We start from the raw sequence: 57,671 nt of genomic DNA, 5'->3' as shown, positions 1-57,671 counted from the left end.
TTTAATCCAAATATTATCCTTATATATTAAATGGATGGGTTTTATGATTATTCTTATTAAAGATCTAAATTCTACCATCAACATACTATAATGACCTTCCCCTTGTTTTTTCATTTACTTGTGATAAGGCTCCCCCCTCATAATCCGAAAACTCCGATAAACCTGCTCCAACAACACCAGCCGCATCAACTGATGAGGAAACGTCATCTTAGAAAACGACAGCGCCAAATCACTCCGTTTCTGTACATCCGCACTAATCCCAAGCGAACCGCCAATCACAAACATAATCTTGCTCTTTCCATAAGTCGCCAGCTCATCCAGCTTTTTCGCCAGCTGCTCCGAGCGAAGCATCTTTCCTTCAATCTCCAGCGTAATCACAAAAGCGTCCGGATTCACTTGCGCAAGAATACGCTCGCCTTCCTTACGCTTCACTTCTTCCATTTCCGCTTCACTCATATTTTCCGGAGCTTTTTCATCTGCTACTTCGACAATATTCACTTTCGCATAAGCACCTAAGCGCTTTTTATATTCATCAATACCTTGCTTCAAATATTTTTCTTTTAACTTTCCGACGGTGATAAGCGTTATATTCATTGTTATCTTCCTTCATCATTCATTTTTTCGATTCAATTCCTATTCTTGCTTTATTTTACCATGTTTCTTTGTCTATAGTTATCTTCATTTTTTAAATAACATTATCTCTATACACAAAAACCGAGGTTTCCTGCATGCACAACACAGAAATCTCGGTTTTCTCTTTATATTCTTATTCAGCTTTCTCATTCTCCGGCTGGTCAATTAAGCCGCACAGTTCCAATCCTTCAGCAACTCCACCATCATCTGCTGACTTCGTAACATGCGTCGCTGCTTCTTTAAGCTCTTCTACAGAGTTTCCCATCGCTACCGATGTTTTCACAAATTCAAACATTTCCAAGTCGTTTAATCCATCACCGAAAGCATAGGTGTTCTCTTTGGATAACCCGGTAAGCTCCAAGAATTTCTTGATGCCTGTGGCTTTGGAGACGCCTTTTGAAAAGACATCACAGTTATAGGGAGAATTGCGCACAATGTGAAGTTCTGGAAACTTCTCCTCATACTCTTTTTCTCCCTCTTCGATAAATATTTCGACTTGGTAAACCGGCTTATTCATATAAACGTCATCATCGACAATAGGCATCTTTCTACCGCAATGCGCACAGTCTTTTTTTAATAACTCAGATTGATCATTTGTCGTATAAATCTGCTCGGCTGTGTGAAAGCAGAGCGTAACATTTCTTTCTGCCGCATAATCTCCCAGTTTTTTTAATTGAACTGGATTGATTCGATTGCGGTAGATGACATCCCCTTCATGTACGATGAATTGTCCATTCATTAATACAGCGGAGCCAATACCCGTTTCTGCTCGTATTTTCTTTGTTTCAAATGCGGGTCTGCCTGTTGCAAGTACTGGTATCCCGTCATTTTCAATTAGTTTTTCAATTGCTTTTATGCTGCTTTCAGCTACTTTATTCTCACTGGTTAATAATGTTCCGTCTAAATCAAAAAAAACAACAGGTCTCTTCGTCATTTTTGGCCCTCCTCACATGCTCTGATGGAGTAATCATAATTGTACCCCTTATTCTAAAAGATAATGAGATGAAAAGCTAGGTTTTCGATATTTTTCCGAATTGTTTTCACTTCCATTTTTTCCTATCCTTTCTAGTTTCATGCACGCGGTATTGTGGAATAGAAAAACAAGGTGTAAATAGAACCTTGGCAAACGTTTTTACAGTTGCTCTATGCTATGAATAAAAAATAAAATTCTCACGAAAAGGAGACATGTTTATGTTTGATGATCGTGCAGGAAAAGTACTTGTCGATTTACTGGAAAAATGGGGTGTGAACCACATTTATGGAATGCCCGGTGATTCCATTAATAATATTATGGAAGAATTGCGGAAAGCAGCGGACAATATCAATTTTGTGCAAGTGCGTCATGAAGAAGCCGGTGCACTTGCTGCTTCCTCTTATGCAAAGTTAACCGGCCAGCTCGGTGTTTGTCTATCGATTGCCGGACCGGGTGCAATTCATTTACTAAACGGCTTATATGATGCGAAGGAAGATGGTGCTCCCGTCCTTGTGCTGGCTGGGCAAGTTCCGACTGACCAGATTGGTACAGACAGCTTTCAAGAAGTGAATATGGAACGTCTTTTTGATGATGTAGCCGTTTATAATAAAGAAGTTGCCTCCGAAGAACAGCTGCCTTCTATGGTTAACCAGGCGATTCGTACAGCTTATGCGGAAAAAGGAGTTGCTGTGCTGACCTTGCCGGATGATATTCCGACAGAAAAAATAAAAAATAAGGTGCAGAAAAATGCGGTTATGTATGAGACCCCTTCCCTTATGCCGGAAACCGGTGCGCTAGAGGAAGCGGCTGATGCAATAAAGAATGCGAAAAAGCCGATTATTTTAGCAGGAACCGGCGCGAAAAAGGCAAAGGAAGAGCTGGCAGCATTTTCTGATACGATTGCCGCTCCTGTGGTTATTTCCCTGCCTGCTAAAGGGGTCATGGCAGATGAACACCCGAACTTTCTCGGCAACCTTGGCATGATTGGTACAAAACCGGCCTATGAAGCAATGGATGAGGCTGACTTATTGGTTTTACTCGGTACGTCCTATCCATACTCGGAATTCTTACCGGAAGATACCACCTGTATCCAGATTGACAGGGAACCGTTGCAAATTGGCAAAAGATACCCTGTTGATATTGGGGTTGCCGGAGATGCGAAAAAAACGCTCACTTGGTTGAACGAGCAGCTTCCCCGCGCAGAAAAACGTGATTTCTTAGAAAAATATCAGGAGAAAATGAGCAGCTGGTGGGAAGAAATGAGAGCGGATGAAGAACAGACTTCCACGCCAATTAAGCCGCAGCAGATTATCCATGCTGTACAAGATATTGCAGCTGATGATGCTATTCTTTCTGTGGATGTCGGTAATGTCACCGTCTGGGCAACACGGCATTTTCGTATGAAAACAACGCAGGATTTCCTTATTTCCAGCTGGCTCGGAACGATGGGCTACAGTCTACCCGGAGCTATCGCCAGTAAGATTGCTTATCCCAACAGGCAGGTAATCAGCCTTGCTGGTGACGGTGGATTTTCCATGAATATGCAGGATTTTTTAACTGCTGTAAAGTATAATCTGCCTATGATAGTGGTTATTTTTAATAATGAACAAATCGGCATGATTAAATACGAGCAAGAATCCGCGGGACACTTGGATTATAACACAGATTTAGAGAACTTTAATTTTGCTCAATTTGCCGAAGTTTGTGGCGGGAAAGGCTATCGCGTAGAAAAATTTGAAGACCTCAAGCCGTCTCTGGAAGCAGCTGTCTCTTTTAATCAGCCGACAATTGTGGACGTATGTATAGAGGAAGAGCCGCCGATTCCAGGAAAACTTTCTTATGATCAGATAACAAATTATTCGAAGCAGACCATCAAAAAACTGTTTGAGAAAGGGAAACTGGAACTGCCGCCAGTTCGTAAAGGGTTGAAGCGGATGTGATCGTTCAGTTGTGCACCAGACAGGAATATGTCCCCCTATTATCTAAATAAGCTTTCCCATGTATACCAGCGGGAAAGCTTATTTTTTACTTCTTATCATGAAATTGCAAGGATGGATAAAGATCGATCACTTCGGATGTATTCTTGCTTTCTGTTTCAATATTTCTGATCAGGTGTTTCACCAGATTGGAGGCAATTTCCTCAGCGGGGACGCCGACAGAATATATTGGTGTTTCAATAGATTTGAATTGTTTGATATTATCATAAGCGACAATGGTCTTTTGCGTTTCCAATTCATCCGTATGATGTAAAACCCCCATTGCAATATCATAGCTTCCACAGATAATACCATCTTGCAATGTTTCTGTTTTCAGGAAACCTTTGACCGCTTGCTTGGCAGCCGTTTCAGTCAAACCACCTGAATCAATCAGCCGGTAATGAATCTGTTTCTCCTTACAGTAATTTTCAATCGTTTCTTGCTTCACAATCTGCCGGGGGTCTTCCGTATAAAGCTCGCCGATATAATCAATGCTTTGATGTCCCTTTTCGATGAGTAAGTCAATTGCCTGCTTCATTGCCCAATTATGATGAACGTTGATAATGGGGTAAGGTAATTTACGAGCTACCCCGTAAGCAATAACAGGAATATTATTTGTTATTTTTTCAGGCAGCGTGGTACTTTCCCCTTCATCAAAGACAATCACACCATCAAAACGCAATTCTAAAAATTTATTTGCCGCTGTAACCGGGTTATCAATAGACACCGCCATAAAATACCCAGCCTGCTTTAACGCTTCATTCAGATGTGTTGCCAACGTTGTTATTGCAACTCTGTCCACGGCTGGCCAAATCAAACCAATGGTGTGGCTTTTCTTTGACACAAGTGATCTGGCAGAATTATTAGGAATATAATTCATTTTTTCTGCTTTTTCTTTAATTCTTCTCTTTGTGGCTTCTGTGACAAGCGGAGAGTCCTTCAACGCCTTACTCACCGTAGAATAACTCACCCCACATTCCACCGCAATATCCTTTAACGTGACAGCCATTTCGATGCTCCTTATAAATTATCTATTGATTTTTATGTAATATCATTATATCATAATCAATAGATAGATAAATTTTTTTACACAAAAATAACAACGTTGTTATTATATAAAGGAGGAGAAACATGCGTATTTTTTTATTAGGAGTTGTAAGCGTTTTAACATTGTTGGCGGGTTGTGCGCAATCATCCGAGTCGTCTGAGACAGAAGAATTCACCCTTGCTCATAACATGCCTACAGACCACCCTATTCATGAATCGTTGGTTGATTTTCAAAGAATACTGGAAGAAAAATCAAACGGAAGTATGAAACTTCAAATATACGCAAATGAACAACTTGGCAGTGAAAGAGAAGCTATCGAAATGACACAGACCAATGCCATCCAGTTTACGAAAGTATCTGCAAGTGCACTGGAAGGATTTTCTGAATCCTATTCTCTTTTCAGTATGCCCTATCTGTTTGATTCACAGGAACAATATCGAGAAACGATGAAAATGCCGGAAATTCAAGATGCTTTTTATAACAAAACAGCAGACAACGGGTTTATTGGTATCACTTACTATGATGCTGGTGTCCGAAATATGTACACAAATGACCGCATTTTAGAAACAAATGATGATATGCGGGGCTTAAGAACTCGGGTGCAGCCTAGTCAAACAAGTGTACAAATGATTGAAGCGCTTGGAGGCACACCTACGCCAATGGGATTTGGTGAAGTATACACTGCTTTACAATCCGGCATGCTGGATGCAGCAGAAAATAATGAGTCTGCCCTGACCGATAATAATCATGGTGAAGTTGCCAAGCATTACTTCTACACGGAACATGCAATGGTTCCTGATATTCTGATTATGAACGTGGATGCCTTTAATGATCTATCCGAGCAACAGCAAGAGTGGGTTCAAGAGGCAGCAGCTGAATCTACAGAGCTTCATGAACCACGTTGGGATGAAAGCATGGAAGAAGCACGTGAAGTTGCTGAGGAAGAAATGGGCGTTACTTTCCATGAAGTCGATAAAAGCAGCTTTATGGAAGCGGTTGAACCATTACAGGAAACCTTCCAGCAAAACGAAGCTACCAAAGAACAGTATGACTTAATAATGGGGGAGAATAACAATGAATAATGCAAAAAAATATATCGATAAAATTCTTCTCGCACTTACTGGCGTTTTAATTGCCATTATGTCTGTTCTATCTGTTTGGCAAGTGCTCGCTCGGTACATTCTGAATACACCAAGTACAACGAGCGAAGAAGTTATACGTATGCTTTTAATCTGGTTTTCTCTGACAAGTGCTGCCTATGTTTTTGGACAGCAGAAGCACATTTCAATTGTCTTTATTCGCGATAAGCTGCCTGTGAAAGGACAAGTTTGGCTGCTCAGGCTATCCAATATAATCTTATTCATCCTTGCTATCATTCTTATGATCTGGGGCGGTATCCAAGTTGTCAACTTGACCTTGACTCAAGCAGCCCCTTCTACAGGCGTATCGATGGCATGGATGTATGGAGCATTACCTGTCTCTGGATTATTTGTTATATTTTACGCCATTTATAACCTTATCTACGGAAGTAACGTATCATCGGAGGAAGGGAGTGAACCACAATGACGCTTATCGCAGGACTTGTATTATTTATTTCCTTTTTTATCATGTTGCTGCTAAGTATACCCATTGCTATATCCATTATATTAAGTTCCATACTGACTTTGCTTTTGATTCTGCCATTTGATGTCACGATCATAACTGCTGCACAACGAATGGTTACAGGAATTGATAACTTTACGATGCTTGCTATTCCTCTATTTGTTCTTGCAGGAATTTTAATGAATAATGGTGGCATTGCCTTTCGACTAGTTAATTTTGCCAAAGTATTAGTTGGACGAATGCCTGGATCTTTAGCACATACCAATATTGTCGGTAATATGCTGTTTGGGTCGATTTCGGGTTCCAGTGTTGCTGCCGCTGCAGCTATGGGACGCATTATGGGACCACTTCAGGATAAGCAGGGATATGGAAGAGAATATTCTGCTGCAGCTAATATTGCTTCAGCACCAGCTGGTCTATTAATTCCGCCCAGTTCCATGCTGATTGTTTATTCCCTTGTCAGTGGCGGTACTTCCATCGCAGCGCTTTTTATGGCGGGGTATATTCCAGGTATCTTGTGGGGATTTACCGGGATGATTGTAGCATATGTGTTAGCGAAGAAGAACAACTATCCAGTCTCAGAAAAAATCAGCTGGAAAGACCGTCTGTTTCTTATTCTCGATGCAATTCCAAGCCTATTATTAATTATTATTGTAATTGGCGGTATTGTTGGCGGTATTTTTACAGCAACAGAAGGTGCAGCAATTGCTGTATTATATGCTTTTGTTCTTTCACTGATTTATAAAAGCTTTAAACTAAAAGATATTCCAAACATTATCAAAGAAACCGTTGAAATTACAGGGATGATATTGTTATTAATTACTGCTTCGGCATTATTTTCATTAGTTATGAGCTTTACAGGATTACCGGAGGCTATTTCCAACGGGATTCTGTCATTAACGGATAATCCGATTCTGCTATTGCTTTTAATGAACATTATCGTGTTGCTTATCGGTACGTTTATGGATATTACACCAGCAGTACTTATTTTTACACCAATCTTCCTTCCGATTGCCACATCCATCGGTTTGGATCCAGTACATTTCGGTATTGTGATTGCGTTCAACCTATGTATTGGTAACATTACACCTCCTGTAGGAAGTGCATTGTTTGTTGGTGCAAGTGTGGCCAATGTAAGGATTGAAAGTGTTATCAAGACACTAATCCCATATTTCATCGCACTCGTTATTATGTTGCTGGCAATTACATTTATACCGCAATTGACGATGTTCTTACCAAATCTATTTAACCTATAAGATATGAAAGTAAGGAGAATATATATGACACTTATCAATGAAAACTTTTTATTAACAACGTCTAAAGCAAAAGAACTTTATCAGTCTATCAAGGATATGCCAATTTATGATTTTCACTGTCATTTAAGCCCTAAGGAAATCTATGAAGACAAGAATTTTACAACAATTACGGATTTATGGCTTGGTCATGATCATTATAAATGGCGTTTAATGCGTGCTTACGGCATTGAGGAAAAACTTATCACCGGAGACGGGGACAAGTTTGAGAAATTTAAAGCTTTTATTGAGATGCTTCCTAAGGCTATCATGAATCCAATGTATCATTGGTGTTATTTAGAATTAGCTCGCTATTTCGACCATTTTGAAGGTGTACAGCATAGTGATGCGAAAGAACTCTATCAGAAATTAAATGACAAGTTACAGCAGCCGGATATGTCACCAAGAAGTATTTTGCGTAAAAGTAATGTACACGTAGTCTGCACAACGGATGACCCTTGTGACGATTTACATTATCATCAGCAATTAGCGGCAGACACTTCATTTGATGTCGAAGTACGCCCAACATTCCGCCCAGACTTCTATATCAGCTTGAATAAGGAGAACATCCAGACAGCGATTCAAAAATTAGAGGAAGCTGCCGGAAGAAAAATTAATAATCTATCAGATTACATCAAGGCCTTGGAAAATCGTGTAGATTATTTCAACAAACACGGCGCAAAAAGTGCTGACCAAAGTTTCTCGGAAGTGGTCTTAACGGGTATTTCCGAAGAAGAAGCAGCGGCATTGTTTGCCGATTTAAAAAATGGAAAAATATTATCCAATCAAAAAACACAAGCATTGGCCGGCTACTTGTTAACCCAGCTGGCAAAATCATATAAAAAATATGATTGGGTCATGCAATTACACCTTGGACCGCTTCGTAACAACAATACCAATCAGTTTGAAAAAATTGGAACAGACGCCGGTTTTGACAGTCTGGGGAATTTGCTTGATGCAGCCGCATTAAATCGATTTTTAGATCAGTTAAATCAATATGGTTATTTAACCAATACCATTATTTATCCACATAATGCCCATGACCATCAAATGGTCCAGTCTGCTGCTGGAAATTTCACGTCCAAAGAAGTGAAGGTACAGCTCGGTGCTGCATGGTGGTACAATGACACGAAAGATGGAATGACACAGCATTTAATTGATTATGCAAATATCGGATTGCTTTCTCAGTTTGCAGGGATGCTTACCGATTCACGAAGTTTGTTATCTTACTCCCGGCATGAATACTTCCGTAGAATTCTTTGTCAGCTAATTGGCTCTCTTGTGGAGCAGGGAGAAATTGAAGACGACCCGGCACTGCTGGAAGACATCTTAAAAGATATCTGTTTTAACAATGCCGTACGTTTATTTAAGATTGAAAATATCAAGGAGGTCCACTAATGCAATTATCTTTTAGATGGTATGGAGATACTGACCCGGTAACGTTAGATAAAATAAAACAAATTCCTGCTATGAAGCACATCGTCTCTGCTATTTATGATGTTCCTGTTGGCGAAGTCTGGTCCAAGGAACGGATTGACAATTTGAAAGCTTCTGTAGAAAAAGAAGGACTCTCTCTGACAGTGATTGAGAGCCTTCCTGTTCACGAATCTATTAAGCTCGGCGATGCGGACCGGGATTACTATATTGCTAATTATAAAGAATCACTGAAAAATCTTGCTGATGCAGGAATTAAAACCGTCTGCTATAATTTCATGCCCGTTTTCGATTGGACAAGAACAGACTTGGAGCATGAGTTAGAGGATAGCTCTACTGCCTTATTATATGATCATGATTTTATTCAAAAAATCGATCCCGTAACCACAAATTTAAATTTACCTGGCTGGGATGAAAGCTATACAAAAGAACAAATGGCCGCTTTAATTGAAAAATACCGCCAGATTTCGGAAGAAGACCTTTGGGAAAATCTTCGTTATTTCTTAGATGAAGTACTACCCGTTGCTATTCAACACGACGTCGACTTGACCATTCATCCGGACGATCCGCCTTGGTCTCTCTTTGGTATTCCAAGAATCATTAAAGGAAGAGAAAGTTATCAGCGCTTGCTGTCCATTAATGATGCTAAAAATAATGGCATTTGCTTTTGTACAGGGTCACTTGGCTGTTTAGAAGAAAATGACCTTCCTGCATTGATTCGTGAGTTTGGGGACCATATTCACTTTGTGCATATGCGGAATATTAAGCGTTTGGATAACCATTCATTTGTAGAAACAGCACATCCATCTGACTTCGGATCGATTGATATGAAAGAAGTTGTCCGCGCGTTGAAGGATATTAACTATCAGAAAACGATACGTCCGGATCATGGCAGAATGATCTGGGGCGAAACCGGAAAAGCAGGCTATGGCCTCTTTGACCGTGCTTTAGGTGCCAGCTATATTAATGGGTTAATAGAAGGAGTGGAATAAGCATGCAATTATCATTAGAAGGACAAAACATTGTCATCACAGGAGCAAGTGGCGTCATCGGAAGCACCTTTGTCCGTGCCATGGTTCAAGAAGGTGCTCACGTTGGTTTAATTGGCCGCAGTAAAGAAAAATTAGAGAAACTCGCAACAGAAGTAGATCCGGACAGCAAACATACCATTGTTCTTGCCGCTGACGTTTTGGATAAATCTGCCCTTCAACAGGCAAAACAGCAATTTAACGACAAATTCGGTGCTGTCCATGCGCTGATTAATGGGGCGGGAGGAAATCATCCCGATGCGACAACCGATGATGAACATTATCAAAAGGATATATCGAAAAACCTGTTTGGTTTAAGCGAAGAAGGTGTAGAGAGTGTTTTCCGTTTGAATTACACTGGAACCTTCTTGCCTATTCAAGTATTTGGAACGGATTTAACGGAAGGTGAAGGTCATTCGATTATTAATATTTCTTCCATGAATGCTTTTCAGCCTTTAACCAAAATTCCGGCATACAGCGGGGCTAAAGCTGCCATTAGCAATTTCACCCAATGGCTCAGCACCTATTTTGAAGGAAAAGTTCGTGTCAACGCAATTGCTCCCGGATTCTTTGAAACAGCACAAAATAAAGGTCTTTTGCGTAATGAAGATGGTTCTTATTCTGACCGCGCAGAGAAGATACTGGGGCAGACACCGATGAACCGCTTTGGTGATCCGGAAGATTTAGTCGGTACGTTATTATGGCTGCTTGATTCAAATGCCAGTCGCTTTGTCACAGGTATTGTTATACCAGTTGATGGCGGATTTTCTTCTTATTCAGGAGTGTAATTATTGACTACAGGAGAGCAGAATAACTGCTTTCCTTTTCTTTTAAGGCATATAAAGGATTCATTTACAAAAAAACCATCTGCAGCTCTTTCAACAAGAAGCTGCAGATGGTTTTTTTACTGCATTAAAAAGATTGTACTTCTATTTCGGTCAATGCATTATTGTACATCGGTAAAGACGTTCCCTTTTTAACAAAGAAAGGAATATTGGCAAAGGAAACATCTAAAGTAATGGTGCTTCCTCCTTCGTAAACTTCCCCTGTATAATAATCAACCCAGCCTTCTGGATTTTTTGGCAAGTAAATCTGCCGTTGTGTTTGTCCTTCTTCTACAATCGGGCAGACAAGTAATTTATCGCCAAGCATAAAGTCATCAGTATCTTTATACGTTTTGTTGTCTTCTTCAAATTCATAGAATGTCGGACGAATAATCGGTTCATAATGATCATGTGCATTTTCTACTAAACGTTGAATATAAGGATTTAAACGCTCATGCAAGTGCATTGCTTCTTTTACTTCTTCCAGCACTTCTTCATACATCCAAGCCTCATTAACAGAACCATCATCATTCCATGAATGGATTGAAAAACGAGGATAGAATACACCGCACTGAACCCATCTTAAGAACAGCTCAGGATCCGGTTTTGGTCCAGAAAATCCGCCGATGTCATGTCCAAAATTATATACACCAGACAAACTCAGTCCAAGAGCCATCTTATTGTTAAATTTCAAAGTGTTCCAGCTTGTCCGGTTATCCCCCGTCCAAGTCTGAACATATTTGCTGATTCCCGCGCAGCCTGAACGGCTGATAATATAAGGATGTTCCTCTTCATTATAGGCAAGCTGTACTTCTCTGGATGCTTTCACCATTAATAACGGCATAATAGCTCTGTATTTTTGAAAGCTCCCGCCATTTCCAAATCCGTGTACTTGCGCTTTTTCATCCCAAACCTCAAATTCATTATTATCATTCCATGTACAGTTAATATGATTATCTAATAGCTTAGTTTTTACTTGTTTTTTCCACCAGTTGATGGTGTCTGGATTAGTGAAGTCCAAATAATATCCTTCATCATCCCAGAACTGAATTAATAAAGGTTCCCCATGTTCATCTTTAATGAATCCGTCAAACGCTAAAACCTCATCAAGTAATGGATGATTCAGCATCAATGATGGTTTGATATTAGCAACAATTTCTACTCCCTCATCAACGAAATGCTTGCCAAATGCTTTGGGATCCGGAAATTTATCATAATTCCAGTTGAATACATAGCGTTTTCCATCAATAGATGTGTAACCGGAAGAAAGATGAAAGGAGCGTACGTTAATATCATGATGGTTACATTGCTCCAGAAAATCGTTTAATCGCTCTTGCGAATCCGGCAAGTCTGTATACTGCATCGTAGATCCGGAATAAGAAATGGCCCATGCCGGCATTTTGGCCGGTCTCCCTGTCAGCCAGCTAAACCGCTTCGTAACATCTTTAATCTGTGGTCCGGCAACGACATAATAATCAAGGAAATCACTGTTCGTTTCGTAGTAACGGTAATACCCATGATAATTATCCAGTTCTTTTCCGAAATCAAGCACGGAGTTTTGATAATCATCATAGAAAATGCCGATAGACTGGTGAATACTCGGTTTATACGTAATATAGAATGGAATATGCTTGTAAAGCGGGTCTGTTGTCTCCGCATTGTATCCCATCGCATCAATATTATTCATACGGAATCGTTTGCCATGTCTATCTGCAACGCCGGATTTTTCACCCAATCCAAAATACATATCTTCTATATCCCGTTCCAAATAATGACACATAGGCTGATTGGGGCTAATCTGATGCTGATAACTTTGTGTCCTGCGATCCGTCATCACTTGTTCAAAAGAACCCGCTGCATTTTTCTGGAACCATGTTGCATAAAATCCTTCTTTTTGAATATCCAGTTTTAAATCAGTTGTAGTAATGGTAATCGTTTCATCTGACTCTGAAAAGGTATATTCTGGCGAAGAGAACGGTTTCAAACTATCCCGTGAAACGCCTTCAAAAGGAAGTTCCGTATCTCCCGGAGTAATCGTCCAAGTCGGAAATTCTATTTTCTCCTTATCACTTATTTTTACATTGATAATAGATGGTTCCAAAACTCTAATTTGTGCATAAATGGCTTGTTCTTGATTATATAGCAATATCTGATTCGGCTCATGTGTCTGCAATGTAAACTTTGCCAATTTTTATCCCTCCATAATAATAACAACGTTGTTATTATTATACCTTTTCCTGCAAGAAAAATAAAGTTGAAACTATTACCGAAATCGCAAGGTAATCATTCCAACTCTATCTTTATTCTTCTCATAAAATGCTTCCATTGATTCAGCTATTAAATGCTTCCATACATACGAAACGCTTAAATGCTATCTATCTCCGCTTCACGCATCCCTACAGCACAAAAAAGCAATCAATCATCCCCTTCTTCCCACTGTACACGTTCCATAAATTCCGCAGAAGCTTTATACCCCTGCTGTTGCAGATACCAATTATTTGCAGCTGCTTCCACTAACCCGGCGACATCTCTCCCCGGTTGCAGCTGAATTTCAATCATGGGAATCTTTACTCCCATGTAATCTTCCGTCTCTGTTTTCAGTTCCAAATCATTATTGAGCTCATCTTTTTGCCATTTCGTCAGTTCAATCACCAAGGAAATACGCGATTCATCCTGAAATGCTTTTCTTCCGTACATCCGAACAATATTCAACAAACCGACACTGCGAAGTGCAAGAAATTCGCGGTTAATATCATTATGTGTTCCCAGAACGGTCTGGTGGCTTAATTTCTTCATAATAACAATGTCATCTGAAACAAGCCGATGGCCTCGTCCAATTAAAGTATGTGCTAATTCACTTTTCCCGACGCCTGATTCTCCACGAATTAAAATACCAATTCCGAATACATTCAGGCAGACACCATGGACGGCAATTTCTGATGCCAGTTTGCGCGTCAGATAATTATCTACCTTGGCAATAAAATCAACTGCCGTATCCGCTGTACGAAGAAGCGGGATATTTTCTTCCTGGCAAAATTTTGTTAAATACGTAAGTCCATCCTGTTCCGATGTAACAATAAAACATGGTGGATGATAGCTTACGACATGGTCAATCCGTTCCTTTCGTTCGTCAATATTCAGCTGTTTCAAAAAAGTAATTTCTTTTTTCCCTAAGATTTGCACCCGTTCCATCGGAAAAAAGTCAAAGTAGCCAATAAACTCTAAACCCGGACGATGGGTTTTGGCCTTTTTAATCGTACGCTCTAATTCTTCTCCTCCAGCAAGTACTTCTAATTGAAATTCTGTCACTAAGTTTTGTACGCTGATAGATTTCAAAGCATCACACTCCTCTCTATCCCGTTCTTTTCCCTACATTATAACGAATTTTGTACGAAAGAGACAGGATTCTCTATATAAGACATGATGTTACAAATTGAGTGGTATGAAAATAAATAGAGATTCCTATTCCACTTGGCTGTCTATTTAATAATTTGCACCCGTTTTATATATCGTCCATCTATTTCTAAAATATGGAAGGTTAAGTTTTCCTTTTCTAAAACATCCCCTTCTACCGGGAAGTTCGTGAAATTTGTCAGGATATAAGCAGCAAGAACATCATCCTCTTCCGGAATATCCGTATCAAAGGCATTGTTTAGCTGGTGTAAGGTAATTTTTCCGTCACAAATAATTTCCGTCTCTGTTTGTTTCTCAATCAGGGCATCTTCTTCTATATCCGTCTCATCTTCAATTTCCTGTCCAATCATGACTTCAATAATATCTTCCTGCGTTACAATTCCTTCTGTGCCGCCATATTCATCCAAGACAATAGCCATATGTTTCTTTTCTTCCAACATTTTATGGAAAACCCATTCGATATTATTAAATTCATAGACACGGAGCGGTTCCATATCACTATAATCTACAAGCGCTTTTTCTTTGTCATCACTCCAGGAAATTAAATATTTTGAGTGAAAAATGCCGATAATATCATCGACATCCTCTCCAAAAACAGGATACCTTGTAAATGGACTGGAGAGCGCCAATTCCTTCACTTCCTCATAACTCTCATCATGATCTAATCCGACGATTTCCACACGCGGAGTTTTCAGGACATCTTTTACATTTAAATGGTAAAAGTCAAATACACCGCGGATTCGTGAGGACTCTTCTTTTTGAAAAGCCCCTTCGGAATCAGCAATGTCCACAATCGCCCGCAACTCTTCCTTAGAAACGGACTCTGCCTGCATTTCACCTTTGGAAAGCGCCCTGGTAATCATTCCTGTTAAACCATTTAATAAAAAGGTAATTGGCTTTAAAATAAACACAACTACACGGATAACTGGAAATATCAATGCAGAGATCCGATCCGGAAAACTGGCTGCTACGGATTTCGGGATGACTTCCGAAAATACGATAATCGTCACGGTCAGTATAGCGGAAGCAAGACCCACATTTACGCCATACTCAATGGCCGTCATGGTAACAAGTGTAGGCAGCAAGATATTTGCCACGTTATTCCCGATTAAAATAGCTGTAATAAATTCACTTGGTTTGGAAACAAGCTGAAGCAGCTTTTCTGCTTTGCTGTCTCCATCATTCGCTTTCGCCTGCAGCTTCATTTTATTGGTTGCTGTTAAGGCTGTTTCACTTCCCGAGAAGAAAAGTGATACAAAGATTAAAAAAATGATCGCAATGATCACGAGTCGATTCCTCCTAAACGAAAACAATTTTTATATGGAAAACAGGTTTCATCTTTAAAAAGGTATAAAAGATAGTTTTTTTATTTGAAAAACTACCTTTTCCGTCATAGATATACCCTTTAAACATCCTATCTATACCAGTCTATACCAAGTTTTGAATAAATACACGAATAACATCTGCTCCGCCGATAAGTGTACCCAAAGAGCTTCCGATATTTGCTAACACGACAACAAGCAATATCCGTGTCACTTTATTATTCCAAAAGCCTTTCACCGAATGTGCATCATCCGCTAGTGCATTGAAGTCGCTGACGTTTGGCCGTTTAATATACGCTTGTACAAATCCGGCAAACCATCCTGCTGCCAGCAGTGGATTAAGTGATGTCAACGGTGCGGCGATAAATGCCGTTAAAATGGCTAATGGATGTGCGAAGGCGGCAATGGCCCCAAGCGCAGAGAATGATCCATTCCAGAGTATCCAGCTTACTGTTTGTTGCCAACCTGCCGATGGGTTAGTAATAAACGTATATGCGATAATAGCAATGATAAACACTGGAATCATCCAGCCAATAACTTTCGGCCATCTGGCTTTTGGGGGCCGCCTTGTTAATCTGCCTAAATCCTGTTCTTTTTCAATTTCTTTCGTAATTCCCGGAACATGAGCTGCACCCAGTATAGCTACTACTTTATTGCCGGGAGCATCTTTAATTTTTTGTGATAAATACTGATCGCGTTCGTCAATTAATGGCTTCTTTAAATCCGGAAAATGGTCTGTAAACTCTTGCAGCATCGCATTAATGGTATCTTGCTGTTTCATATTTTCTAATTCTTGTTCCGAAATTTCTTGTCTGCTGAAGATACTGCCAAATACTTGCATTAACAGCATAGCCTTTCCTTTAAAGCTGATATTCCCCCAAATACGGGCAAATGTAATTTGAATATCCCGATCGGCTAAAACAAGTTCAGCACCAGTTTCCTCTGCAGATTCGATTCCTTGTATCATTTCTTCGCCCGGACGAATGCCAAATTGCTTAGCCATCCGCTTTTGAAAGGAGGAAACTGCCAAATTCATTAACAGCACAACTGCTTTTTTATCACGAATAATTTGAAAGATATCTGTATTTTTCCATTTATTATTATCCTTCACCGATTGAAAACGTTGCGCATCCAGCTCGATACAAATCGTATCAGGCTGCTCCCTGTCGATAACTTCCTTTACTTGTTCGGCACTATTCTTCGAAACATGGGCTGTGCCGATTAAGATATATTCTTTTCCATTCAATTGAATCCTTGTGATATTTTCCTCGCTCATGTACCATCCTTCTTCCTTCCATCATTAGAAAAACACGCATGCGCTCGTTCTTTTGCTAATGGGCTATGTTTTTTCATCAACTAAAACAAAGTTACATTACTTGTTGTCATAAGGTTTTTAATAAATGATATTTTCCTGACTACAGAGTGAAACTTCATTCCGTAGGTTTTTAATCTCCCACTTAGAAATGAACTATTTCTTCTTCCATTATGATAAAATACGAATCAAAATTCTTTTTACTCGTATACTCTATTGTAATACATTTTCACCAAATAATTAAACATCTACGCACAAATCACGTATGATATAGAAAGATAATCATACAATACGTACGAATACGGGGGATAATTTATGTTTTACTACAAGATGGATGACCATTTGATCTTGCGTCAGATACAAATGGAGGATGCGAATGCGCTGTTTATGACTGTAGAAAACGCCAGAGAAAAGTTAAGGGAATGGCTGCCGTGGATCGAAGCAACCAGGCACATAAATGATTGCTTAGCTTTTATTGATTTATGCCTGCAAGGAGCCGAACGCAGGCAATCGCTGAATGTCGGCATTTTTGAGGGGAGAAAGTTGATTGGCTCAATCAATTTTAATTTTATTGATTGGCAAAATGGCAGTACATCTATTGGATACTGGTTAGATCCAATGCATCAAAAAAAGGGCATTATGACATCTGCTGTCCAGGTAATGATTGATTATGCTTTTTATACGTTACGGTTAAACCGTGTGGAAATCCGTGCTGCGACGCATAATAAAAAAAGCAGAGCCATCCCTGAAAGACTGCAATTTCGAAAAGAAGGGATTATCCGACAGGGAGAATGGCTATATGATCATTATGAAGATTTAGTTGTGTACGGACTTTTGGCAAGAGAGTGGGCACATACACACGCTCTTTGATTGACATAACTTGTTTTATTTTTTCGTCTCCTTCATTCGGATATCGACAATTTCTTCAGTACTTGTTTTAAAATAAATATCAATAATAACACCAAATTCCTTCTCTTGACCGACTAACCACAGCTTGAACGTTTCAACTGTTTCTTCACCTTCTGTTTGTCTGCCTACATGCAGGTAATCCACAATTTTTTCGTGCGGATACTGGGCTTTTACTTCTTCCATTGCAACCCGCCCCCATGCTGCATAGTCGGGTTCTTCTGCATTCACCCATGTTCCGATTAATAAAGGGATCATAATGATACCTGCCATAATAAAGATACGATATATCCGGTTCATGATGCCACCTCCTATTTAGCCTTAGCTTTTGCCGATTTTACGTTTTTATGCTAAATAGACGGGCGGGCTTTTGTCGCTTTATAGTATAACGGGCTGTAAGACTTCCGTTTCAAGAAATAAAGGAAACAAGTCATTTCTATAACGTAAACCCGGAATCGCTTTATTTCCCAGGAAATAAAGAAAGTCTTAAAAAACAGGCTGTACCGGGGCACAGCCTGTTCTGCTATTTCATTTGCACGCTATGCAGATGCGCAAAAATACCATCTTTCTGTAGAAGTTCTTCATGTGTTCCTTCTTCTTCAATGCCTTTCTTCGTTACAACCATAATTCGATCGGCAGCTTTTATAGTAGCAAGACGATGGGCAATCACAATCGTAGTGCGATTAGCTGCAAGATCGTTCAATGCTTGTTGAATAATCATTTCTGTTTCTGTATCAAGCGCAGAAGTCGCTTCATCTAAAATAAGGATAGGCGGATTTTTCAAAAACATGCGTGCAATAGCAATACGCTGTTTTTGACCTCCTGACAGTTTCAAGCCTCTTTCTCCCACCTGTGTCTCGTATCCGTCCGGAAGTTCTTTAATAAAGTCTTCCATATGGGCACGCTTGGCAGCAAGCTCGATTTCTTCAGCTGTTGCTTCCAGATTTCCATAAGCAATATTCTCACGCAGCGTTCCGGTAAATAAGAATACATCCTGTTGCACCACACCTATCTTACTGCGGAGCGATTCTTTTGTCATATCACGAATATCCATCCCGTCAATCGTCACCGCTCCCTCATCCACATCATAAAACCGTGGAATTAAAGCGGAAATGGTTGTTTTTCCGGCTCCGGATGGTCCTACAAAAGCTACCGTTTCTCCACGCTTAATATCAAAACAGATATCGTTCAGCACCGGTTTTTGTGTTTTATCATAGCTGAAGCTCACCTGATTAAAACGGATATCTCCCTGCAATTCACTAACCGCGACAGCATCTGGCTTGTCCTCTACATCCGGATTGATGGCCATCATATCTGAAAAACGTTTAAATCCGGCCATTCCTTTCGGATATAATTCTAAAAGTGCTGTAATTTTATTAATCGGGGTCGTTAACACATTAACAAATAAAATAAAACTGACCAATTCTCCGTAACTGAGGCGATTGGTATAAGTGAACCAAGCACCTACGACAAGAACAAGCAAAGTCATTAAACGCATCAAAAAGAAAATATTCGAATGAACAATCCCCATGATTTTATAGGCGCCTACCTTCACAATACGAAACTTTTCATTATTTTCCTGGAAACGCTCTTTCTCGAATTCTTCATTAGTAAAAGATTGTACAACACGTACTCCAGAAACAGCATCCTCGATTCTCGCATTCACTCCGGCAATTTTCGCATACATTTTTCGCCATGCTTTGTTCATACGAATATTCCCAAATGTAATCAGGAAAATCAGGATTGGCACGGTAATAAGCACAATCAATGCCAAGACTGGATTAATAGTGAACATAATAAAGAAAGCACCCATGAATGTCATAATCGAGATAAAAAAGTCTTCCGGCCCATGGTGGGCTAGCTCCCCTAAGTCAAATAAATCATTCGTAATACGACTCATAATATGACCGGTTTTAGTATTATCAAAGAAATGAAATGATTGCCTTTGCACCTGATAAAATAAATCCCGTCGCATATCTGTTTCTATATTAATGCCCAGCTTATGCCCTAAATAGGAAACAACATATTGTAAATAAGTACTGATGATATACACAAGCAGCAGTAAAATCGACACAACAACAATCGCATTCCAGTCCTGACCAGGAAGCAATTGATCAATAAACCACTGAACCGCTACTGGAAAAGCTAATTCCATCAGCGCTACAATCACTGCAGCTGAAAAATCTATAATAAATAACCGCTTATGTGGTTTATAGTATGAAAAAAATTGACGCAGCATTTTTCTCCTTCCTTCCTTTTCTTTTCTGCGATAAAAAAATATTGCTCGCATTAGTGAATTATATAGTTAATCTATTGGGAAAACAATATGCTTTTCTTCATAATCCAGGGAAAGTTTGTCCTGCTCTCTGCATAATATGTAAAAAGGAGGTTGTTTCACGTGAAACCATTAAAGTTAATTTGCTATATTACAGGGGCTGTGTTCCTCGTTTCTGGGTTAATGAAATTTATAGACCTGTCGATGGTAAACAGTTTTGATCAAATGGGGATACCTTTATCCAACTATGTATATTTTTTTGTAGCATTGTTTGAAGTGATGGCAGGGATGCTGTTAATCGGCAGAATACTTATCCACATATGCATTATTCCACTCATTTTTATCATGCTTGGGGCACTCTTTTTCACGAAACTTCCTATACTGCCTAATGAGGGTATGTTTGCTTTTCTCTTTGCATCGCGATTGGATATAACCTTACTTGTACTGCTCACTTTCCTATGGACCAAACGGAAAGAGAAAGAGGCTTTCATATAAAGTGAAACTTCCTTCAGTGTGGTTTTCAACGCACGTGGATGTGCTAGTTCAGATGTTGCGACAACGGTTTTCGATGGGGCGAGTAAGCGCAGCAATGTTGTCAGGTTAGTATGACCGCTACAGAAAAACACTGCGATAAAACAAAACGCACACCCGATTGTGGACAACATCTGTGTAATTCTAAAAATCCTGTTAATAGCTTATGGAAAACCTTAACTTATCCACAATTACATCCACATATGCACAAACGTTCGCAGTTATATTGTATAGGAACTTATTTTCCACACCAAATATAGAATTTCTTTCTTTTTTTATCCACGGATTGTGAATAATTCTTAATTTCTGTGGATAAAAAGAAAAGAGTGGATGAACAAAACATCCACTCTCCAAACATACTTGTTTATTGCATTTCTAACTCCATCTCTTCCTGATGTAACTCTCCATCTCTGTAAAAGTCTACCGTGACGGATTCGCCAACTTCTTTTTCTTCATAAAGGATTTTTCGTAAATCAATCGTATTATGAACTGGCTCGCCATCCAAAGCTACAATCACATCATATTGCTGGATACCAGCTTGATCAGCGGGGGATAAGTTTTCCACACTCCATACATACACGCCGCCTTCTACTTCTACCGGCAGCTGCAATGTATTTCTCCACTCATATTGCGGCAGCTCTTCAATCGAATAGATTTCTACACCTAAATACGGCCGGATGACTTCCCCGTTTTCCTCCAATTCCTCGATAACAGGAATAGCACTATCTATCGGGATAGCAAAGCCAATCCCTTCCACTGCTTCTTCATTGATTTTCATGGAATTGATTCCGATTAATTGGCCATATAAATTAACCAGTGCACCGCCGCTGTTTCCCGGGTTAATGGCTGCATCTGTCTGAATAACTTCCGCTTGCCAGTCAGGCTGCCCATCAAAATTAAAATCCATTGGAATCGTACGCTCCATGCCGCTGATGACACCTTGGGTAACCGTGCTTGATAAGTAGGCTCCCAGCGGGTTTCCAACAGCAACGGCCGGTTCTCCTACTTTCAAATTTTCCGACGTCCCTATTTCCATTGCCATATCTTCATCTCTGCTGTCCATTTTAAGTACTGCTAAATCGGTAAATAAATCACTGCCAATAATTTCTGCTTCCAAATGCGTTTCATCATACATAATCACTTCGACAGCATCAGCATCCTCTATCACATGATGATTCGTTACAATATACGTTTCGCCGCCTTCTACTTTATAAATAACGCCTGATCCTGTTCCGGCTTCAATGCCATCAGCGTCGGCTCCCCAAGAAACATTCTGCTGAAGATTTGTGATTCCTACAACTGCTGGCGTTACTTGTTCAATAATATCCGTCAGCTGTGTAGAAACATCTACTTGCAGCGGTTGTTCCAAGCCGTTGTTATTGCTTGCGCTTCCATTGATTTCCCCTTTGTCAGCAGGGCTTATTTGCTCTGCATTTTCCTTTTGAAGAAAATCAGGGTTAATCAGCAGCACGAGTATTCCGCCAATAATAATCCCCAGCAATAATGGAACAAGCCATTTCCTTTTCCCTTTTTTATCCGGTTTGGATTCCGGCTGCGGCTGATTCGGCTGGTCATTATATTCCATATATCCTTCTCCTTATCCATTCGTCTCCATAATTTTGGCGGGATGAGTCATCGTGTTCTCAAGCCCAGTCTCATTTCACACTATCTACCTAAGTATTCCCGAAACGTGTTTATAACTAAACGCAAAATTGCGATTTGTGCAAAATAAAAGAGACTTGTTTGTGGGTATCATTCATTTCAGTTTATGCATAAATGAATTTTTTATCCCAACTACACAAGCCTCAGTATCTATTTTATCCCTGTGGCGTTTACAACGAAGGCCTTTCTTCCATAGACGAAGCCCGGAGACCAGCGGCGGCATCCTGGCATCCTGTACTTATTTATACTCGTTCGCTTACAGAGCCGACGTTGTACAATGATGTAGGTACTGCCGGATCGGTATCGTGCAATTCCAAGTCTATCCCGCGTTCCGTTAAAATCTGGTTCACCGACATACGTGCCAGATCCTTCATATTATTATCCTGACTTAAATGGGCCAGGTAAATCCGCTTCGTACGGTCTGTAATAATATCCGTTAACGCCAGGCCAGAATCTTCATTGGAAATATGCCCGGAGTCTCCTAAAATGCGTCGTTTCACATTCCAAGGGTAACGTCCCATCCGCAGCATTTCGACATCATGATTCGCTTCGAATATATAAGCATCGGCATCCTCCACCGTTTTCTTAATATGTTCTGATACATAACCCAAATCTGTCACAAGCGCTACCTTTTGACCGTCATTACGGAATGTGTAAAACATGGGTTCTGCCGCATCATGGGACACGCCAAACGATTCGACCTCGATATCTCCAAAGCTCCGGACAGAACCCATTTCGAATTGGAATTTCTGATCTATCGTCAGCTTGCCGAGTGAAGCATCCATTGCCTGCCACGTTTTTTCATTTGCATAGATAGGAAGTTGATACTTCCGCGCAAAGATACCCAGTCCTTTAATATGATCGCTATGCTCATGTGTTACCAGAATACCATCGAGCCTGGATGGATCGACATCAATCTCCTTAAAAAGCCCGTCCATCTTTTTCCCGCTTAATCCAGCATCTACTAACAGGCGCTGCTGTGCTGTTTCTATATAAAATGCATTTCCTGTACTGCCTGATGCAAGCACACTAAAACGTAAACTCATTCTGAATCATCACTCCTAAAAGGTGCAATCTTATCCTCCATCATGGAGATAAGGTCGTCTGCTATTTGATCACCATCTTTATTTGACATGGAATCAAGCTTTGTTAAATAATTGTCCTCCAGCATACTTGTTAGGTATTCGGTATAATCCCCCGGATACGTAAAGGACTCTGCTGCGTTGACAAAATAATCACGTTCATCATCTACCGTTATTTTATAAGTCGGCGCAAATACCTGCGTCCCCTCTCCCTCTTCTTCAATTCTGGAATAATACCCGTACGTCACATCTGTTACGTCTTCTTCTGTATTTAAAAAACGATTGTGGTACAACGAACCAATAGCAATCATTGGTGTATTCAAGTCCGTGCTTCCTTGCGTGTTTGCATCACCAACCATGGTTTGTGTATAATGCGTAATTTCTCTATCATCATTGACGTAAAAGGTAAGCATCGCATGTTGATTTAAATAAATCGGATAATCTTCTTTATTCTGAAAGAAAACGATAATATTTAAATCATGATTCCATGTACCAAAACTGAATTCAGAAGCATTTAAAACATAAGGGCTGACCAGATCAGACAGTTCTCCCTGCTCCAAATCTTCCGGTATTTCTAATGGAGAGTCGAATTCAACAGTTAATAGCTTATCATCCATACTCTTCTCCGCTTCTATATCATCTATATCATTTAAATCACTGATTTCCGACCGGGAAAATTCCTTTTGGGAGGAAGAGATGTAACTCAGTTCCGGAACTTCAAAATCAACATCTGCAGAAACAGTAATATTTTCTTGGTCCAGCTCCTCATCCAAGTTCATATCACTAACCTCCAGCTCCGGAAAATCCATCTCTTCCTGCTTGCCGATAAATTGAAATAGTAAATAAACATTCAAGACAAGGAAACTGAGAATAAATAGTGTTTTAATATGTGACCATTGCATCCTCAACTTCCCCCTTTTTCATTTTGCTGCGCATCTGTATTTTGCTTCGGTACTGCTGACCAGCTATTGTTGATTCGCTGATACCATTCGGGCTCTAGTAATACATAATCCTCTCCATTATCATCGGATTCAATCGTTAAACGATACGCAATCTGAACATCCTGAATATCCGCTGCATTGTCATCTTTCCGGATACTTTCTATGACTTCACTGCTTTCTCTTAAATCCGTTGAAGAGGTATTAGCCACTGTTTCCAGCGAAATCAGGGAACGGTCATACTCACTTAATTGGTCGTTCTGCCATTGTTGATAAATCATCGACAAATCCGGGTTCGAATTATTGATAACAGGATATTGAAAATGAAACAGACGGTAAGCAACACTATCATCGGTAAAGCTTTCTAAACGATAATCTTCGGTAAAACCGGCATGATCATTAATATCTTCCAAACTTTGCTGCAGCACACTTTTCTCTGTCGGCTCATTATTTCTTTCCGCCACATCAATAAATTTCATCCCGTAATTGGAGATATTTACTTGTCTGTTGTCGGTTCGATACATAATGGAACCGGCAGCTGATTCCGACACATTCACCAAATTAGGATTGCTGAACATAATATTTCTGATATTGCCGGCAGGAATCATATCAAACGTGTAAGAATAGGATGTTAATATTTTCTGTTCAACGGGGATATAAATATCCCTATCCGTCTCTGTCAACAGCTCTTGTTCTTCATAATCGTCCTCGTCCAGTTCACCAAATATCGATAACAACCTGTCATAGCTAGACATGGAAGGAATATCCGCTTCCACAATTTGTTCCCCATTCATCGAAACAAATTGAACATGCAAGGTTTCCTCGTCTTCCTCTAAATCAATATACATCCGGTCTGTATAAAAGTTGGTAATGTCTGTCAATGAACTATCTACATTTAAAATATTGTCAAATAACGATAATGGAACTTCTGAAGGAAAAATGATTTCCACTTCCGCACCAGATTCTCTGTCTTCTTCCACATCGCTGCTTTGAATATTTGTTAATTCCCATTGCTGAATATCTTCAAAAAACTGCATGCTGTCTTCCGGATCTGTATACCCAAAAAATTGCCCGTTCATTTTAAAAACGACATCCGTCGGTTTCACAGCATCCTGTACTTGCATGATGTCACCGCCTAAATCATCTTCCTCAACGGATTCTACATCACTTAATGGCTCATATTCCGGCCGGTAATTCCACATTCCGAACGTCAGAACTAAACTCGTAGCTATTAAAATAATCAGTAATAATGATTTTGCAGTCTCTAATTTCATTTGCCTTTCCCCCGCTTCGATCCCATGAGTGGCAAGGTAAATAGAATGGTCGTTCCGCTTCCTTCTTTACTTTGCGCCCAAATCTTACCATGATGAGCTTCGACAAGTTCTTTGGTAATTGCTAAGCCAAGTCCTGTGCCGCCAAGTTTTCTTGTTCTTGCACGATCGGCACGGTAGAAACGGTCAAATATTTTATCGAGTTTATCATATGGAACGCCCATTCCTTCATCCTGAATGCTGACAATAACCATATGGCGTCTTACCTCGAGATTCACACGAACTTTTCCACCTTCTGGCGAGTATTTAAACGCATTGGTAATCACGTTATCAAACACCTGGGTTATTTTATCCCTGTCCATCCATACAAAGGATTTCCCTTTTGGTATATGGCGCTCCAGTGTAATCGTTTCTGGCAGATTCATTTCATACCGGTCCAGAACCTGTTGCACGTAGTCCATAAATTCGGTTCTTTCCTTATACATCGGCAATTCATCTGAATCCATTTTGGACAGCTGCAACAGATCATTTACCATCCGAATCATACGGTCTGTTTCTTTCTGTGTAACATCCAAAAACCGCGGTGCAATTTCTTTGTTTTCCCAAGCACCATCTGATAATGCTTCTAAGTAACTTTTCATTGTTGTCAGCGGTGTCCGGAGTTCATGAGATACATTGGATACAAAATCTCTGCGTTCCTGCTCTATTTTCTCTTGTTCTGTTACATCACTAATAACCGTGATATAACCAGTCGCTTCTTCTTCTTCATCTACAACGGTTGAGAAGTTTGCCCGTATAATAAATGGCGTTTCCTCATCACTAAAATCAATAATCATCGAACCGCTGTCCGGCAATTTGGTGATATCAACCAATTTTTCTTCCAGGTTCAGAACATCGATAAGATCATCACCTATGACATCATCTGGATTTGCCCCAATCATTCTGGCCGCTGCATCATTCATCAATGTGACTGCCCCTGTCTGATCTGTCGCAATAACTCCATCACTCATATAGGAAAGAACAGAGCTCAATTTCCTCCGCTCTTCTTCAATCGTGGCATACGAATGCTTCAGCCTGCTGTTCAAATCATTAAAAGTCTCCGCCAGCTGGCCTATCTCATCCCGTCCATAAACATCCAGTTTTTGCGTGAAGTCTCCATTTGACATAATCAATGCTTGTTCACGCATTTCTTTGATTGGCTTGGTAATGGTCCGCGCCACCAAAATTCCGAGAATGGCCGAAATACTGATTGCTAAAATGGAACCTTGTAAAAAGATATTATTAATTTCTTCAATCTGGTTATAGACTTCTTCCATGGAGGCTTTAAATTGAACAGCACCAACCGACAGCCCTTCCGTTCCAATTAACGGTTCTACATGGACATAGACTCTGCTGTCGGTTTGCGGGTCAAAATACATTTTTTTCTGGGACTGATCGAATAATAATGTATTCTTCACATTCGTTTCGGTGGATTTCTTACCGATATCTGCCCGCCCATCGAGCTGATTCGTCCCTAAAATACTGCCTTGGCTATCATACACATGAATGGTTGTTGCTAAATTATCTGTATTAACATCATCTACAATTGCTTGAATTTCCTGTTCTAAATTATCGTCTTCTTCGGAACGTTCTCTGGTAAAGGCCTGTTCCAGGTTATAGCTCAACATCTCCACACGCTCAGTGACAGAAGCCTTGAACGTATCCATCAACTCTTCTTCCAAGCGATCTGTAAAAAAAGAGCCGATGACCTGCACAGCTAAAATTAACAGCAAGATATAAATAATAATGAACTTTAACTGGATCGACCTAAAAAAACCAACTTTATTCATACATCCTTACTCCTGTTCAGGATTACGCAGATAATAACCAACACCTCTTCTTGTTACAATCCACAACGGGTTACTCGGATTTTCTTCAATCTTTTCACGCAAACGCCGGACTGTCACATCCACTGTACGTACATCGCCAAAATAATCATAACCCCATACCGTTTCCAACAAATGTTCACGTGTCATCACTTGTCCGATATGACGTGCCAAATAGTGTAATAGCTCAAATTCACGATGTGTTAATTCAATTTCTACACCTTTGCGGGAAACAACATAAGCGTCTGGATGAACAGCTAAATCGCCAATCACAATATCCCTCGATGTTTTTGTCGATTCATCTGCCGGTACATTTTCACGACGCAGGTTTGCTTTCACACGTGCAATTAATTCCCGGTTACTGAACGGTTTGGTCACATAATCATCTGCACCCAGCTCCAGCCCAAGCACTTTATCAATTTCTGCATCTTTTGCAGTCAGCATAATAACAGGAACGCTTTGTGTTTTACGTATCTCACGCAATACTTCATTTCCATCTTTTCCAGGGAGCATGATATCTAATAAAATTAAATTAGGACGCTCGGATTCAGCAAGTTCTATTGCTGTATCTCCATCATTGGCTACAACGACCTGGTAACCTTCTTTTTCTAAATTAAATTGTAATATATCTGCAATTGGCTGTTCATCGTCAACAACTAGTATTTTTTGACTCATTGATTGCACATCCTTTTTTTAGTTAAATATTTTCTGTAGTCATTTTGTTTATTTTCATCTGTTTCATATAAAATCAAGGTTTCATCCTCTTTATTATAAAGCCTTCACTCGGTTTCATTCGTATCATTACTAAAAACTCCGGAATTATAGACTTACTCTCTCTATTTTAACGTAAAATTGCAATTATGTCTTGTTGACAACATGTTTAATTATTGTAGAATTCATATATTCTACTATTACTTTACATCCATTCACGTTCATCTTTTAGATAACTTTTTGAAATAAAACCAGGTTCTACGTCAAAATCTATGTTTCACAAATAGCGTAGAACTTTATGCAAAGCAAAAAGAGGCTGCCTTCGTATGACAGCCTCTTTTTAATCATCTATTTTACTATTTTATTACGGACGATATACACTTCTTACGACATTTGTCTGCGAACGGTCTGGACCAACAGAAAAGATAGATAAAGGAATTTCTGTCAGCTGGGAAATCCGCTCTAAGTAGTGACGTGCATTGGCAGGAAGTTCATCCAATGTTTTCACTCCTGTGATATCTTCTGTCCAGCCGGGCATTTCTTCATATACCGGTTCACATTCCGCTAATGCTTTTAAGCTTGCCGGGAATTCTTTAATCACTTCCCCTTTGTAGCGGTAGGCAACACAAATCTTTAATGTTTCAATACCTGTTAATACATCAATGGAGTTGAGGGATAAATCCGTAATTCCGCTCACTCGGCGCGCATGGCGGACAACGACACTGTCAAACCAGCCTACACGGCGCGGACGACCTGTTGTTGTACCATATTCACGGCCAACTTCACGAATTTGGTTTCCTACTTCATCATGTAATTCGGTTGGGAAAGGACCATCACCAACACGAGTAGTATATGCTTTCGACACACCTACTACATGATTGATTTTTGTCGGACCGACACCAGAACCAATCGTAACCCCGCCAGCAATCGGGTTAGAAGACGTTACAAACGGATACGTACCTTGGTCAATATCGAGCATTACTCCTTGTGCACCTTCAAACAGGACACGTTTTCCCTCATCAATCGCATCGTTTAAAACAACGGATGTATCTACTACGTAAGGAGCCAACTGCTGTCCATATTCAAAGTATTCATCAAGCATTTCTTCCACTTGAATCGGGTCAGACTCATATACTTTTTCAAATAAACGGTTCTTTTCTTTTAAGTTTTGCACTAATTTCCCGTGGAATACTTCTTTATCCATTAAATCTGCAACACGGATACCGACACGTGCCGCTTTATCCATATAAGCAGGACCGATTCCTTTTTTCGTCGTACCGATTTTATTTTCGCCTTTTTCTTCCTCTTGAAGAATATCCAGCTTCAAGTGATAAGGAAGAATCACATGCGCCCGATTACTGATACGAAGATTTTCTGTAGAAACATTGCGCTCATGTAAATAAGCAATTTCTTCTACAAATGCCTTTGGATCAATAACCATTCCATTTCCAAGTACACACGTTTTATCATTAAAGAAAATGCCGGATGGAATCAAATGTAACTTGTATGTTACATCATCAAATTTAATCGTATGACCAGCGTTATTTCCGCCCTGATAACGAGCAACTACTTCTGCATTTTGAGACAGGAAATCAGTAATTTTACCTTTCCCTTCATCTCCCCATTGCGTACCTACAACTACTACTGAGGACATCGTGCACCTCCAAGATTGATTTTATATATGAAGATCCTTGCTCTGCATGATCATTTATCTATATCTACTCATGACAGCACAATCACTTATCATCATTTGTTTTTTAAATCACCATGTAGTATTTTATCAATAAAAAAAAGACACGTCAATGTAAAACACGAACATTATTTTATGTTTCGACTCTATCATCCGCTTCATTTCAATTTATTTTATATTATTGCATGTAAAAACCGGACATAAAGTGAAACTTCCTTCAGTGGGGATTTTCTTTCCTCCCCCACTGAAGGTTAGTTGAACAAATCGGGCCGTTACTGGCTGTTAGATCTCCCACTTAGAATTTTCGATTTTTTTCAATTTTTGAAGTGGGAGCCTTACAACCAGTTACACTGCGGTAAATATAATAGAATAAGATTTATGTCCGGTTTTATTGATAATTGATAGTGGAGTAAACGACAGTATTTAATGAATGAAAAAAACTTCCCTTCCAGCAAACCTTTGTCTGCTTGAAAGGGAAGTTTTTATAATGGTCATATTTTCACCATCTGCTTAAAGGCAATTATTCACCTAAGCCTTCTGTCCATTTTTCCAGAAGATCTGGATTGTCTTCAAGGTACTGACTTGCTGCTTCTTCTGGTTCTGCACCTTCGTCAATTGCAGCTAACAGTTCGTTTTCCATGTCCTGATCATAATCTTCCAGCAAACGCTGCATTACTTCATATGCTGCAGGTGAATCTTCCTGGAAGCTTTCATGTGCTACAGCTGCGATACGGTCACCTTCACCGCCATAGATTTCTTGAGGATCATCAAGCATTTTTAGATCCATTGTTGCAAACATTGTATGTGGCTGCCAACCTGGAATAATGATTGGCTCCTCATTATCAACGGCAGACTGTAATTCAGACAGCATGGCACCTTCAGAACTTGAAGATAGTTCCCAGTTGTCTAATTCATATTCTTCAATTGCTGTTTCTGTATTCTGCATAACACCAGCACCAGGATCAATACCAGTAATCGTCCAGTCTACTGATTCACCCAACTCTTCATTATCTTTCAAGTCCTCAATGGAATCAACATCCATATATGATGGAACGGTCAATGATAGAGGGGCTTGATCCACGAAATTACCAAGCTCTTCGATATCATCTTCATATTGATCCAAATAAGATTGGTGTGTCACTGGAAGCCATGCAGCTGTCATAAATGCCGCATCATCATTGGCAACACTTGTCCACATAGAACCTGCTTCAACTTGTGATGATTCTACACTGTATCCTACTTCTTCCAGTACTTGTTCAACTAAAGGCGTACGAGCAATAGCGCCTGCCCAAGCAACATATGGAACGGTAAGATCTGTTTCACCAAGTTCTGTTCCAGAAGCTTCTTCGCCTCCACCATTATCATCAGACCCTGCGTCTTCTTCATCTCCACCGCCGCATGCAGCTAATAAAAGTACTAGTGCAAGCAATGCAATGAAACCGATAGATTTAATGTTCTTAAACATTAAGAATGTCCCCCTTATTAAAAATATTATATAGTAAAGATTTTTAATAACTAAAAATCTCTAACTAACTATTTCTTATTAAACCCATGTGTGAAGCGATCCAGTAACATCGCTAAGATAACCAGCGATATACCTCCTTCAAACCCGGATCCAATATTAACCTGTGTAACAGCCTGGTATACAACAGTACCAAGTCCTGGTGCCCCTACCATGGAAGCAATAACAACCATCGATAGAGAAAGCATGATTGTCTGGTTAATACCAGCCATAATCGTTGGCATAGCGAGCGGTATTTGTACTTTTCCTAACCGCTGGCCTGTTGTAGCACCAAATGCATCGGATGCTTCCACCAATTCCTCATCTACTTGTCTAATACCAAGATTGGTCATTCTGACAGTCGGCGGCATCGCGAAAATAATCGTTGCTACTACGCCCGGTACCATACCGAGGCTGAAGAAAACCACCGCGGGAATCAAATAAACAAAGGCCGGCATCGTCTGCATAAAATCCAGTATCGGTGTAATAATCGATTGGACTGTTTTCTTTTGTGACATCCAAATACCAATTGGAATACCAATAATCATCGAGATAAGTACGGAAACAATAACAAGAGCTACTGTTTGTAATGTTTCCGGCCAATAACCGAGATTATTAATGATTCCTAATCCGATTAAAGCAAACAGCCCAAGTTTCCAGCTACTAACCCACCATGCCAATAAAGCAACAATAACAATTAGTACTAATGCTGGAATCATTTCCAATACTGAAACAAAATTTTCAGTAATAAATTCAATCACATTAGAAATAACATCAAAAAATGCGGATAGATACGCCGTCAAGAAATCTTCAAATGACTCTACCCATTCATCTAGAGGTAGTTTTGGGAATAGTGCACCTTCTTCTTTATCCATTTGTCTTCACCTCCCCATTTCCGTTCAACACTTGATCATCGCCCGCAAGTGCGCCAATAACAGAGCCTCTGACGATAATACCTATTAATCTATCATTATCGTCCACGACGGTGAGAGGTGCTTTTTGTTCAGCCATCGGTTCAAATAAATCTGTCAGCAATGTATCCGGCTTGATTCTTGGTAAATCTGTCACCATTACATCTTCTATTGTTTTACCATCTTTATTTGCTTCATCTGCCTGATCTGCTGTGACATAACCAAGTAATTTTCTTCTTTTGTCTACGACGTAAATGGTCGATACACCATATTCTTTCATTTGCCTTAAAGCGACTTTTGGACCTCTGTCCACGCCCACCGTTTCCGGTTTTTTCATAATATGTTCTGCTGTAAGCACCTTCGTACGATCGACATCTTCTACGAATTTCTCAACGTAGTCATTCGCAGGGTTCATTAAAATTTCTTCCGGAGTTCCGATCTGAACGATAGAACCATCCTTCATTAACGCAATTCGGTCTCCTATACGAAGTGCTTCATCCAGGTCATGCGTGATAAAAATGATTGTTTTTTTCATAGAATCCTGTATATCAACCAGCTCGTCCTGCATTTCTTTACGGATAAGCGGATCAAGTGCAGAGAAAGCTTCATCCATTAACAGCACTTTCGGGTCATTTGCCAAAGCCCGAGCCAAACCAACACGCTGCTGCATTCCGCCGGATAATTGACCTGGTTTCTGGTGGACATAGTTTCCTAAACCAACCATGTTCAAAGATTCCTCTGCCTTTTTTTCACGTTCTGATTTATCTTTACCTTGTATTTCTAATCCAAACGCAGCATTTTGTAAAATCGTACGATGCGGGAAAAGTGCAAATTGCTGGAATACCATTCCCAACTTTTCACGGCGTACTTTTCTTAATGCCTGTTTATCCAGTGTCGATAATTCTTCTCCTTCAATGGTAATAGAACCTTCGCTGGGTTCTATTAAACGATTGATTAACCGTACCAGTGTAGACTTCCCGCTTCCTGAAAGCCCCATGATAACAAATATTTCTCCTTCTTCCACGGAGAAGCTGGCACGGTTGACGCCGACAGTATTTCCTGTTTGTTTTAATATTTCTTCTTTGGTTTTACCTTGATCTAACATCTCGATAGATTGATTGATATGTTTACCAAAGATTTTAGACAGGTTTTTTGCTTCTACCACTGCCATGTACTCACCTCTTTTTATTATTTGCGATTTACAGAATATCTAAAAAAATACAATCTTTGGTACTCTTGATTCAATTATAAGAAACTATAAAAGAAATGAACCAACTATCGATTCATTTAATTATCATTCTTATTATTGAAGTATCCGCCCATTAACAAGCACAACGTTCATTATATATAAAATAAGAAAGAAGCTCAAACCGCTCTGAGCTTCATTTTTCTACAATATAAGGCAAACTTTTGCGTCTATGGAAAATAAAATGAGTCTTTCTCCCTTTTTCTTCAGAAATCTTTATAATACTTCTGTTATATTACAAATTGGTCGATTTTGTTTCTGACAGATTACTGTTCTATTGCAACACTTTCTAAGTTATGACATATTTTTTAAATTATACTGTCTATACTTATTTAACATGTACAAAGCAAGCATAAAGATAAACGTTAGAGATAACATAATAATGCCCCCTAATAGAATCATCTGCACCAGCGGCCAACCAATATTCATATGTAATAACAACAAAAGAAGGAAGAAAAAGCATGAGATGATTGTATATTTCCTCAAATACCGCTCTTCATGCGCCATTTGCTCCAGCAGCTGTTCCTGATCCATATTCATTGGGACGGCTTCTGGTGTTCCTTCAAAAACCTGCATATAATCTTGCGCATCAATTAGTCTCCAACCCTCTTTCCATTCGGCTGTGTCCTCATCAATATTTTGTATAGGCTGGAATCCTAGTTGATACTGCACTTCTTTTGGTGTATCTTCTGTTAATTGGAACAAAAGCCCGCCTAACTGCAATTTTTCCACTCTCCACCCTTCCTTTGACAGCGCTTCGATTTTTTCTGTCCCTGTATCATGAAAGAAGAATCTAGCAGGATTCCATACAAATTTTTTATTCACGCGTTCCACCTCTTTCTTATGTCCCGTTGTAAAATACGAGTTCAAGAAAATTGCATTGCCTATTTTTTAAATTATTCTCATTATACTAGATTTTCAGAGATACTTCCTACCTGTTTTAAAACAAAAAATATTCTTTTCGATATACATATACCTCCTTCTTCCATCAAAGTCTATCACGGACTTAACGTTTTACACATAGTGTGTTACATGTAAAAAAGCCGTATAAAACCAGCAAAAACCTGGTTCTATACGGCTTATTTTAATAAGATCAGAATGTATTTTCTGCTTATTTTTTATGATTATAGTCCACTTGATATTGCTCAAACTCTTTTTCAGAGCAAAGTACAAAATGGCCCTGCGAAATTTCACGCATACGGACATCTTCTCCGTCTTCATACTGATGATTTTCCGAATGATAGGATTGCCGTGTACGTGACCGTTCATAATCCGGATCTGGAAGTGGAATTGCTGATAGCAGAGATTGCGTATACGGGTGCATTGGATTACGATACAAATCATCTGCAGGAGCGAGTTCAACTAACTTTCCAAAATACATCACTCCAATACGGTCACTGATATATTTCACCATGGATAAATCATGGGCAATAAATAAGTATGTTAGACCGCGTTCTTTTTGTAATTTTTTCAGCAAGTTAACCACCTGTGCCTGGATAGATACATCCAAAGCAGATATAGGTTCATCCGCAATAATGAATTCCGGATCTACTGCCAGCGCCCGGGCGATTCCGATTCTTTGTCTCTGACCGCCTGAAAACTCATGTGGAAAACGGGTCGCATGCTCGCGGCTGAGCCCGACAATTTCCAGCAATTTATGGACTTTCTCCATTCTTTCTTTTGAATTTTTAGCAAGTCCATGGATATCGATTCCCTCGGCAATCAAGTCAGCTACTTTCATACGGGGGTTCAGGGATGCATAAGGATCCTGGAAAATCATCTGCATTTTTCTGTTAAATTCTTTTAACTGTGCTTTGGATTTTTTTCCATGAACATTGTCACCCTGATAGAGTACTTCTCCGCCTGTTGCATTATACAGACGGATCATGGATCTCCCTGTCGTTGATTTCCCACAGCCAGATTCACCAACCAGCCCGAGTGTCTCCCCTTTATAGATATCAAAACTGATATCATCAACAGCACGTACTTCTTTTGGCTTTCCAATATGAAAGTACTGCTTCAGATTTTTTACTTCTAACAGTTTTTCCGCCATGTTACTTTCCTCCCTTTACAGAAGCGGCTTGTTTCTTTTCGAAAATAGCCATTCTTTCTTTTACTGCCAAAGGCGGTTCTACTTTAGGCGCACTTGGATGCAATAACCAAGTAGCGGCATAATGGGTATCAGAAACCTTAAACATCGGCGGCTGCTCTTCTGTATCTATTTTCATAGCATACGGGTTTCTTGGAGCAAACGCATCTCCCTGCGGAGGATTCAATAAATCAGGCGGTGTACCCGGAATAACGTACAGCTCCTCTTCATCCGTATCTAAGTTCGGCATGGAACTGATAAGTCCCCATGTATATGGATGCTGGGGATTATAAAATATTTCATCCACGGTGCCAATTTCAACAATTTTTCCACCATACATGACCGCCACACGATCAGCAACATTGGCAACTACCCCCAGATCATGCGTAATAAACACAATCGATGTTTCAATTTTTTTCTGCAGTTTTTTCATCAAGTCTAATATTTGTCCTTGAATGGTAACATCTAATGCCGTTGTCGGCTCATCAGCAATCAATACTTTGGGAGCACAGGCAAGGGCAATAGCAATGACCACACGCTGTCTCATTCCGCCTGAGAATTGATGCGGATATTGTTTCAGACGTTGCTCTGGTTTAGTAATACCTACTAAGTCCAGCAGTTCAATCGTCCGTTTTTTCGCTTCACTTTTACTAAATTTCCGGTGTTTTAGCAAGGGTTCCATAATCTGGTTACCGATAGTCATAGTCGGATTCAATGACGTCATTGGGTCCTGGAAAATCATCGAAATATCTTTTCCGCGAATTTTCTGCATCCTCTTATCTGAGGTTTTAGCAAGGTCTTCACCGCCAAAAAGAATACTTCCAGATTTAATTTCAGAGTTCCCTTCCGGCAATAGCCGCATAATGGATTTGGTTGTTACCGATTTTCCTGATCCGGATTCCCCGACAATCGCAAGCGTCTCTCCTTCGTATAAATCAAAATCGACGCCCCGGATGGCTTGTACTTCACCTGCAAATGTATGGAATGATATATGAAGGTCTTTCACTTCCAGTATTTTTTTCATGTCGTTTCACCTCACCTTTAATCACGCATTTTAGGGTCAAATGCATCACGTAACCCATCTCCAATTAAATTACATACAATTAAAATCAAACAAATTACAATACACGGGATGATCATTAAATGAGGTAAAAATTGGAATGTTTTATAACCATCTTCAATCAGTGTACCCAAGGATGCCGCTGGTGCTTGCAAACCAATTCCGATAAAGCTTAAGAAAGCTTCGAAGAAAATAGCAGTAGGAATTGTGAACATTGTATTGATGATAATGACACCCGATAAGTTCGGAAGCAAATGCTTGAATAACAAACGGTTATTATTTGCTCCAAGTGTCCGCGAGGCAAGAATATATTCCTGATCCTTTAGTTTGAGGACTTGTCCACGGACAACCCTTGCCATCCCAATCCATCCAGTTATAACCATCGCCAGTGTGATGGACATAATACCAGGTTCAAAGATGAGAAGCATTAAAATAACTACAATCAAGTTAGGAATACCAGACATAATTTCTAAAATACGCTGCATGACATTGTCGACTCTGCCGCCCTTAAATCCAGAAACTAAGCCATAAATCACGCCAATAAGCATGTCAATTGCTGCAGCCAAAACAGCAATATATAACGAGACTCTGGTTCCTAACCATACTCTGGTAAACAAATCTCGTCCAAGACTATCCGTACCAAACCAATAGTATTCTTCTATATTCATATCTTCATATTTATTTGTTTCTACACCGCCGACGGTTTGCGCGCCATCAAATATTCCGATTTGCTCTAATCCAGGAACACGCGGGGGCAGATTATTTTTGGTTACATCCTGTGCATAACCGTCATGCGGAGAAAGATGAGGTCCAATAATAGCCATAAGTACAATAAATCCTAAAATGAAGATACTGACGATAGCGGCCTTATTTTTACGAACCCGAAGCCAGGCATCCTTCATAAACGAAAGCTGGGGCTTCTCAATTTTTTCCATCTCTCCTTCATTCGGCGGAGCAGGTTCAAACCGTTCTTTAGGTATTTCTTCTATGTTTCTATTCATTATTTATCGCCTCCTGTCAGACGTATCCTTGGATCAATAATTCCATACAGGATATCGATAATTAAAATAATAACGGTCAGTAAGAAGGCAAAGAATAAGGTTGTACCCATAATAATAGGAAAATCATTTGTCTGAATAGACTTAACAAACTGCTCTCCGATTCCCGGAACAGCAAATATATTCTCTACAACCATGGAACCTGTCATTAATCCCACTGCCATCGGCCCCATAACCGTAATCATAGGAATTAATCCATTCCGAATAGCATGCTTAAACGCTACTTCCATTCGTGAGTTTCCTTTTGCTTTGGCCAGAGTAATATAATCGGAACCAAATACCTCAATTAATTCCGTTCTCATAAAACGAGCTGCCGTGGCAACAGGGAATATAGCCAGCGCAATGGTCGGCATAATGGAAGATGCAAATCCATTCCATGAGGCAACCGGCAGCCAGCCAAGCTTCACCCCGATATAATATTGCATGACCGCGGCCAGTACAAAAGATGGAATCGATTTACCCAGTATTGCAATGAATGTACTTCCGTAATCAATCCACGTATTTTGAAACATGGAAGCAAGTACACCGAGAATAATCCCTGCAAGAGTACCTATAACCATGGCCTGTATGCCCAGCTGTAATGATGGGCCAATCCGGTTTGTCAATAAATCAAGTACCGGCTGATTATCAAACTGAAACGACACGCCCAAGTCACCTTTAGCAATATTCAGCATATAGTTCATATATTGAACCGGAATCGGCTGATCTAATCCATATTTCGCGTTTAGTATTTCCCGCTGTTCCATGGATAGTCTTTCTTCATTAGAAAATGGTGTACCCGGCAAAAACTTCATCAGAAAAAATGTTACGGAAGCAATAATAAACAGCGTAATAATCAAGTAAATAATACGCTTGGTAATATACTTCGCCATATTGTATCCTCCTAAATGCAAATAAATAAAAATATTCTAAAAAACAGCTAATAATGAGGAAAAGAGAGTACTTTACTTTGAAAGTCTCTCTTTTCTTCTGCTAACTTTTCATTTATTGATTCTTCAACAAAAGATTAATTTTCGATAGTTACATTTTTCAGTGAATAATCCGGGCCAAATAAATGTTCTTCCAGGCCATTCACTTTTGGCTTGATAAGTGTTAATCTACCGCGCTGATAAATTGGTGCGATAAGTGTATCCTCTTGTACAAGGAGTTTTTCAGCTTCCAGCATTGCTTCCCAACGTTTTTCTGGATCGTTTGCATACGTTACTTTGGCATCTTCAATCAATTGGTCATATTCTTCATTGGAATAGCCAGTTTCGTTATTACCTCCATCTGTAACAAATAAATCCAAGAATGTTAAAGGATCCAAGTAATCTGGGCCCCAGCCATGCATTACCATATCATAATCTTGACCTGATGTCCGATCCAGACGATTTTTAAATGGAACATTGGATAAGCTGACTGTTAATCCTTCCAAATTTGATTCTAATTGAGATTTAAAATATTCCGCAGTTGTCTTCGCATTTTCCGTATCATCACTTAATAACTCGAGTGAGAGTTCATCTTCGCCTAACTCTTCAAGTCCTTTATTCCAGTATTCTTGCGCTTGTTCTAAGTCATATCCGATTAAGTCACCACTCTCATCACGGAAATCTTCTCCCGTTTCTGGGTTTTCCGCTAAACCACGTGGTACAAAACCATCAGTAGGAACAGAACCATTGGATAATACTTGCTCCGTAAATGCTTCTTTATCAAAAGCCATTGCAATTGCTTTACGGATATTTTCATTCGTTAGAGGCGTTTCTTCTCCGTCCCGTTCTTGGTTGAATTTAAGATACCAGGAACTTCCTTCTTCAAAAGTAGATGCATTTTCATCATTTGCATATTGTTTCGCATACTCAGCGCTTAATGCAGCTGTACGATCTGCTTCATCCGTAGTAAATAAGTTCACTGCTGTACCTGGATCCTTTACAGCTTGTACATTTACCTCATCAAGAGCTACATTATCTACATCATAGTACTCATCATTTTTAACATACTTCCAAGTTAAGCCGGAACCATCCCACTCTGTCAGCTCAAATGGTCCATTAGCAAGCATATTGTCACTATTCGTTCCAAAGCTGTCGCCTTTTTCTTCCACAAAATCTTCGTTTAAAGGCAGGTACGTACCAAATGCCAATAAGGAATCTAAATATTCCACCGGCTGTTCAAGCGTTACTTCTAATGTATAATCATCAGCAGCTTCCACTCCTAAATCTTCTACATCGGCATCGCCATTCATAATATCTGTTGCGTTTTCTACAACATCAGAGAACATATAGGCATACTCGGAAGCTGTATCCGGATCTACTGCTCTTTGCCAGGAATAAACAAAATCATTCGCTGTTACTGGGTCTCCGTTCGACCATTTTGCATCTTCACGTAATGTAAAAGTATATTCAAGGCCATCTTCACTTATTTCCGGATCCCCATCTGCAATTGCTGGAACCGGGGTATCATTTTCATCTAAAATATAAAGGCCTTCCATCGTTTGTCCAAAAACAATAAAACTATTCTGATCTGTTGCCAGTGTTGGGTCTCCTGTCGGAATTTCTCCCGTTTCGACCATATTAAAAACCTGCTCGCCTGAAGGAGCTGCTTCTCCACCATCTGAATTTTCTGAACTTCCTTCATCGCTATTGTCTGACCCACATGCCGAAATAACCATCATCGTCAACGCCAAAACAATAATGAGATAATATTTAGACTTTTTCACCTTTTCGTACACCCCTTTTTATTTTTATTCTATACCATATTATACTCGCTGAAATATAATTGTAAATATGTTTTATAATTCCACCAATACAGAAAAGAATGACAATTAACTTCCCATCCCTTTGTTAATAGGTGATAAAACGCTTTCATAGATGTTGGTAAATCAACTTTTTTATCTTCTATTATTACTTTCTATTTACAATTTGTAATTGATATAATTAACATATTATACCATAAAAACTGTTCTTTTTATTCATTATTTTTCAACAAAAACTTATTGAATAATCTTTTTTTGAATACTATTTATTCTAAATATATCTCAACTCTAAAACATTTGATAGAATTGCTGCCCAACTCTATTATTTTTTAATCCATTATACCTTTTTATATATTAATGATATAATATGCTACATATACATTCGCAAGGACGTTGATAGTTATGATCAAAAAATTACTTATATGGATTGCAACCTCGCAAATCCTCATTGTGTTACTCTGTTTTCTTATTTACCGCAATATTCATCTTTTATCTTACATAAATGTTTCTTTTGTTGCAGGTGCCGCCCTGATTTTGTACGCAATGGCAGGTTATGTAGTTAAAGGGCGTTTTTTTGATATTGTTTTCTACAGTTTTCAATACTTTTTCAGCCGGATGTCTAACAGAGATCGCCGGCCGCTCTCTGAGCTTGCACCTCAACAGTACAGGATACCTTTTATAACTGGCTGTACAGCAATAGTCTTTATGCTCGGAAGTTTATGTATCTATTATTTATCCAGTTAGTTATAACTGTTTGGTTTATGCTGCCTTTTTCTCTCCTAAAAGAAAAGCGGATTCTCCGTCTATTTACGGGAACCCGCTTTTTTTAGATTACATCGCCGGAGCTGGCGGAATATCGCCTTCTCCATAACGATGATCTAAGTCCACAAATTTATTATATTCTTTGACAAAAGCTAACTCTACCGTACCGGTTGGGCCATTACGCTGTTTTGCGATAATAATCTCAATAATATTGTCTTTTTCTGTCTCTTTATCGTAATAGTCATCACGATATAAGAATCCGACAATATCTGCATCCTGCTCAATACTTCCTGATTCACGGATATCCGACATCATTGGCCGTTTATCTTGTCTTGATTCCACACCGCGGGACAGCTGAGATAAAGCAATCAACGGCACTTCCAGCTCACGGGCTAATGCTTTTAACGCACGAGAAATCTCGGAAACCTCTTGCTGGCGGTTTTCTTTCGAACTTCCGCTTCCCTGAATCAGCTGCAGATAATCAATTAGAATCATGCCCAGTCCATGCTCCTGCTTCAGACGCCGGCACTTGGAGCGAATTTCATTAACACGCACGCCTGGTGTGTCATCAATGTAAATACCTGCATTCGACAAAGAGCCCATCGACATGGTTAATTTACTCCAATCATCCGCCTGGAGCTGCCCATTTCGAAGCCGTTGTGCATCAATATTTCCTTCTGCGCAAAGCATACGCTGCACCAGCTGATCCGCACCCATTTCCAAACTGAAAATAGCTACATTTTCATCTGTTTTCACGGCCACGTTCTGGGCTACATTTAATGCGAAAGCCGTTTTCCCTACGGAAGGGCGTGCTGCAATAATGATTAAATCATTCCGCTGAAAACCTGATGTGATGCGGTCTAAATCCATAAAACCAGTCGGCACACCGGTTACATCGCCAGTTTGTTGATGAAGCTGCTCAATATTATCATATACATCAATCAAGACGTCTTTTATATTCTTGAAAGCTCCGGAATTTTTGCGCCCGGAAACCTCCAGGATACTTTTTTCTGCATCATTTAATACATCTTCCACTTCATCTTCTTTTTCAAAAGATGCTGTTACAATATCTGTCGCTTTCCGGATCAAACTGCGAAGTGTCGATTTTTCTTCTACAATTCTGCTGTAATACTCGACATTTGCGGCAGTAGGCACACTTTCCGCCAGCTCTGTTAAGTAGGATACACCGCCAACCTCTTCCAGCTGTTTCCTGTTATTTAAAAACGTAGTCACCGTCACAACATCAATTGGTTCGGTACGCTCCGACAAGGTCATCATCGCTGTAAAAATAAGCTGATGCGCCGCGCGGTAGAAATCTTCCGGAATCAATATTTCCGAAGCCTGCACAAATGCTGTCGGCTCTAAAAAGACAGCACCTAACACTGATTGCTCTGCTTCTAAATTATGCGGCGGCGTACGATCATTCAAAGCTGCACTCATTCCTTCTCCTCCGTATTCTTATGATATGCGTTTCTAGACAAACTTACATTGGTCAAGGAAATCTCGAAAGCTTGTTTGGCTTTCTCACAATCCTTCAGGCTGATGCCTTCGCTGCGAAAAAAAGAAACCGGCGCACTTTTCTGATGCCAATTTCTTTTTTTCTTTCATTTCCCTTTATACCACTTTGTTATTCTGCTTATTTTTCTGCCACATGAACCTTTACCGAACCGGATACTTCCGGATGTAATTTAACCGGCACATTGGTATAACCTAATGCACGAATCGGCTCGTCCAGCTCTATTTTTCGTTTATCAATTTTATAACCATGCTGTTTGTTTAATGCTTCTGAAATCTGTTTACTTGTTATGGAACCAAATAAACGTCCATTGTCTCCAGATTTTGCTTCCAGCTCAACGGTTAAATCAGCTAATGTATCTTTTAACTGAATAGCATTTTCTTTTTCTTCTATTTCTAACCTGTCTTGTTTTTTCTTTTTGGCATCGAGTGCTTTCAGATTTCCAGAAGTAGCTTCTTCCGCCAGATTATTTTTTAACAGGTAATTGCGGGCATAGCCGTCAGAAACATTCTTTACTTCGCCTTTTTTTGCTTTCCCTTTAACATCTTTTAAGAAAATCACTTTCATTCTGAATCTCTCCCTTTTTTATATTCCAGCTCATCGATAATCTCAACAAGGATCTCTTTGACTTCATCGATGGTCTTATCCTCCATTTGCGTCGCTGCATTGGTTAAATGTCCGCCGCCATTCATTTCTTCCATAATAACCTGTACATTCACATCGCCCAGTGATCTTGCACTGACACCTACTCTGCCATCTGATCGTTCCGAAATAACAAAGGATGCAGAAACACCCTCCATCGACAGCAACGTATCAGCAGCTTTAGCTATCAATACTGGACTATACGATGTTCCGCTCGGTGCTGTTGCAATAGCAATATAACCATTATATATTTGCGTCCGCTCAATAATATGACTGCGCTGGACAAACACATCCAAATCTTCCTTCAGCAAGCGCTGAACCAATACGGTATCTGCACCTTGCGATCGGAGGTAGGATGCAGCATCAAACGTTCGGGAACCTGTACGCAGTGTAAAGCTTTTCGTGTCTACGATAATCCCGGCTAACAGCGCCGTTGCTTCCAATACCTTCAATTTGGTTCCTTTAGGCTGATACTCCAGCAATTCTGTCACAAGCTCTGCTGTGGAAGATGCATAAGGTTCCATATAAACAAGCGTCGGATTATCAATAAAATCTTCCGCTCGACGATGGTGGTCAATGACAATTTTATAATCGGTATATTTTAATAATCTTTCTGCCGCAACCATATTTGGTTTATGCGTATCAACAACGATGAGTAAACTTTGCTGATCTGTCATCAGCTCTTCCGCTTCTTCCGGACTAACAAATTGATCCCAAAGTTCATCATCCCGACGAATATGGTCCATCAGCTTGGAAACCCCTGTCTCCAAATCATTGTCATCAATAACAACATAACCGGGAACATGATTGGTCTTAGCAATATTTAAAACACCAATCGCCGCTCCAATCGCATCCATATCCGGCGATTTGTGCCCCATAATGATAACATTATCACTGGCGCGGACCAGCTCTTTTAATGCATGAGAAATAACTCGGGCCCGTACGCGGGTGCGTTTTTCCATTGGATTGGTTTTTCCGCCATAGAAACGCACCTTGCCGTCCTCATCCTTAATAGCAACCTGGTCACCACCACGGCCTAAAGCTAAATCCAGGCTGGATTGTGCAACTTCTCCCATTTCCGGAAGCGCCATGTTTCCAACACCAACACCGATACTTAACGTAACCGGATTACTCTCGGAACCTCCCATCTCCCGGACTTCATCCAGGATAGAGAATTTGACATCTTCCAGTTCCTCCAGAATTTCCGTATTGCCAACAGCTAAGAAACGCTCCTGAGATGTCCGCTTCAAGTAGAGTCCATAACGGCTGGACCATTCATTTAAAATGGCCGTTACCTGTGAATTCAATTGACTCTTCACGGTATCATCCATATTTTGCGTAATTTCTTCATAGTTATCTAAAAAGATAATAGCAAGTACCGTTTGTTCGTTGTAATAACGTTCCTTCAATTTCTGATGTTCCGTGCGATCCAGAAAATAAAGCAGTTTTTCTTCCTTTTTAATCACACAAAGAAACGTATAATCCCCAATCTCTACCCATATCTCATTTCGGTTCTCTATAATCATCGGAATTAAATCTTCGGATAAATGATTCAGGGATTCCCCTATGATGGTATCCTTGCTTTGTTTAAACTGATTCATAAACGGATTAGACCATTCAATTTGATAATTTTCATTGAATAAGATAATCCCAAAAGGCATCTCTAATAAAGCCTCCGAACCAACTTTCTTCACACGATGGGAAATCGTCGATATATATTCTTCCGCCTCATCCAGAAGCACTCTTTCCGTTCGAACACTATAATAAAATGAAGCAGCGAAGACAATTGTCATTATTAAGCCAACTATCCATTGATAGTACCACACACATAAAAGCAATAGAAAAGTAAGAATATAAATAATCCATACATGCTTGCTTAGTGTTGGTCTATTCTGTAAATCTGGCACGGCATTCAGCTCCTTCATAATCCAACAATCTTTCTGTCTTTTCTTCGTCTATTTATTCCCGGGTTATTTGGTTAACCTGTCCGGCACGGAACCGGCCAGCGAATTGCAAACAGCCATGTGGGCCGTCGCTTTTCTTATTTTAACCGTTCTCTTAACCGTTCTCTTAACCGTAAACCTATATCAATTATACCTAAGATTCGAACGAAATAAAGAAGAAATCCGGGAAAAAGAATGGTAGCTACAACAATTAAAATAGGAACTGCTTTGGATATTTTTTTGATATACGCAAAGTAAAAGACAAAAGATAACCCTTGCAGTGATAAAGCCATTCCAACAATCATCAATAAATTTTGCGCTCCAAATTCCATGGTGCTTCCTTCTTCAAAACCGATGAGCGACAAGATTAATGCCAATAAGTAAATCCAAATAACGGAACTTGGAAATTGCAATTGACGAAACGGCGGAAAGGAAAACTTTTCTTTCTCTATCCGGTTCAATAATTTATAGCTAATCCACTGCGCAAGAAAAGCTATAACAAGAGCAAATAGGACCATAAAAGTTGGAATTAACTGTTGGAATAAGTTAATCTGCGTTTCCTGCAATTGCTCCATATCTTCTTCACTCAGAGAAGGGTTCACATTCTCCACCATAGATGCACTCATGTTAACAGATTCTTCTACCATATCTTTATACTCTGTTACAATGTTAACATCCAGCAGGGTTTGACTAAAAACAAAAGCCAATAACATACCGACAAGAAAACCAAAAGTTCCTTGTGCCAGCGTTTCATAAGCTGTATTCCCTTTCGACATGGCATAACCTATAAATATACCGCCCGCTGCTGCAACTAACACAATTGGCAGCATAATCAACGACATCAGCAATGTAGATAGGATAACTACAGCCAGTGTCATTATCAGGCCAGCTTTGATTCCATGCCGCTTTACATAGAAAATAAAAGGAACAGGTAACGTAACAATGGTAATTAAACTAAGTACCGGAAGTAAGGAAGCCACCAGCATTACCATTAATATGGCAATCATCATTGCTCCTTCTGTCACTTTTTTCGATTGGTTCATTTACTGCACCTCGTTCTTACAAAAATAAATAGGAATAGAAATGATCTAACCCCTATTATAAAAATGAATCCGTATTTTTAAAATCCATCTTTTACTATGAATTATATTTTTTGAACTACGTCATTCTTTTCCTCTGGCGAATATTTTGGGATACGCCAAAATCAAAGAAAGATGGAAACAAAATAATTCAACACATATTCTACTATAATAACATGAATTTTATAGGATGGCTTGTATAGCATCTTCATATTTAGAAACATATTTACTTATTATAACATCATTGTACCAAGGTACTTCAGTGAAAAATTATACCATATTATAAAAATAAGATTAAAATAAGTTACTCAACTTTCGCACCTAAGAATAAGCATATAAACCTTGCTGTTCCAGGATGAACAGGATAGGATGTATACCTCCGCTCCGGCCAGCCACTCCGCTTTCCGCCGTAGCGGTCACCTTCCACCTTACCTTCTCATCTTTGTCAACAGATGTATGGAAGTAACAATCAACTCTTGTTTCGATGGAAAGGAAGTTACTTTTTAAAGGGAGAAGGTTGAGTATGTAATTTCAAAGTTTGTTTTTCTTTTAAACGAAGAGAGGAACCACAAGCCCATTCCCCATCTCAAAGCCTCCAAGTTTTAACCGACTTATTGAATTTGACAGTTTTTTGAACATATATTTATATTATTTCCCGGGAAATTTGTCGAATTTCGCTTTTTTTCTATCCATAAAAACGTTTATTCCTTTATAATAGAAGTATTCCCAACTAAAAATGGGTTAAATCAAAGGATGAAAAAAATGAAATTCATAAAAATATTCAAAGAAAGTCTTTTACTTCCACAAAAAAAAGCCATGTTTCAGATTAATCGAATGGAAATGGATAAAATTATGATTTATCTCTTTATATTATTTATGATTTTTTCATTACCTGAACTGGTGTCCCGTTTAGCAAGCTGGACAGGTTTAGGTGAAGAAATGAATATTATTTTCCAGCTTATCTATTTCTTTATGTTCTATTATTTAATTTCATCTGTTTTACTATTAGGTGTTATTTCCTTCATCGCTTATATCGGAAGAGGCGTGGTTTATCTCGCAAACAGAAAGCTCCATTACGGTACACTATGGAAGTTGACCGCTTGTTCTTTCACCGTCCCGCTTCTAGTATTTACTTTTATTTCCTTTATTTGGTCTATTCCAGATTGGTATTTATTTATTTTCGTTATTTATCCTTTCCTGCTGCTGGTACGAATGATATTCATCTACCCACAAAGAAGAAACAACCAAGCCAGAGCTTAGAAAAAGAGTGATTGAATTTACCTTGTAAACGTTTTATAGTATTAATTGGGTTTTTTCAACATTTTTGTAAAATGTTTGCAAAGAAAAGGAGTTTATTATGGAAGATGTTTCAGTTTGGCTGACAATTGTTGGTCTATTCATTATCTTTTCAATTGTTGGTCTGCTTATAGCAAGTAAAATTAGTCCTATTGTCGGGATGACGATTATTCCTATCATCGGGGCATTTTTAGCGGGATTTAATTTTGGGGATCTTTCAAAATTCCTGGCAGATGGTTCCGACCGGGTAATGGGCGTCGTTATCATGTTCATTTTCGCCATTATCTTTTTTGGAATTATGCAAGACAGCGGATTATTTAATCCATTTATACGTTTTATGATTTTAATAACAAAAGGAAATGTCATCATTGTAGCCATGGCTACAGCAGCTATCGGAATGATTGCACAACTGGATGGAGCCGGTGCATCTACTTTCCTTCTTTGTATCCCTGCGTTACTTCCTCTGTATAAGGAATTACATATGAGTCGTTATTTGTTGCTTCTATTAGTTGCATTAAGTGCCAGCGTAATCAATATGGTACCGTGGGGCGGCCCTTCTGCACGGGCTTCAACTGCTATTAATATAGATCTAATTGAATTTTACTTACCGCTTATTCCTATACAAGGAATTGGAATTGTACTTATTCTGACATTAGCGGCTCTTCTTGGATTTCGTGAAAAAAAGAGAATCGATAAAAAAATGGCAACTGGGGAAATTACCAAAAAGGACGAAGTGAACATTCGTGCTATTGCTGATAATTTTACCCAAAGACAGCACGAGGAAATGGCTGCAGCGAAAGAACAGCCACGGGATATAAAAGGTAGAAACTGGGCAAACCTTCTTTTGACCGTTCTTGTGTTAGGTACCATGATGGCTGGTCTGCTGGAACCTCAATACGCATTTATGATTGGTGTAGCAATTGCCTTGCCATTGAATTATCAAGGCGTTGATAATCAAATGAACCGTGTAAAAGTGCATGCTCCAAATGCTCTAATGATGGCAGCAGTTATTCTGTCAGCGGGTGTCTTTCTTGGTGTTCTCAATGGTTCCGGCATGCTGGAACAAATTGCATTAGCAGCAGTAGCAATTATGCCGTCTTTTGTTATTCCATTTATTCATATTATTGTTGGAATAATCGGGGTGCCATTAGATTTATTAACCAGCACCGATGCTTATTATTTCGCATTACTGCCAATCGTTGATCAAATTGCCAGTACACAAGGCATCGCTTCGATATCCACTGCTCACTCGATGATGATTGGAAATATTATTGGTACATTTGTCAGTCCTTTCTCCCCGGCATTATGGTTAGGCGTCGGACTCGCTTCTGCCAACATGGGGAAACATATTAAATACTCTTTCTTCTGGTTATGGGGCTTCAGTGTTGTACTATTATTATGTGCCGTTCTAATTGGTGTGGTAAATTTCTAAAATGGAATGGAACAGGTTCATCGGCCTGCTTTAAGTGCAAGGTATTATATCCTGTACTTAGAGCAGGCCTTTTGTTGGGATAAGCCAAACGTCATTCTATAGAAGTTCTGTGGAGCACAATACCTTTCAATAAGATCAATAAGCTATTTATCGCTTTTAAAGCCATAATAAAACCCTCCAGTTCTTTTGAACTGGAGGGTTTTATAAATCAGTCTGCTACGTAAGGCAATAAAGCCATTTGACGAGCACGTTTGATTGCAATGGTTAATTTACGTTGATATTTTGCAGAAGTTCCTGTTACACGACGAGGAAGAATTTTTCCACGTTCAGAAACGAAACGTCTCAGCAAATCTACATCTTTATAATCGATGTGTGTAATTCCATTTGCTGTGAAATAACACACTTTTTTACGCTTTGCGCGTCCGCGACGAGCTGCCATGTGAATACACTCCTTTTCATTAAAGTTAGTTGGATAATGATTTAAAACGGTAAATCATCATCTGATATATCAATCGGTTCTCCATTATTTTTAAATGGATCTTCCTGATTTTGATTTTGGTTTTGATTAAACCCTTGATTTTGATTTGATGAAAATGGATTTTGTTGATATTGGTTCTGATTATTCTGGTATCCATCAGATTGATATTGTCCGCCGCCCTGAGAGCCTTTGGTTTCCAGGAATTGGACACTATCTGCAACAATTTCTGTTACATAAACCCGTTTGCCATCCTGGCCTTCAAAATTACGTGTTTGTACACGTCCATCGACGCCAATCATGCTTCCCTTTTTCATATAGTTTGCCAGGTTTTCAGCAGGTCTGCGCCAAACGACACAGTTAATAAAATCTGCTTCACGTTCTCCCTGTTGATTTGAAAAAGGTCGATTAACAGCAATATTAAAGTTGGCTACTGCCACACCATTTGGAGTATAGCGTAAATCAGGATCCCTCGTTAATCTGCCAACCAACACGACACGATTTAACATCAGAACCACTCCTTATTATTTTTCATCTCGAATAGCCATATGGCGAATAATATCATCATTGAATTTCGCTTGACGATCAAACTCATTGATTGCAGTTTCATCACTTTGGAAATTGATTACAACATAATATCCATCACGATAATCATTGATTTCATATGCAAGACGTTTCTTGCCTTTTTCATCAACTTTTTCGATTTCCGCTCCATTATCAGTAAGGATTTTGTTGAAACGCTCAACTAAAGCAGTTTGCGCTTCCTCCTCGATATCTGGGCGGATGATGTACATAATTTCGTATTTTCTCATCCGTTACACCTCCTTTTGGTCTTAGCGGCTCCGTTCTCCTTGCATTCCGAATGAATACAGGATATAAGAGCAAGGAATAATTGTCTAATTACTCACAATGCAGTATTATACCAAATAATTTATGTTATGACAAGCTTTTCGAGAGAACCTGATTTACTTTTATTTTTATTACCCGCTTTATCGGGAAGAACACATTTATACATTAAACCGGAAATGAATCACATCGCCGTCTTTTACAATATATTCTTTTCCTTCCAGTCTAACCTTGCCTCTTTCTTTTGCTGTTACCATATTGCCGGCATCCACTAAGTCATCATAAGATACCGTCTCGGCCCGTATGAATCCTCGTTCAAAATCAGTATGGATAATCCCTGCTGCCTGAGGTGCTTTAATCCCTTGACGGAAAGTCCATGCACGCACTTCCTGTTCACCGGCAGTAAAATAGGTTGCCAGGCCGAGCAGATTATAAGATGCTTTAATTAACTGATCCAGGCCTGATTCAGCGATACCCAAATCATCTAAAAACTCTTCCTTTTCTTCCGGATCCAATTCTGCTATTTCTTCCTCAATACGTGCGCAAACAACGATTACTTCCGCATTTTCATTTGCTGCGTATTCTTTTACCTTTTGAACATATTCGTTGGAAGAAGTATCTGCTACATCATCTTCACTTACATTAGCTACATATAACGTCGGTTTACTGGTTAACAGATGCAATCCCTTTACAATTTTCTCCTGGTCTTCTGAAAACTCCAAAGCACGGACCGGCTGATCATTTTCCAAGCCTTCTTTGAGCGTATTTAATACCTCATACTCTGCCAGTGCTTCCTTGTCCTTTTGACGTGCCATTTTTTCTACTCGCTGGAATCGTTTATTAACGGATTCCAAATCTGCCAAAATCAGCTCCAGATTAATGATTTCAATATCATCAATCGGGTCTACCTTTCCGGAAACATGTGTAATATTTCCATCTTCAAAGCAGCGCACAACCTGACAAATGGCGTCAACCTGTCTGATATGGGATAAGAATTGGTTTCCTAATCCTTCCCCTTTACTCGCGCCTTTCACAATTCCTGCAATATCCGTAAATTCAAATGCAGTCGGAATCGTTTTCTTTGGTTTTACAAGCTCTGTTAATTTATTTAAACGTTCGTCCGGTACCTCCACAATACCTACATTTGGATCAATCGTAGCAAATGGATAGTTTGCTGCTTCCGCTCCAGCCTGCGTGATTGCATTAAATAAGGTAGATTTCCCTACATTCGGAAGACCGACAATTCCTGCTGTTAATGCCATATTACTTTCTTCAACTCCTTAAGGATTCGTTCATGAACATTTCGTAATTCCAATTATAGATAGTCCTTGACAAAAAGACAAGTCATGAGAAAACTCAAAACCGGACCATTCTCAGACCCGATTTTGAGTTTTCTTCTAGGGGAATATTTCATTTTATCTTATTTTTCTTAAACAAAATGTTATTTTACTATTCTTCCTGTTTTTCTAAAACTTTTTTCATTTTCTTCGTAAAATCTCTTCTCGGGATAAGCACACTATGCCCGCAGCCGAGACATTTAATCCGGATGTCCATTCCCATACGGATAATTTGCCAACGATTTTCCCCACATGGATGCGGCTTTTTCATTTGAACAATGTCATTCAAACCAAACTCTTTATCCATAACTCCTGCTCCTTTTTGAAATAATGCTGTCTGGCTCCAATTCTACATTTAATCAGAGACACAGAACTTTTCTTACATTCATTATAACAAATTTCAAAGGAATTTAACCGCGCTGACGCTGACGTTCTTCAGATAATTTATCTACCTGGTCCTCTGTGTAGGTAACAATACGTGGTGCAGGAATTTTAATGCCGGATTTATACAGTTTGTCCTGGATTTCTTTACGAATATTCCGTTCGCCTGCCCATTGAAGCTCTGGCTGTGTTTCCGCAATCACACGAACAACAAAGCTGGACACATCCAGATTTTGTACACCAATAATCTCTGGTACACCTAAGATAAATTCATATTTATCAGGAAGCGTTTCTCCGACTTCATTAATAATTCGTTCGACTTCTGCTACATCACTTTCATATGGCACATTGACATCGACCACAGAGAGCCCATTTCGGGATGAGTAGTTAATAACCTGGTCGATATTCCCATTCGGGACAATGTTCAACTCTCCAGTCCAGGAAACAATTTTAGATGTACGCAAACCGATTTCCTCTACTGTTCCTTCTACTCCTGCAGCTAACACATAATCTCCTACCGAAAACTGATCCTCAAAGATAATAAAGAAACCGGTAATGATATCCTTCACAAGGTTCTGTGCCCCAAAACCAATCGCTAAACCAGCCACACCGGCACCGGCTATTATTGGACCGATTTGAAAGTTAAAGACCTCTAATATCATAACAATAGCCATAAAATAGACAACATATCCAACAACACTTTTAATCAATTGTTTCAGTGTATTTTCCCTGCGTTTTGGAATCTGTATAGGCCCACGCTGTCTCTGGACAAATAATCTATCTACTAATTTCCGAACAATACGGACAACTATCCAAGCAATAAGGATAATCAAAAGAATCCGGACTGCTCCGCCAAGGATTGCCAACCAAAGCTCTGGATTACTTAAATAATCCCACAGCTTTCCTAATTGATTACCTATAAAACTCAATTTCATGCGTTTCTTACTCCTTTCTCTTCCTTAAAAACCGGGGTATTTAATAATATCACCATAACATTTTCCCAACCTGCAAAAATTATAAACATAGAATCTATTTTTAGTGCAAATTTTAGAGTGAACGGAATGATTTTAAAAAATTCCCCGCTTATAGTATTCTCTAACATATTGTTTTTGTAACAGTCTTTTCAAAAAAAATATCCTTTTCAGGATATGTTCAACGGCAATTATTCTTGGGCTCTTTTCCATAAAGGATAGGTTACTAATCGTGCTAAAATATATAAATTAAGTATGCCATATAACGGGTAAAGGAAACTAATCAAATTAGAAAAACCGAATCCTGTTAGTGGCAACATCAGAAGAACCATAACAAGTACAATCAGATATATCGGCTTTTCTTCTTTTAAAAAGGGTTGTACTCTTGTAGCAATGCCTAACATGCCAGCAGCAGCAGTTGTAAAGATAGCCAGCCAGAGCAAAATAGACATAAACAGAATCATACCTAGCGGAAATTCTTTCAAAATAGCAAATAGAGGAATTTCATATAACACGATTTCATCTGCAATTTGAATGAGGCTGCTGTTATAAATATACGATACAACACCTAAAGAAAGCCCTGTCCCTATACAAGATATAACCATTTCTCCTCTCCCTTTTATTTTATTTCCGATGGCCCCTAAAATAGCGATCAAAGGGAGAATATTCAATGCTGTAAAAGGAAAGGCAGAAAACCAGTTCCGCTGCTCATGCCAATATGCAAATAATTGTAAATTTTCATTGGAAACGTATGTCGCTAATACATATAATAAACCGCCAATCAAAACTGGCAGAATAAACTGATTGATTGTTAATAAACCATTTATTCCTTTTAAAAATAACAGTACCAGGAAGATTCCAGTAATTCCTATGCCGACACTGTATGGCAAATGAAATACTTGGCCAGCGGCTCCACTTCCAGCAATCATAATCATCGTTGTTGTAAAAAGATACAATAGAATAAACCCGTCAAATACTTTTGTCAGTTTTTTCCCTGCAATCACTTCCAAAACAGGTACATAATTTTCACTTTTCATTTTATAGCTAATCGACATAATCACATAACAGCAAACCGAAAAAAGAATGGCAAATAGGACAATAGCCAGTCCACTTTCATGGCCAAAAAACTGCCACAGTTCTCTTCCTGAAACATACCCGGCTCCAATCGTTGCACCCAGGATTAATGTTATCCATTGCAGGCTTCTTTTCCACATCGCATTTCCTCCAATTCATACGTATAGTTCTCCGCAAATTACCGTATACTATAACAATATGATTTTGGAGGAACTGCTATGAATCTAAAAAATTACCTGCGTATCCAACCCAGCCAATTCAGAGCAAATTATCAGGAACCAGACATCGCTAAAACATTATCTAATCAAGTATTCCCCTGGCTTCCTTTAAAGGAAAATAATTATATTGCTGTTTTTATCGGAACCGACCGATCCACTGGAGATGCACTGGGTCCGCTTGCAGGAACTTATTTTGAAGCGATGCGCCCGAAGAACATCCATATCTGCGGAACCGTACACAATCCAGTCCATGCCGTCAATTTACAGGAGTCGCTCTACACGATTTATAAAAGTTATGATAAACCTTATTTAATTGCTATTGATGCCTGTCTTGGCAAGAGCAGTTCTGTCGGAAGTATTATTGCTGAAAACAGGCCTTTAAAACCCGGCTTGGCATTGAATAAACAACTCCCGCAAGTTGGTAATATCAATATGACAGGGGTTGTCAATGTCAGCGGTTTTATGGAGCATACCGTTTTACAGAATACCCGTCTATCCCTTGTGATGGATATGGCTCAGGAAATAGCAAATGTACTCAAACAAATCGATCAGCAGCTAAGCTGCTCCCTGCAGGAAAATATAACAAGGAAAATGATATGAACCCTTGTAAACGATTGCCTGTCACTCAAATTGACAGCTGAAAACCCATTTCACGAAATAATATGTATATATTTCTATTCCATAACACACAAAAAAACGGACTGAGAAATGTCCGGTTTTTTGTGTGTATTTATTTTAAAATAAGGTGAATACATAATAAACCAGTACAACTGTCACAATACTTGGTAATAAATTTCCGATACGAATCTTAGTGATATTTAATAAATTCAATCCAATTGCCAGAATAAGCAACCCGCCAACTGCCGTTAATTCGACAATTAATCCATCTAAAAATGCATCCGGTACCCACCGATTAATTTGTGTCGCCAGCAATGCAATTGTTCCCTGATATAGCAAAACAGGAACTGCTGATAAGATAACGCCAATTCCTAATGTAGTTGTTAATACAAGTGCAGTGAAACCATCAATGATTCCCTTGGTAATCAAAACGCCATGATCACCGCGTATACCGCTGTCTAAAGCTCCGATAATTGCTAATGCTCCAACACAAAATATCAGAGAAGCCGTGACAAAACCTTGTGAAATACTTGTGTTATTACCACTAACTGCAAAACGGTTTCCAATCCATGTACCAAATCGATTCAAACCTTCTTCTATTTTTAATCCCTCTCCAATAATCGCACCAGATAATAAACTTAATAAAACAATAATAATCTGTTCTGTCTGTAGTGCCATCTGCAGACCAATTAAAACAATAGCCAGTCCGATGCCATTCATGACCGTTTCTTTAAACCGTTCCGGGATTTTTGTGAAAAATAAACCGATAATACTACCAATAATAATAAATACGATATTAACAATTGTTCCGAATAACGCCACTTCCTGCCCTCCTACTGTTTAGAGGTTTCAATAGAATGAACTGCCTCTCTCCCATTTCTCCATAAAACAACAACCAAAAAGGGTTTATAGACCCCTCTTAATGAAATGTTCCACGTGAAACATTTCTATATAAACATGCTGTATGTACTCATTTGAACGATTTATTTTCTATGATACATAGACATTTCTACCGAGGCTTAACCGCCTTCTTCAAATAAAGAGATAAAGAGCATTATAATCAAATTTCAATGAATTTGCAATCCTTTTTTCTATCTTGATATCCTGTAAGCATAGGTTTAACGCTGTGACCATGTGACATTTTTCTATTTCTACTCTATTATAATATCATATTACCATACATTGTTTTCGTATTATCACACTCTCCTCCAATGTTGTCAGATCAAGCCGTCTGCTACGAAAAAATACGACGCTAGTTAACTTTATTTCTATCTACTTGTAGCAACTATCATTTTTATAAAATGCATTAACCTGCCAACATTGCATCCCCTCTCCCCTTCATCTGGTTATGTTAAACGGTTATAGTCATAGAACTTTTTCATTACTGACCAGCAGATCATCATACAGCCCATCTACGTTTGAAAAATGTCATGATTCAGACATTGAAAATCAAATGTTTCAGTTATACAATAAAAGTGAACAGTATTGTAAGCGATTTCAATAGGAGGTGATAGATTTCTATGCAACATTTTGATGTCATCGTTATCGGCTCAGGACCCGGCGGTTATGTTGCTGCTATCAGAGCAGCTCAGCTCGGGAAGAAAACAGCGATTGTCGAAAAATCGAGCATTGGAGGTGTTTGTCTTCATACCGGTTGTATCCCTTCCAAAACCTTACTGAAACACAGCAAAATGGTAGAGAATATAAGGATAGCAAAGGAATGGGGAATTTCCACCGGTACATTACAAGTGGATTATGAAAAACTGACCGAACGGAAAGAGGAAGTCGTTCAAACATTAACAGACGGTGTAAGTTATTTGTTGAAAAAGAATGCTATTACGATTTTCCATGGAGAAGCTGCAGTAGACAAGGAACGGACGGTAACAATCGGAAATGAAAAACTGAAAGGAAGCCATATTTTACTTGCTACAGGAAGCAAACCTTTTGTCCCGCCTATCAAAGGGCTGGACAAAATAGAATATGAGACAACGGATACTTTCTTTGATTTGAAAACACAGCCTAAAAAATTAGCAGTGATTGGCGGCGGAGTGATTGCTTCAGAGATTGCCTCTGCAATGACTCAGCTCGGAACAGATGTCAGTCTTATTGAAATTGCACAGGATGTATTACTGACGGAAGAAAAAGATGTACGTGCTGCTTTAAAAAACCAATTGGAAACACAGGGCATTCAGATTTTTACCAAAGCTGCTATCAAAGAAGTAAAACAGAATAAGGTTATTCTTGCAGACCAGGAAATAGCCTTTGATACGCTCTTAGTAGCTGCAGGAAGAAAGCCGAATCTGCAACTTGCGGAAAATCTAAATTTGCAAATGAATCCAAATCATTTTGTTCAAGTCAATTCATTCTATGAAACAAGTGAAGCAAATATTTATGCAGTTGGAGACTTGATTGGCGGGTATCAATTAGCCCATGCAGCCAGTGCAGAAGGTATTGCAGCCGTACACGCCATGGCCGGCGAAAATATCAGCTTGGATCAGCAAGCTATACCACGCTGTATTTATACCCACTTGGAAGCTGCTTCGTTTGGGCTGACAGAACAAGAAGCTGCTGATGCCGGCTATGAAACGGCAGTAACAACATCTTCTTTTAATGGAAACAGTAAAGCTGTCGTAGATGGAGAAGCAGAAGGTTTTATCAAAATTGTTACGGAAAAGAAATACCAGGAAATTTTAGGAGCT

At 39.3% G+C, this 57,671-nt stretch carries 51 protein-coding genes (1 of these 51 only partly in view); 14 read left to right on the top strand and 37 right to left on the bottom strand.

The window, feature by feature from the left end; genetic code table 11:
* Nucleotides 1–114: 114 nt before the first annotated feature.
* Entirely contained in the window at nucleotides 115–594 is a 480-nt protein-coding gene (gene rlmH / locus B7E05_RS01285; RefSeq protein ID WP_080871943.1) for a 23S rRNA (pseudouridine(1915)-N(3))-methyltransferase RlmH, read from the bottom strand.
* Between the two features lie 172 nt (nucleotides 595–766).
* Nucleotides 767–1,567, bottom strand: a complete 801-nt coding sequence (locus tag B7E05_RS01280; RefSeq protein ID WP_080871942.1) for a Cof-type HAD-IIB family hydrolase — start codon at nucleotides 1,565–1,567, stop codon at nucleotides 767–769.
* A 257-nt stretch (nucleotides 1,568–1,824) separates the two neighbouring features.
* Between B7E05_RS01280 and B7E05_RS01275 the strand changes: the two genes are divergently transcribed.
* Nucleotides 1,825–3,546, top strand: a complete 1,722-nt coding sequence (locus B7E05_RS01275; protein ID WP_080871941.1) for a pyruvate oxidase — start codon at nucleotides 1,825–1,827, stop codon at nucleotides 3,544–3,546.
* Nucleotides 3,547–3,631: 85 nt separating this feature from the next.
* Here B7E05_RS01275 and B7E05_RS01270 read toward each other — a convergent pair whose 3' ends face one another.
* Entirely contained in the window at nucleotides 3,632–4,591 is a 960-nt protein-coding gene (locus B7E05_RS01270; RefSeq protein WP_080871940.1) for a LacI family DNA-binding transcriptional regulator, read from the bottom strand.
* Nucleotides 4,592–4,713: 122 nt separating this feature from the next.
* Here B7E05_RS01270 and B7E05_RS01265 point away from each other — a divergent pair, with 122 nt between their 5' ends.
* Genes B7E05_RS01265 through B7E05_RS01240 form a run of 6 tightly spaced genes read left to right on the top strand, consistent with a single transcriptional unit; the run spans nucleotide 4,714 to nucleotide 10,774 of the window.
* Nucleotides 4,714–5,712 carry a TRAP transporter substrate-binding protein gene (locus B7E05_RS01265; protein WP_080871939.1) on the top strand — a complete coding sequence of 333 codons (999 nt, stop codon included), beginning with the start codon at nucleotides 4,714–4,716 and terminating at the stop codon, nucleotides 5,710–5,712.
* Nucleotides 5,705–6,196 (top strand): TRAP transporter small permease, encoded by a 492-nt coding sequence (locus B7E05_RS01260; protein WP_080871938.1) that lies wholly within the window; start codon nucleotides 5,705–5,707, stop codon nucleotides 6,194–6,196. Before B7E05_RS01265 ends, B7E05_RS01260 begins: the two co-directional genes overlap by 8 nt.
* Nucleotides 6,193–7,488, top strand: a complete 1,296-nt coding sequence (locus B7E05_RS01255) for a TRAP transporter large permease (protein ID WP_080871937.1) — start codon at nucleotides 6,193–6,195, stop codon at nucleotides 7,486–7,488. The genes B7E05_RS01260 and B7E05_RS01255 overlap by 4 nt, the downstream gene beginning before the upstream one ends.
* A gap of 24 nt (nucleotides 7,489–7,512) precedes the next feature.
* Nucleotides 7,513–8,922, top strand: a complete 1,410-nt coding sequence (gene uxaC, locus B7E05_RS01250) for a glucuronate isomerase (protein WP_080871936.1) — start codon at nucleotides 7,513–7,515, stop codon at nucleotides 8,920–8,922.
* Nucleotides 8,922–9,950, top strand: coding sequence for a mannonate dehydratase (locus tag B7E05_RS01245; protein ID WP_080871935.1), 1,029 nt, complete (start codon nucleotides 8,922–8,924; stop codon nucleotides 9,948–9,950). The genes uxaC and B7E05_RS01245 overlap by 1 nt, the downstream gene beginning before the upstream one ends.
* Before the next feature lie 2 nt (nucleotides 9,951–9,952).
* A complete protein-coding gene (locus B7E05_RS01240; protein ID WP_080871934.1) occupies nucleotides 9,953–10,774 on the top strand; it encodes an SDR family oxidoreductase in 822 nt (273 codons plus the stop codon).
* A 124-nt stretch (nucleotides 10,775–10,898) separates the two neighbouring features.
* On the opposite strand, the gene B7E05_RS01235 is transcribed toward B7E05_RS01240, so the two are convergent.
* The 4 genes from B7E05_RS01235 to B7E05_RS01220 form a co-directional block, all read right to left on the bottom strand.
* Nucleotides 10,899–12,998: a TIM-barrel domain-containing protein gene (locus tag B7E05_RS01235; RefSeq protein ID WP_080871933.1), complete on the bottom strand. Its 2,100-nt coding sequence runs from the start codon at nucleotides 12,996–12,998 to the stop codon at nucleotides 10,899–10,901.
* 227 nt (nucleotides 12,999–13,225) lie between these two features.
* Nucleotides 13,226–14,146: an HPr(Ser) kinase/phosphatase gene (hprK, locus tag B7E05_RS01230; protein ID WP_080871932.1), complete on the bottom strand. Its 921-nt coding sequence runs from the start codon at nucleotides 14,144–14,146 to the stop codon at nucleotides 13,226–13,228.
* Nucleotides 14,147–14,289: 143 nt separating this feature from the next.
* On the bottom strand, nucleotides 14,290–15,510 hold the full coding sequence (locus B7E05_RS01225) for a hemolysin family protein (protein ID WP_080871931.1): 1,221 nt from the start codon (nucleotides 15,508–15,510) through the stop codon (nucleotides 14,290–14,292).
* 142 nt (nucleotides 15,511–15,652) lie between these two features.
* Nucleotides 15,653–16,822 carry a TraB/GumN family protein gene (locus tag B7E05_RS01220; protein WP_080871930.1) on the bottom strand — a complete coding sequence of 390 codons (1,170 nt, stop codon included), beginning with the start codon at nucleotides 16,820–16,822 and terminating at the stop codon, nucleotides 15,653–15,655.
* Between the two features lie 351 nt (nucleotides 16,823–17,173).
* Between B7E05_RS01220 and B7E05_RS01215 the strand changes: the two genes are divergently transcribed.
* Nucleotides 17,174–17,728 (top strand): GNAT family N-acetyltransferase, encoded by a 555-nt coding sequence (locus B7E05_RS01215; RefSeq protein ID WP_080871929.1) that lies wholly within the window; start codon nucleotides 17,174–17,176, stop codon nucleotides 17,726–17,728.
* Between the two features lie 15 nt (nucleotides 17,729–17,743).
* Here the strand turns inward: B7E05_RS01215 and B7E05_RS01210 are convergent, their stop codons facing one another.
* Complete coding sequence (locus B7E05_RS01210) at nucleotides 17,744–18,064, bottom strand: DUF3889 domain-containing protein (RefSeq protein ID WP_080871928.1); 321 nt, start codon at nucleotides 18,062–18,064, stop codon at nucleotides 17,744–17,746.
* A gap of 223 nt (nucleotides 18,065–18,287) precedes the next feature.
* The gene (locus B7E05_RS01205) at nucleotides 18,288–20,003 is read right to left on the bottom strand and encodes an ABC transporter ATP-binding protein (protein WP_080871927.1); all 1,716 of its coding nucleotides are present in this window, start codon (nucleotides 20,001–20,003) and stop codon (nucleotides 18,288–18,290) included.
* 159 nt (nucleotides 20,004–20,162) lie between these two features.
* Between B7E05_RS01205 and B7E05_RS01200 the strand changes: the two genes are divergently transcribed.
* On the top strand, nucleotides 20,163–20,534 hold the full coding sequence (locus B7E05_RS01200) for a DoxX family protein (RefSeq protein ID WP_080871926.1): 372 nt from the start codon (nucleotides 20,163–20,165) through the stop codon (nucleotides 20,532–20,534).
* Nucleotides 20,535–20,934: 400 nt separating this feature from the next.
* Here B7E05_RS01200 and B7E05_RS01195 read toward each other — a convergent pair whose 3' ends face one another.
* From B7E05_RS01195 to B7E05_RS01120, 16 genes are all read right to left on the bottom strand, one after another.
* Complete coding sequence (locus tag B7E05_RS01195) at nucleotides 20,935–22,155, bottom strand: S1C family serine protease (protein ID WP_080871925.1); 1,221 nt, start codon at nucleotides 22,153–22,155, stop codon at nucleotides 20,935–20,937.
* A 319-nt stretch (nucleotides 22,156–22,474) separates the two neighbouring features.
* A complete protein-coding gene (locus tag B7E05_RS01190) occupies nucleotides 22,475–23,278 on the bottom strand; it encodes an MBL fold metallo-hydrolase (RefSeq protein WP_080871924.1) in 804 nt (267 codons plus the stop codon).
* Complete coding sequence (locus B7E05_RS01185) at nucleotides 23,275–24,216, bottom strand: two-component system regulatory protein YycI (protein WP_080871923.1); 942 nt, start codon at nucleotides 24,214–24,216, stop codon at nucleotides 23,275–23,277. The genes B7E05_RS01190 and B7E05_RS01185 overlap by 4 nt, the downstream gene beginning before the upstream one ends.
* A 2-nt stretch (nucleotides 24,217–24,218) precedes the next feature.
* Entirely contained in the window at nucleotides 24,219–25,526 is a 1,308-nt protein-coding gene (locus tag B7E05_RS01180; RefSeq protein WP_080871922.1) for a YycH family regulatory protein, read from the bottom strand.
* The gene (gene walK / locus B7E05_RS01175; protein ID WP_080871921.1) at nucleotides 25,523–27,352 is read right to left on the bottom strand and encodes a cell wall metabolism sensor histidine kinase WalK; all 1,830 of its coding nucleotides are present in this window, start codon (nucleotides 27,350–27,352) and stop codon (nucleotides 25,523–25,525) included. The genes B7E05_RS01180 and walK overlap by 4 nt, the downstream gene beginning before the upstream one ends.
* 6 nt (nucleotides 27,353–27,358) lie before the next feature.
* Nucleotides 27,359–28,063: a response regulator YycF gene (yycF, locus tag B7E05_RS01170; RefSeq protein WP_080871920.1), complete on the bottom strand. Its 705-nt coding sequence runs from the start codon at nucleotides 28,061–28,063 to the stop codon at nucleotides 27,359–27,361.
* 400 nt (nucleotides 28,064–28,463) lie between these two features.
* Nucleotides 28,464–29,753 (bottom strand): adenylosuccinate synthase, encoded by a 1,290-nt coding sequence (locus B7E05_RS01165; protein ID WP_080871919.1) that lies wholly within the window; start codon nucleotides 29,751–29,753, stop codon nucleotides 28,464–28,466.
* 556 nt (nucleotides 29,754–30,309) lie between these two features.
* The gene (locus B7E05_RS01160) at nucleotides 30,310–31,254 is read right to left on the bottom strand and encodes a glycine betaine ABC transporter substrate-binding protein (RefSeq protein WP_080871918.1); all 945 of its coding nucleotides are present in this window, start codon (nucleotides 31,252–31,254) and stop codon (nucleotides 30,310–30,312) included.
* A 68-nt stretch (nucleotides 31,255–31,322) separates the two neighbouring features.
* Nucleotides 31,323–32,165, bottom strand: coding sequence for an ABC transporter permease (locus B7E05_RS01155; RefSeq protein WP_080871917.1), 843 nt, complete (start codon nucleotides 32,163–32,165; stop codon nucleotides 31,323–31,325).
* The gene (locus B7E05_RS01150; protein WP_080871916.1) at nucleotides 32,158–33,372 is read right to left on the bottom strand and encodes a quaternary amine ABC transporter ATP-binding protein; all 1,215 of its coding nucleotides are present in this window, start codon (nucleotides 33,370–33,372) and stop codon (nucleotides 32,158–32,160) included. Before B7E05_RS01150 ends, B7E05_RS01155 begins: the two co-directional genes overlap by 8 nt.
* 369 nt (nucleotides 33,373–33,741) lie before the next feature.
* The gene (locus B7E05_RS01145; protein ID WP_179134426.1) at nucleotides 33,742–34,272 is read right to left on the bottom strand and encodes a DUF2812 domain-containing protein; all 531 of its coding nucleotides are present in this window, start codon (nucleotides 34,270–34,272) and stop codon (nucleotides 33,742–33,744) included.
* A gap of 286 nt (nucleotides 34,273–34,558) precedes the next feature.
* The gene (locus B7E05_RS01140) at nucleotides 34,559–35,500 is read right to left on the bottom strand and encodes an ABC transporter ATP-binding protein (RefSeq protein WP_080871914.1); all 942 of its coding nucleotides are present in this window, start codon (nucleotides 35,498–35,500) and stop codon (nucleotides 34,559–34,561) included.
* Nucleotide 35,501: 1 nt separating this feature from the next.
* Nucleotides 35,502–36,560, bottom strand: coding sequence for an ABC transporter ATP-binding protein (locus tag B7E05_RS01135; RefSeq protein WP_080871913.1), 1,059 nt, complete (start codon nucleotides 36,558–36,560; stop codon nucleotides 35,502–35,504).
* 17 nt (nucleotides 36,561–36,577) lie between these two features.
* Complete coding sequence (gene opp3C / locus B7E05_RS01130; RefSeq protein WP_080871912.1) at nucleotides 36,578–37,597, bottom strand: oligopeptide ABC transporter permease; 1,020 nt, start codon at nucleotides 37,595–37,597, stop codon at nucleotides 36,578–36,580.
* Nucleotides 37,597–38,526, bottom strand: a complete 930-nt coding sequence (opp3b, locus tag B7E05_RS01125) for an oligopeptide ABC transporter permease (protein ID WP_080871911.1) — start codon at nucleotides 38,524–38,526, stop codon at nucleotides 37,597–37,599. Before opp3b ends, opp3C begins: the two co-directional genes overlap by 1 nt.
* Before the next feature lie 134 nt (nucleotides 38,527–38,660).
* Entirely contained in the window at nucleotides 38,661–40,346 is a 1,686-nt protein-coding gene (locus B7E05_RS01120; RefSeq protein ID WP_080871910.1) for a peptide ABC transporter substrate-binding protein, read from the bottom strand.
* A 438-nt stretch (nucleotides 40,347–40,784) separates the two neighbouring features.
* Between B7E05_RS01120 and B7E05_RS22630 the strand changes: the two genes are divergently transcribed.
* Nucleotides 40,785–41,126: a DUF3899 domain-containing protein gene (locus B7E05_RS22630; protein ID WP_080871909.1), complete on the top strand. Its 342-nt coding sequence runs from the start codon at nucleotides 40,785–40,787 to the stop codon at nucleotides 41,124–41,126.
* A gap of 87 nt (nucleotides 41,127–41,213) precedes the next feature.
* On the opposite strand, the gene dnaB is transcribed toward B7E05_RS22630, so the two are convergent.
* The 4 genes from dnaB to B7E05_RS01095 all read right to left on the bottom strand — a co-directional run bounded on the left by dnaB (nucleotide 41,214) and on the right by B7E05_RS01095 (nucleotide 46,288).
* A complete protein-coding gene (gene dnaB / locus B7E05_RS01110; RefSeq protein ID WP_080871908.1) occupies nucleotides 41,214–42,584 on the bottom strand; it encodes a replicative DNA helicase in 1,371 nt (456 codons plus the stop codon).
* Nucleotides 42,585–42,780: 196 nt separating this feature from the next.
* Nucleotides 42,781–43,227, bottom strand: a complete 447-nt coding sequence (gene rplI, locus B7E05_RS01105) for a 50S ribosomal protein L9 (RefSeq protein ID WP_080871907.1) — start codon at nucleotides 43,225–43,227, stop codon at nucleotides 42,781–42,783.
* Nucleotides 43,224–45,209: a DHH family phosphoesterase gene (locus tag B7E05_RS01100; RefSeq protein WP_080871906.1), complete on the bottom strand. Its 1,986-nt coding sequence runs from the start codon at nucleotides 45,207–45,209 to the stop codon at nucleotides 43,224–43,226. Before B7E05_RS01100 ends, rplI begins: the two co-directional genes overlap by 4 nt.
* 134 nt (nucleotides 45,210–45,343) lie before the next feature.
* A complete protein-coding gene (locus B7E05_RS01095) occupies nucleotides 45,344–46,288 on the bottom strand; it encodes a YybS family protein (protein WP_080871905.1) in 945 nt (314 codons plus the stop codon).
* Nucleotides 46,289–47,086: 798 nt separating this feature from the next.
* Between B7E05_RS01095 and B7E05_RS01090 the strand changes: the two genes are divergently transcribed.
* Together B7E05_RS01090 and B7E05_RS01085 are read left to right on the top strand one after the other, a co-directional pair.
* Nucleotides 47,087–47,584, top strand: coding sequence for a DUF1189 family protein (locus B7E05_RS01090; protein WP_080871904.1), 498 nt, complete (start codon nucleotides 47,087–47,089; stop codon nucleotides 47,582–47,584).
* Between the two features lie 97 nt (nucleotides 47,585–47,681).
* Nucleotides 47,682–49,052 carry a CitMHS family transporter gene (locus B7E05_RS01085; RefSeq protein ID WP_080871903.1) on the top strand — a complete coding sequence of 457 codons (1,371 nt, stop codon included), beginning with the start codon at nucleotides 47,682–47,684 and terminating at the stop codon, nucleotides 49,050–49,052.
* 208 nt (nucleotides 49,053–49,260) lie between these two features.
* Here B7E05_RS01085 and rpsR read toward each other — a convergent pair whose 3' ends face one another.
* From rpsR to B7E05_RS01050, 7 genes are all read right to left on the bottom strand, one after another.
* Nucleotides 49,261–49,491, bottom strand: coding sequence for a 30S ribosomal protein S18 (rpsR, locus tag B7E05_RS01080; protein ID WP_080871902.1), 231 nt, complete (start codon nucleotides 49,489–49,491; stop codon nucleotides 49,261–49,263).
* A 41-nt stretch (nucleotides 49,492–49,532) separates the two neighbouring features.
* Complete coding sequence (ssb, locus tag B7E05_RS01075) at nucleotides 49,533–50,036, bottom strand: single-stranded DNA-binding protein (protein ID WP_080871901.1); 504 nt, start codon at nucleotides 50,034–50,036, stop codon at nucleotides 49,533–49,535.
* Nucleotides 50,037–50,051: 15 nt separating this feature from the next.
* Nucleotides 50,052–50,339 carry a 30S ribosomal protein S6 gene (gene rpsF, locus B7E05_RS01070; RefSeq protein ID WP_080871900.1) on the bottom strand — a complete coding sequence of 96 codons (288 nt, stop codon included), beginning with the start codon at nucleotides 50,337–50,339 and terminating at the stop codon, nucleotides 50,052–50,054.
* Between the two features lie 195 nt (nucleotides 50,340–50,534).
* Entirely contained in the window at nucleotides 50,535–51,635 is a 1,101-nt protein-coding gene (gene ychF / locus B7E05_RS01065) for a redox-regulated ATPase YchF (RefSeq protein WP_080871899.1), read from the bottom strand.
* A 187-nt stretch (nucleotides 51,636–51,822) separates the two neighbouring features.
* Nucleotides 51,823–52,017, bottom strand: a complete 195-nt coding sequence (locus tag B7E05_RS01060; RefSeq protein WP_080871898.1) for a DUF951 domain-containing protein — start codon at nucleotides 52,015–52,017, stop codon at nucleotides 51,823–51,825.
* Nucleotides 52,018–52,120: 103 nt separating this feature from the next.
* Nucleotides 52,121–53,026 (bottom strand): mechanosensitive ion channel family protein, encoded by a 906-nt coding sequence (locus tag B7E05_RS01055; protein ID WP_143833150.1) that lies wholly within the window; start codon nucleotides 53,024–53,026, stop codon nucleotides 52,121–52,123.
* A gap of 227 nt (nucleotides 53,027–53,253) precedes the next feature.
* The gene (locus tag B7E05_RS01050) at nucleotides 53,254–54,276 is read right to left on the bottom strand and encodes a YkvI family membrane protein (RefSeq protein ID WP_080871897.1); all 1,023 of its coding nucleotides are present in this window, start codon (nucleotides 54,274–54,276) and stop codon (nucleotides 53,254–53,256) included.
* A gap of 78 nt (nucleotides 54,277–54,354) precedes the next feature.
* On the opposite strand from B7E05_RS01050, the gene yyaC reads away from it, so the two are divergent.
* Complete coding sequence (gene yyaC / locus B7E05_RS01045) at nucleotides 54,355–54,954, top strand: spore protease YyaC (RefSeq protein WP_080871896.1); 600 nt, start codon at nucleotides 54,355–54,357, stop codon at nucleotides 54,952–54,954.
* A gap of 135 nt (nucleotides 54,955–55,089) precedes the next feature.
* Here the strand turns inward: yyaC and B7E05_RS01040 are convergent, their stop codons facing one another.
* The gene (locus B7E05_RS01040) at nucleotides 55,090–55,794 is read right to left on the bottom strand and encodes a DUF554 domain-containing protein (RefSeq protein WP_080871895.1); all 705 of its coding nucleotides are present in this window, start codon (nucleotides 55,792–55,794) and stop codon (nucleotides 55,090–55,092) included.
* 698 nt (nucleotides 55,795–56,492) lie between these two features.
* Between B7E05_RS01040 and lpdA the strand changes: the two genes are divergently transcribed.
* Nucleotides 56,493–57,671, top strand: the 5' portion of a protein-coding gene (gene lpdA / locus B7E05_RS01035) for a dihydrolipoyl dehydrogenase (RefSeq protein WP_080871894.1). The gene runs 168 nt beyond the window's last position; the window shows 1,179 of its 1,347 coding nt (coding positions 1–1,179); its start codon is at nucleotides 56,493–56,495; its stop codon lies off the right edge, out of view.

Origin of the sequence: Oceanobacillus timonensis, assembly GCF_900166635.1 — a bacterium.
Classification (GTDB): domain Bacteria; phylum Bacillota; class Bacilli; order Bacillales; family Amphibacillaceae; genus Oceanobacillus; species Oceanobacillus timonensis.
Note: the sequence above shows the minus strand (reverse complement) of the source record. Positions and strands in the feature narration are given on the sequence as shown.

Bases quoted from the DNA above. Each gene is read 5' to 3' on its own strand.
- rlmH (WP_080871943.1), bottom strand. From the start codon at position 594: ATGAATATAACGCTTATCACCGTCGGAAAGTTAAAAGAAAAATATTTG.
- B7E05_RS01280 (WP_080871942.1), bottom strand. From the start codon at position 1,567: ATGACGAAGAGACCTGTTGTTTTTTTTGATTTAGACGGAACATTATTA.
- B7E05_RS01275 (WP_080871941.1), top strand. From the start codon at position 1,825: ATGTTTGATGATCGTGCAGGAAAAGTACTTGTCGATTTACTGGAAAAA.
- B7E05_RS01270 (WP_080871940.1), bottom strand. From the start codon at position 4,591: ATGGCTGTCACGTTAAAGGATATTGCGGTGGAATGTGGGGTGAGTTAT.
- B7E05_RS01265 (WP_080871939.1), top strand. From the start codon at position 4,714: ATGCGTATTTTTTTATTAGGAGTTGTAAGCGTTTTAACATTGTTGGCG.
- B7E05_RS01260 (WP_080871938.1), top strand. From the start codon at position 5,705: ATGAATAATGCAAAAAAATATATCGATAAAATTCTTCTCGCACTTACT.
- B7E05_RS01255 (WP_080871937.1), top strand. From the start codon at position 6,193: ATGACGCTTATCGCAGGACTTGTATTATTTATTTCCTTTTTTATCATG.
- uxaC (WP_080871936.1), top strand. From the start codon at position 7,513: ATGACACTTATCAATGAAAACTTTTTATTAACAACGTCTAAAGCAAAA.
- B7E05_RS01245 (WP_080871935.1), top strand. From the start codon at position 8,922: ATGCAATTATCTTTTAGATGGTATGGAGATACTGACCCGGTAACGTTA.
- B7E05_RS01240 (WP_080871934.1), top strand. From the start codon at position 9,953: ATGCAATTATCATTAGAAGGACAAAACATTGTCATCACAGGAGCAAGT.
- B7E05_RS01220 (WP_080871930.1), bottom strand. From the start codon at position 16,822: ATGAGCGAGGAAAATATCACAAGGATTCAATTGAATGGAAAAGAATAT.
- B7E05_RS01215 (WP_080871929.1), top strand. From the start codon at position 17,174: ATGTTTTACTACAAGATGGATGACCATTTGATCTTGCGTCAGATACAA.
- B7E05_RS01210 (WP_080871928.1), bottom strand. From the start codon at position 18,064: ATGAACCGGATATATCGTATCTTTATTATGGCAGGTATCATTATGATC.
- B7E05_RS01205 (WP_080871927.1), bottom strand. From the start codon at position 20,003: ATGCTGCGTCAATTTTTTTCATACTATAAACCACATAAGCGGTTATTT.
- B7E05_RS01195 (WP_080871925.1), bottom strand. From the start codon at position 22,155: ATGGAATATAATGACCAGCCGAATCAGCCGCAGCCGGAATCCAAACCG.
- B7E05_RS01190 (WP_080871924.1), bottom strand. From the start codon at position 23,278: ATGAGTTTACGTTTTAGTGTGCTTGCATCAGGCAGTACAGGAAATGCA.
- B7E05_RS01185 (WP_080871923.1), bottom strand. From the start codon at position 24,216: ATGCAATGGTCACATATTAAAACACTATTTATTCTCAGTTTCCTTGTC.
- B7E05_RS01180 (WP_080871922.1), bottom strand. From the start codon at position 25,526: ATGAAATTAGAGACTGCAAAATCATTATTACTGATTATTTTAATAGCT.
- walK (WP_080871921.1), bottom strand. From the start codon at position 27,352: ATGAATAAAGTTGGTTTTTTTAGGTCGATCCAGTTAAAGTTCATTATT.
- yycF (WP_080871920.1), bottom strand. From the start codon at position 28,063: ATGAGTCAAAAAATACTAGTTGTTGACGATGAACAGCCAATTGCAGAT.
- B7E05_RS01165 (WP_080871919.1), bottom strand. From the start codon at position 29,753: ATGTCCTCAGTAGTAGTTGTAGGTACGCAATGGGGAGATGAAGGGAAA.
- B7E05_RS01160 (WP_080871918.1), bottom strand. From the start codon at position 31,254: ATGTTTAAGAACATTAAATCTATCGGTTTCATTGCATTGCTTGCACTA.
- B7E05_RS01155 (WP_080871917.1), bottom strand. From the start codon at position 32,165: ATGGATAAAGAAGAAGGTGCACTATTCCCAAAACTACCTCTAGATGAA.
- B7E05_RS01150 (WP_080871916.1), bottom strand. From the start codon at position 33,372: ATGGCAGTGGTAGAAGCAAAAAACCTGTCTAAAATCTTTGGTAAACAT.
- B7E05_RS01140 (WP_080871914.1), bottom strand. From the start codon at position 35,500: ATGGCGGAAAAACTGTTAGAAGTAAAAAATCTGAAGCAGTACTTTCAT.
- B7E05_RS01135 (WP_080871913.1), bottom strand. From the start codon at position 36,560: ATGAAAAAAATACTGGAAGTGAAAGACCTTCATATATCATTCCATACA.
- opp3C (WP_080871912.1), bottom strand. From the start codon at position 37,597: ATGAATAGAAACATAGAAGAAATACCTAAAGAACGGTTTGAACCTGCT.
- opp3b (WP_080871911.1), bottom strand. From the start codon at position 38,526: ATGGCGAAGTATATTACCAAGCGTATTATTTACTTGATTATTACGCTG.
- B7E05_RS22630 (WP_080871909.1), top strand. From the start codon at position 40,785: ATGATCAAAAAATTACTTATATGGATTGCAACCTCGCAAATCCTCATT.
- dnaB (WP_080871908.1), bottom strand. From the start codon at position 42,584: ATGAGTGCAGCTTTGAATGATCGTACGCCGCCGCATAATTTAGAAGCA.
- rplI (WP_080871907.1), bottom strand. From the start codon at position 43,227: ATGAAAGTGATTTTCTTAAAAGATGTTAAAGGGAAAGCAAAAAAAGGC.
- B7E05_RS01095 (WP_080871905.1), bottom strand. From the start codon at position 46,288: ATGAACCAATCGAAAAAAGTGACAGAAGGAGCAATGATGATTGCCATA.
- B7E05_RS01090 (WP_080871904.1), top strand. From the start codon at position 47,087: ATGAAATTCATAAAAATATTCAAAGAAAGTCTTTTACTTCCACAAAAA.
- B7E05_RS01085 (WP_080871903.1), top strand. From the start codon at position 47,682: ATGGAAGATGTTTCAGTTTGGCTGACAATTGTTGGTCTATTCATTATC.
- rpsR (WP_080871902.1), bottom strand. From the start codon at position 49,491: ATGGCAGCTCGTCGCGGACGCGCAAAGCGTAAAAAAGTGTGTTATTTC.
- ssb (WP_080871901.1), bottom strand. From the start codon at position 50,036: ATGTTAAATCGTGTCGTGTTGGTTGGCAGATTAACGAGGGATCCTGAT.
- rpsF (WP_080871900.1), bottom strand. From the start codon at position 50,339: ATGAGAAAATACGAAATTATGTACATCATCCGCCCAGATATCGAGGAG.
- ychF (WP_080871899.1), bottom strand. From the start codon at position 51,635: ATGGCATTAACAGCAGGAATTGTCGGTCTTCCGAATGTAGGGAAATCT.
- B7E05_RS01060 (WP_080871898.1), bottom strand. From the start codon at position 52,017: ATGGATAAAGAGTTTGGTTTGAATGACATTGTTCAAATGAAAAAGCCG.
- B7E05_RS01055 (WP_143833150.1), bottom strand. From the start codon at position 53,026: ATGAAATTGAGTTTTATAGGTAATCAATTAGGAAAGCTGTGGGATTAT.
- B7E05_RS01050 (WP_080871897.1), bottom strand. From the start codon at position 54,276: ATGTGGAAAAGAAGCCTGCAATGGATAACATTAATCCTGGGTGCAACG.
- yyaC (WP_080871896.1), top strand. From the start codon at position 54,355: ATGAATCTAAAAAATTACCTGCGTATCCAACCCAGCCAATTCAGAGCA.